Below are 56,654 nucleotides of genomic sequence, written 5' to 3' on the forward strand. Positions count from 1 at the left end.
CGCCGAGGTGTTCGCCCACGGCCTGTATTTCGCCTTCGAAGACCTCACCACCCAACCCGCCGAACTGGTGCAGCTCGGGCCGAAGTCGGCGCGGCTGAGCATCATCGAAGGCCGCTACCATCAGGTGAAGCGCATGTTCGGCCACTTCGGCAACAAAGTGTTGCGCCTGCATCGCGAGCGCATGGGCGCGCTGACGCTCGACGCGGCCCTGCAACCCGGTGAATACCGTGCTTTGCGCGACGATGAGATCGCATTGATCTAAGCGCGCGACCGCTCAGCAGAAGGTGTCGAACAATTTACCAACGGCACTTGCGCGATCCCCGGAGCCCTGCTTGAATCAGGACGTCGGCCGATTTGTGACCGACGAGTCACTCCATACCTCTAAGAAACTTTTTGCCGGCAGAGAACCCTCAGGTTCCGTCTTCCCCCGGCAAACTGCCCGCCTATAACAATACCCGTCGACCTGCCGTCCGGATCGACATGGGCCCCCATCGTTTCAGGCATATGCCTACCTGTCACAAAGCTCGTGCAATCTCATTTGCGCGCATACCCGCTTGCCAGGAGTCTTATGACATGAGGCCAGAAATCGCTGTGCTGGATATACAAGGTCAGTATCGGGTTTACACGGAGTTCTATCGCGCAGACGCCGCAGAAAAGACCATTATTCTGGTCAACGGCTCGATGGCCACCACTGCGTCGTTTGCACAGACCGTCAAGAACCTCCATCCGCAATTCAATGTCGTGGCCTACGACCAGCCCTATGCGGGCAAGTCGAAAATCCACAATCGCCATGAAAAACCACTGACCAAAGACACCGAAGGGCAGATCCTGCTGGAGCTGATCGACCAATTCGCCGCCGAACACGTGCTGTCGTTCTCTTGGGGCGGCGCCGCGACGCTGGTGGCGCTGTCACACCGGCCACGACGGATCGAAAAAGCGGTGATCAGCTCGTTCTCGCCGGTGATCAACGAACCGATGCGCGACTACCTCGAACGCGGCAGTCACTACCTCGGCAGCCGCGATGGTGACCGCGTCGGGCATCTGGTCAACAGCACCATCGGCAAACACTTGCCGTCGCTGTTCAAACGCTTCAACTATCGACACGTCAGCAACCTGGCCGAACACGAATACGGACAGATGCACTTCCACATCAACGACGTGCTCAGCAGCGATCGCCAGTGCTACCTCCGAGCGGCGGAAAAAATCGACATACCGGTGCTGTTCATGAACGGCGAATGGGACGAATACACCTGTGCCGACGGCGCCAGGGTGTTCGGCAACCACGTCAAACACAGCAGCTTCAGCACACTGCAAGCCACCGGGCACTTCCTCGACATGGAACACAAATCCGCCTGCCAGGACAGCCGCAACGCCCTGCTCGGCTTCCTGAAACCGCAACGGCACGAAAGCCGACCGCGTTACCACTACGTCCAGGAACACCATGCACTGGCCCTCTGAAACCGCGTCGACACCCGCAAGCCCGCGTTCATGAATCCGAGTTCGTGAAGGCGAGGCTTGCTGGTGAAGACCGTTCTTTGAAGACCGTAGTTTTCAATCGCCGAACACAGAATCTGCAAAGAAAACTTCAAATCCCCGCGCACTTCTGGTACAAAGTCAGCCGCTCTGAGCGGGTGTCGTATAATGGCATTACTCCAGCTTCCCAAGCTGATAACGAGGGTTCGATTCCCTTCACCCGCTCCACTCTCTTTCAGTTCCACGTCAGTTGCAGTTTGACGGGGGATGCAGAAACACAAAAAACCGGTCCAGAGTGGCCGGTTTTTTTGTGGGTGGGATTCAGCAGACCGCAGTTCGGAAAAACTTCGCGACGATCGCGAGGGTGGCAAACAGCATCAACGCAAACGCGGCCCCAATGCCGAACGGCAACAGCATTGCGAATCATGGTCGGGGCCGGGCGTCTCATTTCTTACGCTCATTTTTTGCTGGTAAAACCTCGACATACAGAAAAACGGGCACGCAACACCTGCGTTCGAATGCTCTCCACACTGGCCAAAGCGATCTTCAACGCACATCGGATCTATCGGTCGGGCGGTCCGATATTGAACAACAGATTTTGGTGGGCATAGTAACCACCTCAGCACACCCGTCACCGTTCCCCATCCAAAAAAGGATCTGCTCAAAAAAACGGCCATCAGTATTTTGCAACAGGCATTGCTCCAAGAGCCCCGTCGCACAGAGTCCCTGGAGGACACCGAACACGCTTTACCCGATCGCTATTTCAAGCGGCAATGATGAACAGGCCTGGGGCGTCGAAGTGCCGGATATTTCCGGCTGCTTTTCCGCCGGGGACGACCTGGATGACGCCATTGCCATGGCCCGCGAGGCCATCGAAGGCCACTTCGAGATCCTTGCCGAAGACGGCTCGGCCATCCCGGTCGCCAACACAGTCACCCTGCATGCCGCCAATCCAACGTACGCCGGTTGCACGTGGGCGCTGGTAGACATCGATGTCACCAAATACCTGGGCAAGGCGCAGAAACTCAACATCACCTTGCCCGGTTACCTGCTCAACCGGATCGATGAATACGTGCTGCATCATCCGGAGGAGAAGAGCCGTTCCGGGTTCCTTGCTTCTGCCGCATTAAAGGTGTTGCAGCAGGGTTAACGCCTATGCGCAAAGGTCGGTCTGGTGGGTTGGCCTTTCCGTTACCGGCGTAGTTATCGCGTCGCCACCATGAACAACCGCGGAAACGGCAGCAGCACGCTGCCGTCTTCCAAAGTTGGATAAGCCTGCTGGATTCTCTCCAGATACCGCTGCAGATATTGCGCGCGTTGCGCCTCATCCAGCGGCTGAAGAAACGGTCGCAGCCCACTACCCTTGAACCACTCCACCACGCCGGCCGCGCCGTCCTTCAGCGGATGGTGATAGGTGGTGCGCCAGATATCGACGCGGGCACAGTGCGGTTTGAGCATCGCGTAATACTCGCTGGCGCTGGCGATCCCGGTGCGCTGTCCGGCGGCGCTCGCCAGTGTGTCGGCCCACGGCCCGTCAGCGGCGACGTCGCGCATGGCGCGGTGCGAGGGTTGGTCGAGGTTGTCCGGCATCTGAATCGCCAGGCGTCCGCCCGGCGCCAGTTTGCTGACCAGCGACGGCAACAGCGTGGCGTGGTCGGGCAGCCATTGCAGCACGGCGTTAGCAAAGATCACATCGAACGGCCCGGGGTTGTCCCAAGTACCGATATCCACTTGCTCGAAACGCACCGCCGGCAAGCGCTTGCGCGCGGCGCCGAGCATGTCCGGCGAGCTGTCGAGCCCAAGCACCTTGGCCTCGGGGAACATCTCTACCAGCAACTCCGTGGAATTGCCCGGCCCGCAGCCGATGTCCACCGCCGACCGCGCATTCGCGCCCGCCGCAGCGGCCAGCAAATCACGGGCCGGGCGGGTGCGCTCGTCTTCAAAGGCTACGTACTGTTTGGCGGACCAACTCATCGCGTGTTCCTCGTCTTTGATCGAGTGCTTAGCCTACCGCAACCTGCGTTCGCGTGGCCCTGTCGGCGCGATCCAGACAAACCAGCTCGCGAGTTTGTAAAAAGAAATTTCAACGCCCCGCCGATGTCTCAGTGTTCAAGCGCATCCCAATAAGGAACACGGCAATGAAATTCGCAAAAGTCGCTCAAAAGCTCGCGTTGTGGGCTGGCAGTCCGAAGACGTTTATGGGGGCGATTATTTTGATCGGGGTGTGGGGGATCAGCGGGCCGATTTTCCAGTTCAATGACACCTGGCAACTGATCATCAATACCTCGACCACCATTATCACTTTCCTGATGGTGTTCCTGATCCAGAACACGCAGAACCGCGATACGGACATTTTGCATTTGAAGATTGATGAGTTGTTGCGGGTGACCAAGGATGCGCAGAACGCGATGCTGGGCCTGGAGAAACTGGATCTCAAGCAACTGGAAGCACTGAGGAAGCAGTACCGCAACCTCAGCGAGGGCGAATCGATTCAGATGGAAGTCAGCCCGCCCGACGGCCAGCACAAGCCCGACTATAAAAACTGCTGAAAGCGCTCAGGCGAAGGACGGCTGTTTAGCCGTCCAGGCGACCCGAACGGCTGGCCTGCAAGGCCTTGGCCATTTGCAGGTGGTTTTCCAGTTTTGGCAGGGTTTCATCGGCGAAAGCCTTGATTTCCGGCACGTCGGTGGTCTGCGCTTGCTGCTGGATCTGCTGGATCGCCTCTTCAGTCGCTTTCACCTGGCTGGCGGCATAAGCGGCATCGAACGACTCGCCTTCGGGCACGGTAGGCATCAGGCTTTTGGCCTTGTCGGCGACTTCTTCGCGCGGGGCGATGGGCAAGTCGAGCTTCTTGGCGATTTTCGCCAAGTGCTGGTTGGCCGTGGTGCGGTCGTTGATCACCACTATGGTGTAATCCTTGACCTCTTTGGATTCGGACTTCTGATGCGCCAGGCGACTGGCTTCGATGTCGGCCATGCCTTTGGCCGACGCCTCGTTGATGAACTGCGCGGGGTCCTGGGCAAACGCGCTGTTGGCGCCCAGGCCCAGCATCATGACAAAACCCGCTTTACACAAATGGCTGGCCATCCGGCTCATGGTCACGCCCTCCTTCGACGAAAATTAAACGGGAGCTTTCGCCCCCGTCTCTTGATCAAAACAACCTTCACCGACTACCGAGATTTCTGACCACCTTTGCGGCCCATATCGGTTTTCGCAGGGTCTTTATCGACCGTCGTTTCAGTGGCTTTCCCACCTTTGCGACCGGCTTCAGACGCCTTCGTTCGATCGTTGGCGAAGTTTCCCGAGTTCGAGTTCCTTGAATTAGGCATGATTCTCTACCTCTTGGTGATGATCGATGCAGGCCCGGCCGTGGGCTGCGCCTGCATAGATTGTGAATTTCCATTGGCGCAAAGGTTTAAAAAAACTTGGCGGTGCCGCGACGAACGGCGACTGACTTGTCCGATCAAGCTTCGTCGAAAAAACGCATGCCCGCGTAGGGTTTTGCCCGACAGGCCGCCAGCCGCGAGGGCAAATCACCGACGTGCGCTTCGAGTTTGTGCCCGTCGGGGTCGAGGAAATAAAACGACGCCCCTTCACTGCGGTTATCGCGCCACTCCACCACCCGCGCCATCCGCATCCGCGCCTCGAACGCCGCAAAATCCGCTTCGCCAATGCTGAACGCGTAATGGGTGTAATCCGCCGCCGGCTCTGGCTGGCGCAACGGATCGAGGGACAGGCACAACCACAATCCCGGCAACGATAAATAGGCGCCGTTGTCCCACGTCGCGTCCAGCCGGAGCTGCAGCAGGTCGTGATAGAAGGCGATGCTGCGGGGCAGGTCGGTGACGGCGAGGGTGAGGTGGTTGAGGCCGGTGAGCATGCGCGGTTACCTGGGTCCGGGACTGGGCAGTTGTGCACTATCCGCTGCTCAATGGGCTCATTCAAGCCAATGAAGCTCCCGAAACCACCGAAAATCCCTGTGGGAGCGAGCCTGCTCGCGAAGACGTCGACATGTTCGGCAGTGATGTGACTGAACTACCGCTTTCGCGAGCAGGGTCGCTCCCACAAGGGTTATTTCGTTGTGTTTAAGAAGGGTGATTGATTGAAGTCCGCCGGCTACACATCCTTGCGCCTTTGCCTACACCTGCGCCAGAATCCGCCGGCTTGTGCGCCTTGGCGCGGGTCTTTATCGTTTGCCGGCCACTGCTCATCAGTGGTCGGGTTTAGTAGCCCGCGGTATTGAAGAGTGCACAGGTGTCCGTCAGACAGGTATTCAATTACCTGCACTTGATGGTGGCTGTACACAGGGCGCTTTCGGGCGCGCCGGCTTTCTTCGATTCCCCGGTCTACTAACCTGTGTCCAGCCGCCACCCCTTGTTTAGTAGCTCGGGAATGGCAGCTTCATTCAAGGAAAAGAAGACGATGATCAAACCAACCCCCAATCCCCCAGAAACCGACGACATTTCCCCCTACTCTTCCCTCGATCCAAAAAAACTCCACGAAGCCGCTGACCGCGCCCTCGATCATTACCTCAACCCGCGCACCGACGCCGCCCCGCCGCGCCAGCCCAGCACGCTGTTTATGATCGCGCCCGGCATCAATAACGAAACCCTGCTGGTGCAAGCCTGCGAATCCCTGGCGTCGGCCAGTGTCATGGCCAGTGATTTCGCAGACCAGCTCCAGGGCCCGCAGCGCAACACCATGCTGGCGTTGCAGCAGATCATCATGCTCGGGGAATTGGCGGTGAATCGGGCGCTGGACAATATTGATCCGGCGGAGGCAGCGGGCTAGACACACATCCCTGTGGGAGCGGGCTTGCCCGCGATGAGGCCAGCACATTCAACATCATCGTTGACCGTGAAATAGCCATCGCGGGCAAGCCCGCTCCCACAGGTTCGGTATGTGACTGACGAACTCAATACTTATCCAGCGTGCGCAGTTTCTGCGGCAAGCCCCACATCAGCAGTGCCACGGCGATTAGTGCGGCGACGCCGATCACGTAAAGCGCCGGGGTGGTGCTGCCGGTCAGGTCTTTGATGCGCCCGACCATGACCGGGCTGACGATGCCGCCGAACTGGCCCAGGGTGTTGATCACCGCGATCCCGCCCGCCGCACCGGCGCCGGCGCCGGCTAGTAGTTTTGGTGGCAAAGTCCAGAAGCTCGGGATGCTGGCGATGATGCCGGCGCCCAGCAGGCCCAAGGCGACGATCAGAAACGTGGTGTGGTTGGCGAAGATCCCGGCACTGAAGAAGCCCACCGCCCCCACCGCGACCAGCCCGGCGACAAACTTGCGCCGCTCTCCGGTGGCATCCGACAGACGCCCGATCACCACCATGCTGATCGCCCCGCACACATACGGGATGGCCGTCAGCAGGCCGATCATCACCGGGCTCTCGGTGCCGGCGCTGCGGATCAATTGCGGTGCCCAGAAATTCAAACCGTAGGACGCGACCTGAATCAGGAAGTAGATAAGGCCCAGGGTCAGGAACCCCGGAATCTTCAGCGCCGCCAGCAACGAGCCGCCGCTCTTGTGCGGTTCGTGGTGAGCGATGCGGCTGGCCAGCAGGGTTTTCTCTGCGGGGGTCAGCCAGTGCGCATCTTCGATGCGGTCCTTGAGCAGCAGCAACACCAGCACCCCGAGGCCGACGCATGGCACGCCGCCGAGCAGGAACAACCAGTGCCAGCCGCGCATTTGCATCACGCCGTCCAGATGCTCGAGCACCAGCCCCGAGAACGGTGCGCCCACCAGGCCGGCGAATGCCGAGGCGAGAAACAGCATTGAGGTGATACGCCCGCGATAGTGCTGCGGGAACCACAGCGTCAGGTAATACAGCACGCCCGGCGCAAAACCGGCCTCCATAGCGCCAATCACAAAGCGCAGCGCGTAGAACTGCCATTCGCTGTTGACGAACACCATCAGCGCCGTCGCCACGCCCCACGACATCATGATCCGGGCGATCCAGCGCCGTGCGCCGACCTTGTACAGCATCATGTTGCTGGGCACTTCGAACAGCACATAACCGACCACGAACAGCCCGGCGCCGAGGCCGTAAGCGGTGTCGCTCAGGCTCAGGTCGGCCTGCAACTGGAATTTGGCGAAGCTGATGTTGATGCGGTCGAAAAAGGCGAACAGATAACACACCATGACCAGCGGCATCAGGCGCCAGGCGACTTTGCTGACCAGGGCTTTTTCGGCATCGTGGTTCACGGCCGGGCTCGCGCCGGCCTCCAGTACGTTGAGGCTCATTGGTAATCTCCAGGCGGACTTCCCGTGGGTGTCCGATTGTTTTTGTTGTCTGGTTTTTCGGGTTTGCAGCGCTTCTGTGGGAGCGAGCTTGCTCGCGAAAGCGATGGGTCAGTCATATGAAGGGTGGCCGGACTGACGTCTTCGCGAGCAGGCTCGCTCCGCATGGTTTTTGCGTGGTCAGTCAGGACGGCACTGGATGCAGATCACAATTGCGCCCAGCCTTGGCCAGTTGCCCCGGCACTTCGTGGCCCAGCAGTGCCGGCAAACCGCGGGACAGTTTCAGCAGCAACAGCAAGTCGATGCCGGTGTGGATACCGACTTCGTCGCACAGGTTGACCAGGTCTTCGGTGCAGATGTTGCCCGAGGCGCCGGGGGCGAACGGGCAGCCGCCGAGCCCGCCCAGCGCGGCGTCGAAGCGTCGGGCGCCGGCCTCGTAGGCGGACAGCACGTTGCACAACCCCAGGCCGCGAGTGTTGTGGAAGTGCAAGGTCAGGTCGGCCGGCGACACGCGTTCAAGCACCCGCCGAACCAGTCGGTCCACCTGGCGCGGGTTGGCCATGCCGGTGGTGTCCGCCAGGCTAATGCCCTGGATGCCGAGTTGCTGATAGGCGTCGACGATTTGCAGCACGCGGTCTTCATCGATGTTGCCTTCGAACGGGCAACCGAAGGTGGTGGCGATGCTGCCGTTCAGGCGCACGCCGCTGCCCTGCGCGAACGAGACGATCTCTGCGAACGCCGCCAAGGATTCTTCACAACTCATGCGCATGTTGGCGCGGTTGTGAGTCTGGCTGGCGGACATCACTAGGTTCAGCTCATCGGCGCCAGCGCTGAGTGCCCGCTGCGCGCCCTTGAGGTTGGGGATCAGCGCCACGTAAATCACCCCCGGTTGCCGAGTGATGCCGGTGAACACTTGTTCGCCGTCGCGCAAGGCCGGGATGGCTTTGGGCGAGACAAACGAGCCGGCTTCGATGCGGCTGAAACCGGCCAGCGATAACTGGTCGATCAGGGCGATTTTGTCGAGGGTTTCGACCCAGGTCGGTTCGATCTGCAAGCCGTCCCGGGGCGAGACTTCCTGGACGATCAGAGTGTGCGAATAGTCAGTGATCATTGCACTACCCCTTCGGCTTTCAGGCGTTCGATGTCATGGCCGGTGAAGCCAAGGTCCGCGAGGATCGAATCCGTGTGTTGCCCCAGCGACGGCCCGGACCAATTGACCCCGCCCGGGGTTTCCGACAGTTTCGGCACAATGCCAGGCATCTTCACCGACGTGCCGCCCGGCAGTTCGGCGTCGAGCAACATCTCCCGCGCCTGGTAATGCGGATCGGTGACGATATCGGCCACCGAGTAAATGCGCCCGGCCGGCACTTCGGCGTCCTGCAGCGCGCTCAGCACGTGCTCGATCGGCAGGCTGCTGGTCCAGTGGGTGATGGCGGCGTCGAGCACACCGCTCTTGGCGGCGCGCCCGTCGTTGTGGGCAAATTCCGGGGCGTCGGCCAGATCCTGACGGCCGATCACCGCCATCAGGCGCTTGTAGATCGGATCGCTGTTGCCGGCGATCACCACGTAGGCGCCGTCCGCAGTCAGGTAAGTGTTGGACGGCGCGATGCCCGGCAAGGCACCGCCGCTGCGCTCGCGGACGTGACCGAGCAGGTCGTATTCCGGCACCAGGCTTTCCATCACGTTGAACACGCTTTCCGCCAGCGACACGTCGACCACTTGGCCGCCGCCCTGCCCGGTCTTGACCCGCAGCACCGACATCAGCGCGCCGATCACCGCGTGCAGCGAGGCCAGCGAATCGCCGAGGCTGACACCGACCCGCGCCGGCGGTGAGCCGGGGGTGCCCGTGGTGTAGCGGATGCCGCCCATGGCCTCGCCGATCGCGCCGAAACCCGGACGGTCGCGGTATGGGCCGGTCTGGCCGTAGCCGGAAATGCGCACCAGCGTCAGGTTAGGGTTGAGGGCGTGCAGCACGTCCCAGCCGAGGCCGAGTTTTTCCAGGGCGCCGGGGCGCAGGTTTTCGATCAGCACGTCGGCGCTGGTCGCCAGTTGCTTGACCAGGTCGATGCCTTCCGGGGATTTGAGGTCCAGCGCCAGGGATTTTTTGTTGCGCGATTGCAGGTACCACCACAACGAGGTGCCCTCGTGCAGCTTGCGCCATTTGCGCAGGGGATCGCCCTGGCCCATGGCTTCGATCTTGATCACCTCGGCGCCGAATTCGGCCAGCATGCGCGCAGCGAACGGCGCGGCAATCAGGGTGCCGATCTCGATCACTTTAAGAGCGCTCAGCGGCGCAGGATTGGGGGCAGTCATTGGGAGAGCCTCTGTTGTTCTTGGAATGGGGCCAAGGTAGAGGATGCCGCCGTCGGGAATCCAACCGTCTGTGGATAAGGGTCGTTCGCCAAACGCGAACGCTGCTTGCGGCTTCAGGTTGACTGCATCCCCCCCTGTGGGAGCGAGCCTGCTCGCGAAGAGTCCCGCCCGAGCAGCGAAAATCTCAGCCCTGCGTCTGCAAATACTCAAACAGCAAGCGGCTGACCGGCGACAGCCGCGCCTCGTCGCGCACCACCAGAATCAGCGAGCGATCCGACCACTCATCGGTCAGCGGCACCGCGTGCAGGCCCAGTGCGTGGCCGAACAATTCGTAGGCTTTCTGCGGCAGGATACCGATGCCCATGTTGGCCTGGACCATCCGGCACACGGCGTCAAAACCTGGCACATGAATGCGCACCCGCAGCAGCTTGCCGGCCTCGCGCGCGGCAGCGTGGGTGCGCTGGTTGATCGAACTGGCGGCGTGCAGGCCGACGTAGTCGCTGCCTAAGGTGTCGGCGAACGCCAGTGCCGAATGCCTGGCCAACGGGTGATCGGCAGGCATAACTACCACCAGTTTGTCGCGGCGATAGAGCACGCTGTGTAAACCCTTTACGTCGCTGTCGCTGGAGCAGATGCCCAAATCCGCCACGCCATCGAGCACGCCCTGGATCACCCCGCTGCTGGGCCGTTCTTCGAGGTCGGTCTTGACCTCTGGGTGCAGCGCAGAAAAACCGCGCAGGTCCTCCGGCAAAAACTGAATGATCGCCGACAGGTTGCCGAGCATCCGCACATAACCGCGCACCCCGTGACTGTGCTCGCCCAGTTCCAGGCCCATTTTCTCGACGTTGAACAGCATCTGCCGTGCGTGGTGCAACAAGGTTTCCCCGGCGGGCGTCAGGGTCATGCCTTTGGCCTGACGCGCGAACAAACTGATGCCCAACGCCTCCTCCAACTCCATCAGCCGCTTGCTCGCCGCCGACACCGCAATCGCCTCGCGCGCGGCGGCACGGGTCAACGTACCTTCTTCGTGCACGGCGACGAACAGTTGCAGGGTGATCAGATCGAGGCGGCGGATCAGGCTTTTTTGCAGCATGGGGGGCTCGATGGCGGGAGGTCGGTGACAGGCAAGTCAGCAACATACTGCCGTTCGCCGTCAACACTTCAGCGTCGGTTCGGAGCCATTCGCCGTGCGCGCACGACCCGGTCGGCGGGTTATTCCGAGGGCAAAAGCTTCATCAAGATCATCTTGCGCGCCGCCGTGCAGCCAGACACCATTCAACTTTTTTGCCACTAGCCCGCCGCACGCTAGGGTCGGGACATCCGCGGTTGAACTCACCCAAGGCCTGCCATGAAGAGCCGAACCACCCTGCTCGTCACCTGCTGCACCGTGTTTCTCGCCCAGTTGGGCATGAGTATTTACCTGCCGGCGCTGCCCGACATCGCCCGCGACCTGGGCGCGGAGCCTTCGCACGCGGCGTGGGGGCTGGCGGCGTACCTGGTGGGCATGGCGCTGCCGATGCTGTTCTGGGGCAGCCTCGGCCAGCGGCTGGGGCGCAAACCGGTATTGCTGGCGGCACTGACCCTGTACGGGGTGGCCAACCTGTTGCTGCCGGCCAGCAGCAGCCTCGAGGCATTTCTGGTCTGGCGCCTGGTACAAGGCATTGGCGCCAGCGGGATTTCGGTAATGGCGCGGGTGCTGATCCGCGACACCTTCAGCGGGGCCGAATTGGCTCGGGCGCTGTCGTGGATTTCCATCTCGTTCGTGATTGCCTTGGGCATCGGCCAATACCTGGGCTCACTGATTCAGGCGTTGCTGGGCTGGCAGGCGATTTTCTTCGGGCTGGGCGCGGTGAGTCTGGGCATGGCCGCGATCATTCTGCGCATCACCTTTCCCACCCTGGAGCGCACGGCTGAAGGCGCGTCGAGCTGGCGCCACTATGGGCGCATCGTGCAGCACCGCGAGTTTTTACTGGCGGCTCTGGCCGGTGGCCTCGGGTATGGGGTGATCATCGCGTTCAACACCCAGGCGCCGGTGATTTTCCAAGGGCCGTTCCACTGGAGCGCGATCGAATACGGGCTGCTGGGCTGGCCAATCAGCGCGGCGTATCTGTTCGGCGCGCTGGTGGTCAATCGCTGGGTGGTGCGCACCGGACAACGACCGATGATGGCCTGGGGCGTCGCGCTGGTGTTGGTGGGCACCGCCAGCATGCTGCTCGGCAGTCTGCTCGCCACTGCGCTGGCGCTGTGGTTCTGGTTGCCGTACTGCCTGGCGGTGTTCGGCCAGTCGATGACCTACCCGGTGAGCCTGGCGGTAGCCAACGATCGCGCGCCCGTCAGCGGTGCCTATGCCATGGCGCTGAGCGGGTTTATTCATCAGCTAATGGCGGCCATGATTGGCGGCGCGGCCAGCCTGTTAAGCAGTACCCAGGCCTGGCCGCTGGCGCTGTTTTGCAGCCTGCTGGCAGTGGCGGCGGTGGCCTGCGTGGCGGGTCTGGGCGCTGCGCCATCGGCCCCGCCAGCGCCGCCGACGAGCAACCGTTAACGCGGGTTTGGCGCGCCTCGTGATAAAGTCGGCGCCCTGCCTTTCCAGCCGTTTGAGATGAGCCCAAGCAATGACCGACTTCCAGGATTTTGATGCCCAACTCGAAGACTGGACGGTGTTGCGCCAGAGCACTTCGTTCAGCGGCCTGCTGCTGGGCAACGGTGCCAGCCGCGCGGTGTGGGACGACTTTGGCTACGACTCGCTGTTCGAGAACGCGCGCACGGTAGAAGAAAAACCGTTGAGCCCATCCGAGTTGAGTGTGTTCGATGCGCTGCAGACCCGCAGTTTCGAGCAGGTGCTGAGCGCGCTGAAAGCCACCAGCCGAGTGAACAAGGCCTTGGCGGTCAGTTCGGCGGCGCCGCGCAACCGCTATTACGCGATCAAGGAAGCGCTGATCAACACCGTGCACGCGGTGCACATCCCGTGGCGACTGGTGCAGGCCTCGACCCTGGCGACGATCAACCGGGAATTGGCAAGTTACGCCACGGTGTTCACCACCAATTACGACTTGCTCAATTACTGGGCGATCCAGCACGACGCCGGCGCGGTGACGGACTTGTTCCATGGCGCCGACGGCAGTTTTGACTTGAGTGACTGCACCAGCGAAAAACCGCGTTTGTTGTACCTGCACGGAGGCCTGCACCTGGTGCGCAACCAGGACGGCACCGCGCGCAAGTTGCCCTCCACCGAAGGCACGCTGCTGGGCAGTTTCGCGATCAACAACACCATCAAGACCCTCGACGACGTGCCGCTGTTCGTCAACGAGGGCCCGGCCCAGGACAAGCTCAAGACCATCCGCAGTTCGGACTATTTGTCGTTCTGCTACGACCAGTTGCTCGGCCATGGCGACGGTCTGTGCCTGTTCGGCCAGGCCCTCGGCACGCAGGACAGCCACATCGTCCACGCCTTGCGCCTGGCCCGGCCGAAGGTGTTGGCGATCTCGATCAACCCGCGCAGCAAGGGGTTTATCCAGGCGCAGAAACGTCACTACGCCAAGGTGTTTGAAAGCACCGGGATTGAGTTGCGGTTTTTTGATTCGAAGAGCCATGCATTGGGCAGCCCGACACTTGCGGTGCCGGTTGAGGTATAGGGCGGGCAGACTGGCCGGTTTCCTGTGGCGAGGGAGCTTGCTCCCGCTGGAGGGCGAAGCACTCCCGGGTCGTTATGGGCAGTGAGATTGTTGGGTCTGCTGCGCAGCCCAGCGGGAGCAAGCTCCCTCGCCACGAAGATCAAGAGCCAGCCGCGGCTCACTCCTCGGTGCTGTGCACCACTACAAGCAATTGCGCCTGAACTTCTCCCGCCGAGCGTATGCGGTGGGGTTTCTGCGCGTTGAAGTGCAGCGCATCGCCGCGTTCCAGCAGCACCCGCTCATTCATGAAGTCCACCTCCACCTGGCCCTCGTGGACGAACAGAAATTCCTCACCCAAGTGTTCTTTGAAGGTCTTGTCGGCGAATTCGAACGGCGGGTAGATGATGAACGGCAGCAGGCTGCGCTCGCTCACTTGGTGGGCCAGCACCGCGTAGCCGGGGCTTTGGTCGTTGGCCGCCAGCGACTGGCGTTCGCTGCTGCGCACCAGGCTGTAGCTATCGAGGCTGACGTTGTCTTCGGAGAACAGCTCCTCGACCTTCACGTTCAACGCCTTGGCCAGTTTCAACGCGGCCGCAATCGACGGGGTGTTCAGCCCGCGTTCGACCTTCGACAGGTAACTCTTGGTCATGCCGGATTTTTCCGCCAGCGACTCTAAGGTTACGCCAAGTTTTTTTCTGAGTAATTTCAAACGGATAGACATGCGCAGCGGTTATTCCATCAAGGAAGCGACAATTGATGCTTGCTAATGACACTTTGTGTCATATAGTCTCTTTAGTGTCATTTGCATTCACCCACAACGTTGCGAGCGGTCGGTGAAACGCAAAACCGACGTCCCTTTCAATGCTGCTGAGGACACCGATATGGCCAAGACATTAGCACTACCCAAAGAGCAACTAGTCAAGCAAGCGCTGAGCCAGATGCAAAATACGCTGGCGGATAATACGTGGACAGACCGGCAAAAGCTGGCCCTGACCTGCCGGATTCTGTTTGAAAACGGTCACGACTCCGGCCTGGCCGGGCAAATCACCGCCCGTGGCCCGCAACCGGGCACTTACTACACTCAACAACTGGGCCTGGGTTTCGACGAGATCACCGCCGGCAACCTGCTGCTGGTCAACGAAGATCTGGAAGTGCTGGAAGGCCACGGCATGGCCAATCCGGCCAACCGTTTCCACAGCTGGGTGTACCGCGCGCGGCCGGATGTGAACTGCATCATCCACACCCACCCGACGCATGTGGCCGCGTTGTCGATGCTGGAAGTGCCGTTGCAGATTTCCCACATGGACCTCTGCCCGCTGTACGACGACTGTGCGTTTCTTGAAGGCTGGCCCGGCGTACCGGTGGGCAACGAGGAAGGCGAACTGATCGCCGGCGCGCTGGGCGATAAGCGCGCGATTCTGCTGTCGCACCACGGCCAGTTGTCGACCGGCACCACCATTGAGGAAGCCTGCGTGATCGCGCAGTTGATCGAACGCGCCGCCAAGCTGCAATTGCTGGCCATGGCTGCCGGCACCATCAAGCCGATCATCCCGGAACTGGGCCGCGAAGCGCACGACTGGATCGCCAAGCCCAAGCGCCACGCCGCCGCGTTCAACTACTACGCCCGGCAGAACTTGCGCCAACACGCCGATTGCCTGAACTGATTTCCCAGCCCCTTTCCCCGGAGACACACCATGTCCAAGCCTACTATCCACGGCATCATCGGCTACACCATCACCCCGTTCGGCGCTAACGGCGAAGGTCTCGACCTGCCCGCGCTCGGCCGCTCCATCGACCGCCTGATCGACGGCGGCGTGCATTCCATCGCACCGCTGGGCAGCACCGGCGAAGGCGCTTACCTGAGCGACAGCGAGTGGGACCAGGTTGCCGAATTCAGCATCAAGCACGTAGCCAAGCGTGTGCCGACCATCGTCAGCGTGTCCGACCTGACCACCGCCAAAGCCGTGCGCCGGGCGCGTTTCGCCGAGGCTCATGGCGCCGACGTGGTGATGGTGTTGCCGACCTCTTACTGGAAGCTCAGCGAAGACGAAATCCTCGCTCACTACCGCGCCATCGGCGATGCGATCGGCGTGCCGATCATGCTCTACAACAACCCAGCCACCAGCGGCACCGATATGTCGGTGAACCTGATCCTGCGGATTCTCAAAGCCGTGGAAAACGTCACCATGGTCAAGGAGAGCACCGGCGACATCCAGCGCATGCACCAGTTGCAGCGCCTCGGCGAAGGCCAGGTGCCGTTCTACAACGGTTGCAACCCGCTGGCCCTGGAAGCTTTCGCCGCCGGCGCCAAAGGCTGGTGCACCGCGGCGCCGAACCTGATTCCGCAACTCAACCTCGACCTGTATCAGGCTTCACTGGCCAATGACCTGGGCCTGGCGCGGGAGTTGTTCTACCGTCAGTTGCCGGTGCTGGACTTCATCCTCAAGGGCGGTTTACCAGCGACGATCAAGGCTGGCCTGGGCATGACCGGGCTCGACGTTGGCGTGCCACGCCTGCCGGTGTCGCCGCTGAGCGAAGCAGGCCGCGCGCAGTTGCAAGGGTTGCTGGACGGCTTGCGCTGATCGATCGGCACACCAAAACATGTGTGGGCTTGCTCGTGATGAGGGGCAATCAGTCGCCGCAGAGGGCGACTGATTGACCGCTTTCGCGAGCAAGCCCCGCCCCCACAGTGGATTTGCCTCACGGCTCACCACAGGTGCCTGCGAACTGTACGGATAACTCTGCGCTTAGCTGTAACAGCGGCATCGCGGTGGTTTGTGGCTAGATGACAGCCTGACTGCCACCCTTCGATTCTGGTTACCGCTATGTCGTCCTCCCGCGAAAACACTGGCATGGCCCTGGGCCTGCTGGGCGTGATCATTTTCAGCCTGACCCTGCCCTTCACCCGCATTGTCGTGCAGGAAATTCACCCTTTGCTCAACGGCCTCGGCCGGGCACTGTTCGCAGCGGTGCCGGCAGCGTTGCTGTTGTTGTGGCGCCGGGAGAAGTGGCCGAATTGGGCACAAATCAAAGGCCTGATGCTGGTGATTGCCGGGGTGATCCTGGGCTTTCCGGTGTTGTCAGCCTGGGCGATGCAGACCTTGCCGGCGTCCCACGGCGCGTTGGTCAACGGCTTGCAACCTTTGTGCGTGGCCCTCTACGCCGCGTGGTTGTCCCATGAACGACCGTCAAAAGCCTTCTGGGCCTGCGCCGCGCTGGGCAGTGCTTTGGTGCTGGGCTATGCGCTGATCAGCGGCGCCGGGCATATTCAAGCAGGTGACTTGCTAATGCTCGGGGCAATCGCCGTGGGGGGCCTGGGTTACGCCGAGGGTGGCCGGTTGGCCAAGGAAATGGGCGGCTGGCAGGTGATCTGCTGGGCGCTGGTGCTGTCGACGCCGCTGTTGATCGGGCCGGTGACCTATCTGGCGCTGAACCACCACGGCGAAATTTCCGCCAAGACCTGGTGGGCCTTTGCTTACGTGTCACTGTTCTCGCAGTTCATCGGGTTCTTCGCCTGGTACGCCGGGCTGGCCATGGGCGGCATCGCGCGGGTCAGTCAGATCCAGTTGTTGCAGATTTTCTTCACCATCGCGTTTTCGGCACTGTTCTTTGGTGAACACATCGAGCCGATCACCTGGCTGTTTGCCTGTGGGGTGATTGTCACGGTGATGCTCGGACGAAAGACCGCTGTAAAAGGCAATGTGGGAGCGAGCCTGCTCGCGAAGGGGCAGTAACAGGCGACATCATCATCGGCTGTCAGTCCGCTTTCGCGAGCAGGCTCGCTCCCACACGGTTTAGAGGAAGTGGTCAGCCTTCAACAGGGTTTCCAGGCAGTGGTCGGTGATCTGATAGAAGTCCTTCAGTTCCTGGATTTTCGCCAAAAGCTGAGTCGGGTCGACCGGTTCGGCGCGTTTGACCGCCAGGATCATCTTGTTCTTGTTGGTGTGCTCCAGGGAAATAAACTCGAACACTTTGGTTTCGTAGCCGCAGGCTTCCAGGTACAGCGCGCGCAGACTGTCGGTGACCATTTCCGCTTGCTGGCCCAGGTGCAAACCGTATTGCAGCATCGGCTTGAGCAGCGCCGGGCTCTGGATTTGCAGGCGGATCTGCTTGTGGCAGCACGGCGAGCACATGATGATCGCCGCGCCGGAACGGATGCCGGTGTGGATGGCGTAGTCGGTGGCGATGTCGCAGGCATGCAGGGCGATCATCACGTCCAGCTCGCTTGGCGCCACGCTGCGTACGTCGCCGCACTTGAACACTAGGCCCGGATGCTCCAGCCGCGCGGCGGCGGCGTTGCACAGGCTGACCATGTCTTCGCGTAACTCGACGCCGGTGACCTCGCCCTCGGCCTGCAAGGTGTTGCGCAGGTAATCGTGGATGGCGAACGTCAGGTAGCCCTTGCCGGAACCGAAGTCCGCCACCCGCACCGGTTTATCCAGCGCCAACGGTGAGGTGGTCAGCGCATGGCTGAACACTTCGATGAACTTGTTGATCTGCTTCCACTTACGCGACATCGCCGGGATCAGCTCATGCTGCTGGTTGGTCACGCCCAGGTCGGTGAGGAACGGCCGGTTCAGGTCGAGAAAGCGGTTTTTCTCGCGGTTGTGCTCGGCGGACGGCACTTCGCGCAATTGCTGGGGTTTGCTCTTGAACAGCGATGACTTGCCCTTTTTGCTGTATTCGAGCTGTGCTTCGTCAGTCAATGACAGCAAATGCGCATTTTTGAACGATGTCGGCAGCAGCGCGGCAATGCTTGCCACCGCCTCGGCCAGCGGCAGGTTCTTGGTGATGTCGCGGGTTTTATAGCGGTAGACGAAGGACAGGCAGGGCTGCTCCTTGACCGTGACTTGCTTGATGATGATCCGCTGCAACTCCGCTTCTTCGCCTACGTATTTGGCCAGCACCAGTTTGATGAACGCGTTGGCGTCGAGGCTGGTTTGCAGCAACTCGATGAACTGCGCGTGATGATCCGGCGCGAGGCTGGCGGGGGTTGCGGTGACGGACATGAACGAACGGCCTCGGAGGGGCGGAGCGGGAATGCCGGGTATTTTAGGGGGGATGCGCCGTGAGGGCACGGGCTAATTTACCGGTGGTGCTGTCTGGGGAATTTGGGGCTGCTGCGCAGCCCAGCGGGAGCAAGCTCCCTCGCCACAGAAACTCCCTCGCTGAACAAGCGGTGAATCAGGTCAGTACCACCAGGCGATTCGGCAGTTCGTTGCGCGCTTGTGTTACGGGCACATGGACCTTCAATAACTCGCCGCAAGCTTCGATGCAGTTGACGAAGCCTTGCAACGTCTGGCCTTGTTTCACTTGCTGGGTGAACGCCGACACGATGGCATCCCAGGTGCTGTTGTCGAGGCGGCTGGAAATGCCCTCGTCCACCAGGATTTCCACGTAGCGCTCGGCCTCGCAGACAAAAATCAGCATCCCGGTGCTGCCGACGGTGTGGTGCAGGTTCTGTTCGAGGAACTGCCGGCGCGCCAGGTTCGAGGCGCGGCGATGACGCACGGCGCGGGGGATCAGGTGCGAAGTGATCGCCGGGATACGGAACACCAGGCACAGCACGATGAAGATCAGCCATTGCGCCAGCAGCAGGCTGTGCATGGTCAGCGCGCCGGTCAGGTAATGCACGACCCCCGGCACCACCAACGCCAGCAGGCTGGCCCACAGCAGTGGGATGTAGGTGTAGTCGTCGGCGCGGGCTGCCAGCACCGTCACCAGTTCGGCGTCGGTTTCGTGCTCGACCCGGGCGATGGCCTCGGCGACCTGGCGTTGTTCGTGTTCCGTCAGTAATGCCATGTTGTTAAGTGCCTGCTCGTTATTATTCAAACCATCACCAACCGCCGGATGAACCGCCACCGCCGAAACTGCCGCCGCCACCGCTGAAGCCCCCGCCTCCACCGCCGCCAAATCCGCCGCCGCCACCGCCGAAGCCGCCGGCACTGCCCCCCGAGCCGCCGCGTCCGGCGGGCAACAGGCCGAGCATCTGCAGGACGAAAATGGTCAGGATGAACAGCATCACCAGAAACACCATCAGCCCCGGATGCCGCGAGATAAAATCGTCGTCCGCTGCGCCGCTGGGTTCGTAAATGGTCGAGGGTTCGTCCAGCGGGTTGCCGCCCAGCACCACCAGCATGGCCGCGACCCCGTCGCTGATGCCTTTGCTGAAGTGGCCGTTCTTGAACGCCGGGGTGATGACCTGATTGATGATCACCGAGCTCTGCGCGTCGGTGAGCCGCTCTTCCAGGCCATAGCCGACTTCGATGCGCAGCTTACGCTCGTCCCGCGCCACGATCAGCAATGCACCGTTGTTTTTATCTTTCTGCCCGATGCCCCAGTGGCGCCCCAACTGATAGCCGAAGTCGGCAATCTCCGCGCCTTGCAGGTTGGGCAAGGTCACCACCACCAATTGTTCGCCGGTAGCCGCTTCGTGCGCCTGCAACTGTTGATCGAGTTGCGCCCGCGCCGCCCGCTCGATCATCTGCGCGTTGTCCACTACCCGGCCGGTCAGCGGCGGGAACTGCAAATCCGCCTGGGCCAGCGTGGCCAATAGCATCACTATCAGCAACAGGCCCGACCTTAGTGTGCGCATGGGCCACCTCGTCCGTGCCGCAACGGTGATCAGAATTTCACCTGCGGCGCTTTATCGGCGTCCGCGCTGGTGGCCTCGAAGGTCTCGCGGATTGGCAGGTTGCTGTACATCACGCTGTGCCACAAGCGGCCGGGGAAGGTGCGGATTTCGGTGTTGTAGTTCTGCACCGCCAGAATGAAGTCGCGGCGCGCCACGGCGATGCGGTTTTCGGTGCCTTCGAGTTGCGATTGCAGCGCCAGGAAATTCTGGTTGGCCTTGAGGTCGGGATAGCGCTCGGAGACCACCATCAAACGGCTGAGAGCGCCGGTCAATTGATCCTGGGCCTGCTGAAACTGCTTGAGCTTTTCTGGGTTGTCGAGGGTATTGGCGTCAACCTGGATCGACGTCGCCTTGGCCCGGGCTTCGACCACTGCGGTCAGGGTCGCCTGTTCATGGGCGGCGTAGCCCTTGACGGTTTCCACCAGGTTGGGGATCAGGTCGGCACGGCGCTGGTACTGGTTCTGCACCTGGCCCCAGGCCGCTTTGGCCTGTTCGTCGAGGGTCGGAATGTTGTTGATCCCGCAACCGGCCAACACACTGCCCAGCCACACCAGCGCCAGCATTTGCAGGCCGGTGCGATAGTGATGTCGTAGATTCATTTGCTTGAAGCTCCCTTGCACATTCCGTTGAACCTCGCGCGCGAGCGCAAAGTCTGACTCGTGAGGCATAATCTGCCGCCGCCACTGGATTGCATCGAGCCAATGGGCTAAAAGATGCCCAGCGCCAATGCACTGCCCGGCGACATAAGTGTTGTGCGACATAACGGTGAAGTCTGGCGCATCAACGCCTGTGACACCTGAACAACAATAGACGCTCCCTAAATTTTGGCTGACCGATGCAATTCACCTGTGTCGTTTAGGCTTTTGAGAAAACTATTCATGAAGAAGCTGTGTTTGCTGGGCCTGTTCGTCAGTCTGGCCAGTCACGCGGTATGGGCCGAGACCGCCTCGGTACCGCTGGAGAACAAGGACGCTTTCATCAGCAACCTGATAAAGCAGATGACACTCGACGAGAAGATCGGCCAGTTGCGCCTGATCAGCATCGGCCCGGAAATGCCCCGCGAGATGATCCGTAAGGAAATCGCCGCAGGCAACATCGGCGCCACGTTCAACTCGATCACTCGCTCGGAAAACCGGCCGATGCAGGATGCCGCGATGCGCAGCCGGCTGAAGATCCCGATGTTCTTTGCCTACGACGTGATCCACGGCCACCGCACGATTTTCCCGATCCCCCTGGCCCTGGCGTCGAGCTGGGACATGGACGCGATCGGCCGTTCCGGGCGCGTTGCCGCCCAGGAGGCCGCCGCCGACAGCCTCGACATCACCTTCGCGCCGATGGTCGACGTGTCCCGCGACCCGCGCTGGGGCCGGACCTCCGAAGGCTTCGGTGAAGACACTTATCTGGTCTCGCGCATCGCCAAAGTGATGGTCAAGGCTTACCAGGGCGCCACCCCGAGCGCCGCCGACAGCATCATGGCCAGCGTCAAGCACTTCGCCTTGTACGGCGCGGTCGAGGGCGGTCGCGATTACAACGTGGTCGACATGAGCCCGGTGCGGATGTACCAGGATTACCTGCCACCCTACCGCGCGGCGATTGATGCCGGCGCCGGCGGCGTGATGGTGGCGCTGAACTCGATCAACGGCGTACCCGCCACCGCCAACACCTGGCTGATGAACGATCTGCTGCGCAAAGAGTGGGGCTTTAAAGGCCTGGCGGTGAGCGACCACGGCGCGATCTTCGAACTGATCAAGCACGGCGTCGCGGCCGACGGTCGTGAAGCGGCGAAGCTGGCGATCAAGGCCGGCATCCACATGAGCATGAACGACACGCTGTATGGCAAGGAACTGCCAGGCCTGCTGAAATCCGGTGAGATCCAGCAGAGCGACATCGACAACGCCGTGCGGGCGGTGCTGGACGCCAAGTACGACATGGGCCTGTTCAAAGACCCATACCTGCGCATCGGTAAGGCCGAGGATGATCCGGCCGACACTTATTCGGAAAGCCGCCTGCACCGTGCCGAGGCCCGCGACGTCGCCCGTCGCAGTCTGGTGCTGCTGAAGAATAGCAACCAAACCCTGCCGCTGAAGAAAACCGCGAAAATCGTCCTGACCGGACCGCTGGCCAAGGCGCCGATCGACATGATGGGCAGTTGGGCCGCCGCCGGCCGGCCGGCGCAATCGGTAACCCTGCTCGACGGCATGACCCGCGCCCTCAGCGCCGATGCGTCGCTGACTTACGTGCGCGGCGCCAATATCACTGGCGACAAGAAGGTCCTGGATTACCTCAACTTCCTCAACTTCGATGCCCCGGAAGTGGTCGACGACCCGCGCTCGGCGCAGGTGCTGATCGACGAAGCGGTGAAAGCCGCGCAGCAGGCGGACGTGATCGTCGCGGCGGTGGGCGAGTCTCGTGGCATGTCCCACGAATCGTCGAGCCGCACCGAGCTGAATATTCCGGCCAGCCAGCGGGAGTTGATCAAGGCCCTGAAAGCCACCGGCAAGCCATTGGTACTGGTGTTAATGAACGGCCGTCCGCTGTCGATCCTTGATGAAAACGAACAGGCTGACGCGATTCTGGAAACCTGGTTCAGCGGCACCGAGGGCGGCAACGCCATCGCCGATGTACTGTTCGGTGACTACAACCCGTCAGGCAAACTGCCGATCAGCTTTCCGCGCTCGGTGGGTCAGATTCCGACCTACTACAATCACCTGAGCGTGGGCCGGCCGTTTACCCCGGGCAAACCGGGCAACTACACCTCGCAGTATTTCGATGACACCACCGGGCCGCTGTACCCGTTCGGATATGGCTTGAGCTACACCACGTTCAACTTGAGCGACATGGCGCTGTCATCCACCACCCTGAACAAGACCGGCAAGCTCGACGCCAGCGTGACAGTGAAAAACACCGGCGAGCGTGACGGCGAAACCGTGGTGCAGCTGTACATCCAGGACGTCACCGGCTCGATCATTCGCCCGGTGAAAGAACTGAAAAACTTCCAGAAGGTGCTGCTCAAGGCCGGCGAACAGAAAGTCGTGCACTTCACCATCACCGAAGACGACCTGAAGTTCTTCAATGCCCAACTCAAATACGCCGCCGAACCCGGCAAATTCAACGTACAGATCGGCCTCGATTCTCGAGACGTCACACAGCAGAGTTTTGAGTTGCTCTAGACCAAAAACACCGTAAAACCTGTGGGAGCGAGCCTGCTCGCGAATGCGGTTTGCCAGGCACATTGATATTGGATGTGCCGCCGTCTTCGCGGGCAAGCCCGCTCCCACAGGACTTTGCGTCGGACACAGCATGTGCGAACGCCGGTGACACTGTGGGAGCGGGCTTGCTCGCGAATGCGGCCTGTCAGGCACATGGATGTTGGAGGTGCCGCCGCTTTCGCGGGCAAGCCCGCTCTCACATTGGAGGGTGTCAGTTCCGCCGATCCAGCACGTTCACCACCAGCCGATCCACCCAGCCCCACACCCGCTGCTTGATGCGGCGCCACAGCGGTCGGCGTTGCCATTCGTCGAGGCTGACTTGCTGGCTGAGGGCGAAGTCTTTTTCGAAGCTGGCGGCGACGGCCTCGGTCAATGCCGGGTCGAGAGCTTCGAGGTTGGCTTCCAGGTTAAAACGCAAATTCCAGTGGTCGAAATTGCACGATCCAATGCTCACCCAGTCGTCCACCAGGACCATTTTCAGGTGCAGGAAACATGGCTGGTATTCGAAGATTTTCACCCCGGCCTTGAGCAGCCGCGGGTAATAGCGATGCCCGGCGTAACGCACCGACGGGTGATCGGTGCGCGGGCCGGTGAGCAGCAGGCGCACGTCGATACCACGGGCGGCGGCTTTGCGCAGGGAGCGGCGGACTTTCCAGGTCGGCAGGAAGTACGGAGTCGCCAGCCAGATCCGCCGCTGGCCGCTGTTCAGCGCACGGAACAGCGATTGCAGAATGTCGCGGTGCTGCCCGGCGTCGGCGTAGGCCACCCGGCCCATGCCCTCGCCCATGGGCGGCACCCGTGGCAGGCGCGGCAAGCCGAAGTGCGAGGCGGGTTTCCAGGCGCGACGGTGGCGGTTGGCAAGCCACTGGCGGTCGAACAGCAGTTGCCAGTCGAGCACCAGCGGACCGACGATTTCCACCATCACTTCGTGCCATTGGCTGGTGTCTTCGCCCGGCGTCCAGAACTCATCGGTGACCCCGGTGCCGCCCACCACCGCCAGGCGCTGATCCACCAGCAGCAGCTTGCGGTGATCGCGGTACAAATTGCGCACCCAGCGCTTCCAGCTCAAGCGGTTGTAAAAACGTAGCTCCACACCGGCATCGGTCAGGCGGTTGCGCAGGTTCAGGGTGAAGGCCAGGCTGCCGTAATCATCGAACAGGCAACGCACCCGCACCCCGCGCTCGGCGGCTTGCACCAGAGCCTGGACCATCGTCTCGGCGCAGGCCCCCGCCTCCACCAGGTACAACTCCAATTCCACTTGTTGTTCGGCGCGGGCGATTTCCACCAGCATGCGCGGAAAGAACTGCGGGCCGTCGATCAGCAGTTCGAAGCGATTGCCATCGCGCCACGGGAAAATCGAGCCGGCCATGTCAGCGCGCCGTAAAAATCAGCACCGCGCCCACCGGTACCGACAAGCTGATGGCCGACAGGCCGGCGAGATTGCGCAAATGTTCCAGACCCGGCGCCAGATCGAAATCTGCGGCGTTGAGCACCAGCGGCTCCAGGGTCACCACCTGGAAACGCCGGTCGTCCAGGCGCGTGGCCAGCAATTCGGCGTTGTACTCGTGTTGCTTGCCGTGCAGCTTGACGGTAATCGGCAAGCGCAATTCCAGTTGCGCGCCAGACGCGAGGTCGTTGATCGGCAGCAGGTCGATCTGCGCGCTGATCAGCGCTTCGGGAAATTGATCGATCTGGAACAGCTCCTTGCGCATGCGTTCATCGCGTAACGGCACGCCGCTGTTGACCGACTCCAGCTCGACTTCCAGTTCCGCCAGGCCCTTGGGGCTGACCTTGCCGTGCAGCACCAGAAAGCGCTGCACTTCCGAAACATTGGCATCCTTGGTGCTGATGAACGACAGCCGCGACGACTCGCCGTCCAGGTACCAATTGGCCTGAGCCGACAGGCAGGTGCCCGCCAGCAGCAGACCGGCGACGGCGTGAGAAAGGGACCGCTTGAACATACACACTCGGGGGCAGATAAACCTGTGCCGAACCTTAACCGGCTTGGGCCCGGAAGCAAACTGTCAATCGCGACAACACGCGAGGCTTACGGCGACAGCCGACAACCCTGACGCTCGCCGATCCACTGCGCACTGTGCGTGCGACCCATGCCGCTGGCGGTCACCCGTTTGCCGTCGGCGTCATCCAGCAGACTGCCGGGCACCCACTGCTTAACGTAGCCCTGGCAATAGGCGACGTCGTTGTTCATCACGTAGCGGCACGAGCAATATTCCTTGGCGGTGTAGGCGCCGATGATGTCGGGGAAGGCTTGCAGGTTCACCCGCTCTTGCCAGACCCAGCCGAGCAACAGCGCCAGCAGAAGCAGGAGTACCGTGCTGAAGGGATGACGCCGAACAAACCCCGGGCGGCTCATGGCTGCACCGTCCCGCTGAATGCCGCCAGCGCCCGTTTCAGCAACTGGTCATGATCGTAGCTGCCGTCGCGATCATCGGCGTAGCGCACGATCACCAGGTTGGCGCTGGGAATCACGTACAGCGCCTGGCCCCAGTGACCGAGGGCGGCGAAGGTGTCGGGCGGGGCATCGGGCCAGGGTTTGAGACGGGGGTCGGCGCTGCGATTGAGCCACCAGTGGCCGCCCGGCACGACGGCGTCCTGGCCGGCCTGGAAGTGTTCGAAAGGTTGCAGATTGAAGTCGACCCAGGCCTTGGGCAGCAATTGCCGCTCGCCCCAGCGTCCGCCGCGCGCCATCAGCAAGCCGACCCGTGCCAGGTCGCGGGCGGTCATGTAGGCGTAGGACGACGCAACGAACGTCCCCGTGGCGTCGCTTTCCCACACCGCACTGCGGATGCCCAGGGGCTCAAATAATGCGGTCCATGGGTAGTCCGCGTATCGCGCGGCGCCGAGGCGGCTTTTCAGGGCCGCCGACAGCAGGTTGCTGTCTCCGCTGGAGTAGCGAAAAGCCTGGCCCGGCGCGCTGTAACTGGAGTGATTGGCGGTGAACTGCGCCATGTCGTCATGGCCACGGGTGTAGAGCATCGCCACCACCGAAGATTTAAGCGGCGCGTATTCGTAATCTTCCTGCCAGTCCAGGCCCGAGGCCCAGTGCAGCAGGTCGGCCATGGTGATCGTCGGATGCCTGGCCAGTGGCGGATAGAATTGCGCGACTGGCTCATCAAGCTTGAACAGGTCTTCGCCGAACGCCACGCCGAGGACCGTGGCCATCAGGCTTTTGCTGATCGACCAGGTCAGGTGCGGGGTCTGCGCGGTGGTCGGGCCGGCGTAGCGTTCGTAGATCAATTGACCGTCGCGGATCACCAGCAAGGCGTCGGTGCGAATGCCTTGGCGAGTGGTGTCGTCGCGGGGAGCGAAGGCGTAATCCTCCAGGGCTTGCAAGGCCGTGCTGGTCGGTGTCGGGCGCTGAGACCATTCTTCTGTGGGCCAGTTTTCCGCTTGGGCGGTGACGCTGAGTAACAGCAGCAGAAACAGGGGCAGGCCTTTGAACATGGTCGGGGCTCGGGGGAGTTGAACTTGCTGAGCCTAGTTGGGCTTTGTGACATTTCAAAAATGGCTGTGCCTGTCAGGCCCCTTTCGCGAGCAGGCTCGCTCCCACAAAGTTAACGAATGCCACGGAACCCTGTGGGAGCTGGCTTGCCAGCGATGAGGCCCTTCAGTTCAACGAAGATGCCAAAGCCTTGGCCAACCGCTTGGCCCGCGCGCCTGCGGCGATCTCCATCACCGGCCGATCCCGCTGCCACAACTGCGCCCACTCCAGCGGCCCGGCGGCAAACGATTGATCGACCTCAGCCTTGAGCCCGTCGAACTGCGCAAACAAACCACCCAGTAACACATGCCCGTCAGGGTTGTTCGGCGCTTGCCGGCTGACTTCCGCGCACCCCGCCAGCAACGCCAGCAAGCGCAATTGCAAGGGCTGCGGCCAGGCGTGATCCTGGGCCACGCCGTACAACCAGGCACCTATAGCGCTCAGCACGTAAATATCTTCGAGGGTGCGGAAGGGCTTGACGTAGGCGTCCCAGCCATCGCCGGCGAGCAACTCGCAGGCGGCGTGTTCCAACACTAAACGGCCGTGGCTGATGTCCGGCATCAGCGCCAGGGGCGGCAGGGTTTCCACGCTGACGCCGGGTTCATCCGGATACACCAGGGCCAGGCTCAGGCGCGGTGGTTGGCCTGGTTCTTCACTGCGCGCGGCCACCAGCAGCCAGTCAGCTGCGTCGCCGGCAGTGACGAAATCCTTACGGCCACTGAGGCGCAAATCCTTGAGGCGGGTCTGCATGTCCGCCGGGCGCAGGCTGCGCTGTTCGGTGGCGCACAAGGCGCCGAGGCTCGGCGGCGCACTCGGCCAGAGCATGCGCAACGCCGCCTGGTAACCCACCAGAAACGCCAGCCCCGGCGTCGCCATCATCCGCCCGCCCTGCACCGCCAGCTCGAACGGCGTTACCGGCCCCAACTGTTGCAACAGGCTGGCGAACCCTTCGCCGAGGTCCGGGTGGGCGGGCAGGCGTTCGCGGCGGTTGAGCAGGGTTTGCCAGGGCATAAGAGACTCCTCGAGGGCTGTCATATAAGCATCACCAAAGCTTCATGGCGATGACACCGGGGCTACATAGCCTGACTTTGCACAACAAATTGTCACAAAGAAAGTCGATCGGCAGTAGCCCAAGACGGGCAAGCGCCCGCACGGAGATTCGCAATGACACAGATCGCCCGCATCAGCGACACCGGCAATGAACGCCGCCTGCAAGCCGAACGCCTGATCGGCGCTGCGGCTCTGGAGGAAGCCCAGGCCCTGCGATTCACCGTCTTCAGCGGCGAGTTCAACGCCAAGCTCAAGGGCGCTGAACGGGGTCTGGACATGGATGACTATGATGTTCACTGCGCCCATATCGGCGTGCGTGACTTGAACACCGGGCGCCTGGTGGCCACCACTCGTTTGCTCGACCACACGGCCGCCAGCAGCCTGGGCCAGTTCTACAGCGAAGAAGAATTCAGCCTGCATGGCCTGGTGCATCTGCAAGGCCCGATCCTGGAAATCGGCCGCACCTGCGTCGACCCGGCCTACCGCAATGGCGGCACCATCGCCGTGCTTTGGGGCGAACTGGCCGAAGTGCTCAACGAAGGCGGTTACAGCTACCTGATGGGCTGCGCAAGCATCCCGATGCAGGACGGCGGCATCCAGGCCCACGCGATCATGCAACGCTTGCGCGAACGCTACCTGAGCACCGAACACCTGCGCGCCGAACCGAAAAAGCCCCTGCCGACCCTGGACATCCCGTCCAACGTCATCACTGAAATGCCGCCGCTGCTCAAGGCCTACATGCGCCTGGGCGCGAAGATCTGCGGCGAGCCGTGCTGGGACGAGGACTTCCAGGTGGCCGACGTGTTTATCCTGCTCAAGCGCGACGACCTGTGCCCGCGCTACGCCAAGCACTTCAAGGCGGCGATGTAATGAGCCGGTTGCGGGTGTACGCGCGCATTGCCCGGGTGCTGCTGGTGGTAGCGCTGGGCTTGAGCATGGCCAGCGTGTTCGGTCTGTTCGAGCGCCTGGGCATTGCCCATTCGATGGTTCGCCGGCAGCGCTGGTCGCGGTTTTTCATGGCGCGGTTGAGCAACGCCCTGCCCTTTCGCGTGACCGTGCACGGCGAATTGCCGCAACAGCCGATGCTGTGGGTCAGCAACCACGTGTCGTGGACCGACATTCCGCTGCTCGGCATGCTGACGCCGATGTCATTCCTGTCCAAGGCCGAGGTTCGCACCTGGCCGGTGGCGGGCTGGCTGGCGGCGAAGGCAGGCAGCCTGTTTATCCGTCGCGGTTCGGGCGACAGCCAGTTGATCCGCAAACAGATGACCCGTCATTTGCAGCAGGAACATCCGCTGTTGATGTTCCCCGAAGGCACCACCACTAACGGCCGTTCGCTGCGCACCTTCCACGGTCGGCTGCTGTCGGCGGCGATCGATGCCGAGGTGATGCTGCAACCGGTGGCGATTCGTTACCTGCGCAACGGCGAAGTGGACAACCTGGCGCCGTTCATTGGCGACGACGACTTGCTGTCGCACTTGATGCGCTTGTTCGCCAACGATCGCGGCGATGTCGAAGTGCATGTGCTCACGCCCATCCCTTGCGAAGGCCGGGAGCGCGCGGCACTGGCGTTCGAAGCGCAGCAAGCGGTGCAGAGGGCGTTGTATGGCGCAGTGGCACAGCCGCAACGGGCGCCAATGCGGCCGGCGATTGCGGCCTGACACTGCAAAATCCTGTGGGAGCGAGCCTGCTCGCGAATGGCTGAATCAGTCGCCATCATCATCGACTGATCTACCGCTTTCGCGAGCAGGCTCGCTCCCACTTTTAGCTCTGCTGCGTTTGCGCGAACTGCTGGAGCTGTGGATAAAACAGCCGGAAGTCTTCGCTCAACGGCTCATACAACCCGCGCAATTCGTGCATGGCTGCGGCCAGTTCTTCCGGCCGGGTCAGGCGCCGGGAAATCCCTTGCAGCACTTGCTCCAGCACTTCGAACTCCTGATAGGAACCCAACCAATCATTGGCCACCATGTGCGGCGCGATTCTGGCCAGGCGTTCCGGCAACTGCGGTTCGCTGGACAGCACGCGGTACACGTCCGTGGTGAAGTGCGTCAGCGGCTGGTCGGCGTAGAGCGTCCAGTCCCGCGCCAGGCAATGGTCGAAAAACACGTCGAGAACGATTCCGGCGTAGCGCCGCCGAGTGAGGGAAAACCGTGCCAACGCGACGTCGACCAACGGATGGCGATCGGTAAACACATCGATGCGCCGGTGCAACTGGATTGCCGCTTCGATCTCCGGCGCGAACTGCCCTTGCAGCCGGCCCTTGACGAAATCGCCGTAGAGGCTGCCGAGCAACTGGCCCGGGCGCGAGCCGCCCAAATGTAAGTGTGCGAGATAATTCATGGCGCGCAGCTTAACACTCCGGCACCTGTATCGTTATAACCCGATATACCGATTCATGCGTTCTCCATTCCGAATTCATATTTGTATATCGCGATCCACCGATATAAAGTTCGCCGCATCGCGATATAGCGTTTCACTCATCACGAGCCCAGACCATGCCCATCGACCTCGACGACATCATAAAAGCCCTGGCACACCCAGTGCGCCGAGACATCCTGCACTGGCTCAAAGACCCGACCGTAGAATTCCCCGACCAGATCCACAGCAACGAGCACGGCGTCTGTGCCGGGCAGATCGACCAGCGTTGCGGCCTGTCGCAATCCACCGTCTCCGCCCACTTGGCGACCCTGCAGCGCGCGGGCCTGATCAGCAGCCGCAAAGTCGGCCAGTGGCACTTCTTCAAACGCAACGAAGACACCATCCAGGAATTTCTCAACACCTTCAGTAAACAGCTCTGACCCTTAACGTCAGCCAGCCGACAAAGGACCACACAATGCCCCTCTCGCTACTCATTCTCGCCCTGAGCGCCTTCGCCATCGGCACCACCGAGTTCGTCATCATGGGCCTGCTGCCCGATGTGGCGGCGGACCTCGGGGTATCGATCCCTGGCGCCGGCTGGCTGGTGACCGGTTACGCACTGGGCGTGGCCATCGGTGCGCCGTTCATGGCCATGGCCACCGCCAAACTGCCGCGCAAGGCCGCCCTGGTGGTGCTGATGGGGATTTTCATCATTGGCAACATGCTGTGCGCCCTGGCCACGGACTACAACGTACTGATGTTCGCCCGGGTCGTCACCGCGCTGTGCCACGGGGCGTTCTTCGGCATCGGCTCGGTGGTCGCGGCCAACCTGGTGCCAGCCAACAAACGCGCCTCGGCCGTGGCGCTGATGTTCACCGGCCTGACCCTGGCCAACGTGCTGGGTGTGCCGCTGGGCACCGCGCTGGGCCAACAGGCCGGCTGGCGTTCGACTTTCTGGGCGGTGACGGTGATTGGCGTGATCGCGCTGATCGGCCTGATTCGCTTCCTGCCGGCCAAGCGTGATGAAGAGAAACTCGACATGCGCTCGGAACTGGCCGCCCTCAAAGGCGCCGGAATCTGGCTGTCGCTGAGCATGACCGCGCTGTTCGCCGCGTCGGTGTTCACCCTGTTCACCTACGTCGCGCCGCTGCTGGGCGAAGTCACCGGCGTATCGCCACGGGGCGTGACCTGGACCCTGATGCTGATCGGCCTGGGCTTGACCGTCGGCAACATCATCGGCGGCAAACTGGCGGACAAGGGCTTGGCGGCAACGCTGATCGGCGTGTTCATCAGTATGGCCGTGGTGTCCACGGTGCTGACCTGGACCAGCGTCGCGCTGATCCCGACTGAAATCACCCTGTTCCTCTGGGCCACCGCGTGTTTCGCCGCCGTGCCGGCGCTGCAAGTCAACGTGGTGACCTTCGGCAAAGCCGCGCCGAACCTGGTGTCGACCCTCAATATCGGTGCATTCAACATCGGCAACGCCCTCGGCGCCTGGGTCGGCGGCAGCGTCATCGCCCACGGCTACGGCCTGACCAGCGTGCCGTTGGCCGCCGCTGCCCTGGCGGTCCTGGCGCTGGTGGTGACCCTGATCAATTTCCGTCAGCGCGGCGATGCCGAGCTGGCTACTGCTGCCCAATAAACCTCAATCATTCATATAGGCTTTTGTTCATGACGACTATTTTTGATCCCATCAAACTCGGCGACCTCGAACTGTCCAACCGCATCATCATGGCGCCGCTGACCCGCTGCCGCGCCGACGAAGGCCGTGTGCCCAACGCGCTGATGGCCGAATACTACGTGCAGCGCGCCTCCGCCGGACTGATCCTCAGCGAAGCCACTTCGGTGACGCCGATGGGTGTCGGCTACCCGGACACCCCGGGCATCTGGTCCAATGACCAAGTGCGCGGCTGGGCCAACGTGACCAAAGCCGTGCACGGTGCCGGCGGCAAGATCTTCCTGCAACTGTGGCACGTTGGCCGGGTGTCCCACGAGTCGTACCTGAACGGCGAAGCACCGGTGGCACCAAGCGCCGTCAAGCCTCAGGGCCACGTCAGCCTGGTGCGTCCGCTGTCCGACTACCCGACGCCGCGTGCGCTGGAAACCGCTGAAATCGCCGACATCGTCGACGCTTACCGGGTCGGCGCGGAAAACGCCAAGGCCGCCGGTTTCGACGGCGTGGAAGTGCACGGCGCCAACGGCTACCTGCTCGACCAGTTCCTGCAAACCAGCACCAACCAGCGCACCGATAACTACGGCGGCTCCCTGGAAAACCGTGCGCGCCTGCTGCTGGAAGTGACCGACGCGGTGATCGAAGTCTGGGGCGCCGGTCGTGTCGGCGTACACCTGGCCCCGCGCGGCGACGCGCACGACATGGGCGACGCCAACCTCGCCGAGACCTTTACCTACGTCGCCCGCGAACTGGGCAAACGTGGCATCGCGTTCATCTGCTCCCGTGAGAAAGAGGCCGGCGACAGCCTCGGCCCACAACTGAAAGCAGCGTTCGGTGGCCCGTACATCGCCAACGAGCGTTTCACCAAGGACAGCGCCAACGCCTGGCTGGCCGAAGGCAAGGCCGACGCCGTGGCATTCGGCATCCCGTTCATTGCCAACCCGGACCTGCCAGCGCGTCTGAAGGCCGATGCACCACTTAACGAAGCACATCCTGAGACGTTCTACGCCAAGGGCCCAGTCGGCTACATCGACTACCCAACGCTGTAAACCTCGCAGAAACAAAAAGCCCCGGCACGAAAGCACCGGGGCTTTTTTTTAACTGGCAGTCGGTTCCGAGATCACGGGCGGCTTACAGTCGCTCACTGATTTGCAACAAATCTTCTACAAAATACGCCGCTTGCGACCTATCACGCTGGGCGTTCAGCCGCTATAAATACACGCCATCCATACGACACTATCGAAGCATTGCCCGGCATGGGTCGCTGACATAACCTGAGCCAATTACGTATTTTGTTTCATTTGCGCAGGCTGGGGCTCCAGCGCAGCATGTCCAACCCTGTGTCCACCCAACGCTCGGCTTCGGCATGCAGCTCGAAGCTGTCGGACGCCAGCAGCCATTGGTACAGAAGACCGTCGATGTAAGCATGGATGCTGATGGCGGCACGGGCCGGGTCGAGGTCTTCCGGCAACTGGCCGCGATTGACCGCGTTGCGCAGGGTCAGGGCGATGCGCGAATTGCACTCCAGGCTGACGTCGCGGCGCTGCTTCCGCAGGTCGCACATCTCATCGGTGAATTCGCATTTGTGAAAAAGAATTTCATTGATGCGGCGGGTTTTCGGGTCCAGAGCAACTTGATGAAACAAATGAATCAGCAACTGCCGCATGCAGCCCAAGGGGTCTGGCTCATCCTCGCTTTCGCTGGCCTTGGCCAGTTCGTCCAGCGGCTCGTGCAAGGTGTCGAGCATGGCCTGCAGCAGGTCCGCCTTGTTGCTGAAATGCCAGTAGATCGCACCCCGCGTAACGCCGGCCAGACTGGCGATGTCCGCCAGCGTAGTGCGGGCGACGCCCCGTTCGAAGAAGGCTTTCTCGGCCGCTTCGAGGATCTGGCTACGGGTTTCCTGGGCTTCTTCTTTGGTGCGACGGACCATGGCAGTACAACCTCATCAAGATGCTTCAGCGATGCCTGAACAGCGACTGAATAACAATGGGAGAGCGCTCTCTGGTGCTCATGCCCGACCTACAATGTTCACCAGCGGCTTGGCTTGCGTACCGCGAATGGTACTCAGCTTGGGTGTTTACAAACAACCATGAACGTAAGTATATTCCTTAGCAAGCTACTTATTCAGAATTCGCGATATTTCTACTCTTCAACTTTCGAGTGCGCTCCTTGCGCGCCTGACCCGAGGATCTTCATGCAATTCAAGCCAGCTGTTACCGCTCTGGTCACCGCCGTCGCCCTCGCATCGCTGCTCAGCGGATGCAAAAAGGAAGAGGCGGCACCAGCGGCACCACCTCCTCAGGTCGGCGTCGTCACCCTGCAACCACAAGCCTATACCCTGACTTCCGAGCTGCCGGGCCGCACCAGCGCCTATCGCATCGCCGAAGTCCGGCCGCAAGTGAACGGCATCATCCTCAAGCGCCTGTTCAAGGAAGGCGCCGATGTGAAGGAAGGCCAGCAGCTGTATCAGATCGACCCGTCGATCTATGAAGCCACCCTGAAAAGCGCCCAGGCCAACCTGCAGTCGACCAAGTCGATCTCCGATCGCTACCAGCAACTGGTCAAGGAACAAGCGGTCAGCCGCCAGGAATACGACACTGCCCTGGCCAACCGCTTGCAGTCCGAAGCCTCCCTGCAAACCGCACAGATCAACGTGCGCTACACCAAGGTCTACGCGCCGATCTCCGGCCGCATTGGTCGTTCCGCTGTGACCGAAGGCGCGCTGGTCAGCAATGGCCAGGCCGATCCAATGGCCGTGATCCAGCAACTGGACCCCATCTACGTCGACGTCACGCAATCCTCGGTCGAGTTGCTGCAACTGCGTCGCGACCTGGAAACCGGTCGTCTGCAAAAGAGCGGCGACAACGCGGCGATGGTCAAGCTGAAGCTCGAAGACGGCAGCGACTACAAGCAGGAAGGTCAGCTGGAGTTTTCCGAAGTCTCGGTCGACCAGACCACCGGCTCGGTGACCTTGCGTGCGGTGTTCCCGAACCCGGATCACACTTTGCTACCCGGCATGTTCGTCCACGCGCAACTGCAATCCGGCGTGAACAGCAAAGCGATCCTCGCGCCGCAACAAGGCGTGACCCGCGACCTCAAGGGCATTCCAACCGCCATGGTGGTCAACCAGGACAACAAGGTCGAACTGCGCCAATTGGTGGTCAACCGTACCGCCGGCGCCTACTGGCTGGTGGAAAAAGGCTTGAATGCCGGCGATCGCGTGATCACCGAAGGCTTGCAGTACATCAAGCCAGGCGTCGAAGTGCAGGTTAAAGAAGCCAGCAACGCCAAACCGGCTGGCGCCGCTGCACCTGCTGCCGCCGCTCCTGCTGCCGCTGCTGGCAAAGGGGAGTAATTCATGTCGAGATTTTTTATCGACCGTCCCATTTTCGCCTGGGTCATCGCCCTGGTGATCATGCTGGTCGGCGCGCTGTCGATCCTTAAGCTGCCGATCAACCAATACCCGGCCATCGCGCCTACCGCCATTGATATCCAGGTCACCTACCCGGGTGCTTCCGCACAAACCGTGCAGGACACCGTGGTGCAGGTCATCGAGCAACAGCTCAACGGTATCGACAACCTGCGTTATGTCGCCTCGGACAGTAACTCCGACGGCAGCATGACCATCACCGCGACCTTCAACCAGGGCACCAACCCGGACATCGCCCAGGTTCAGGTACAGAACAAGCTCAACCTGGCCACCCCGCTGCTGCCGCAAGAAGTGCAGCAACAGGGGATCCGCGTTACCAAGTCGGTGAAGAACTTCCTGATGGTGATCGGTCTGGTGTCGGAAGACGGCAGCATGACCAAGGATGACCTGTCCAACTACATCGTTTCCAACATCCAGGACCCGATTTCGCGGACTGCCGGTGTGGGTGACTTCCAGGTCTTCGGTTCGCAGTACGCCATGCGTATCTGGCTGGACCCGGCCAAGTTGAACAACTTCCAGATGACCCCGGTTGACGTCGCCAATGCCATCCAGGCGCAGAACGTGCAGGTGGCCACCGGCCAACTGGGCGGTTTGCCTGCCCTGCCCGGCCAGCAACTGAACGCCACCATCATCGGCAAGACCCGTCTGCAGACTGCCGAGCAGTTCGGGCAGATCCTGATGCGGGTCAACCCGGACGGTTCGCAGGTGCGCCTGAGCGATGTCGCTCGTATCGAACTGGGAGGCCAGAACTACAGCATCAGTGCGCAGTTCAACGGCAAACCGGCCTCCGGCATGGCGATCAAACTGGCTTCCGGCGCCAACGCCCTGGACACCGCCAAAGCAATTCGCGCCACCGTGGCCAACCTGGAACCATTCTTCCCGCCCGGCATGAAAGTGGTGGTGCCGTATGACACCACGCCAGTGGTGACCGAATCGATCTCCGGTGTGGTGCACACCCTGATCGAAGCGATCGTGCTGGTGTTTCTGGTGATGTACCTGTTCCTGCAGAACTTCCGCGCCACCATCATCACCACGATGACCGTGCCCGTGGTACTGCTGGGTACCTTCGGCATCCTCGCGGCGTTCGGTTTCACCATCAACACCTTGACCATGTTCGGCATGATCCTGGCCATCGGCTTGCTGGTGGACGATGCGATCGTGGTGGTGGAAAACGTCGAGCGGGTGATGGCAGAGGAGCATTTATCGCCCAAGGACGCGACGATCAAGTCCATGGGACAGATTCAGGGCGCCCTGGTCGGTATCGCCCTGGTGCTCTCGGCGGTACTGCTGCCGATGGCGTTCTTCGGCGGCTCTACGGGGGTGATCTACAAACAGTTCTCCATCACCATTGTTTCGGCGATGGCGCTTTCGGTACTGGTTGCCTTGATCTTCACCCCGGCGTTGTGCGCCACCATGCTGCAGCCGATCGACCCGGACAAACACGGCCAACCCAAGCGTGGTTTCTTCGGCTGGTTCAACCGTACCTTCGACCGTGGCGTACTGAGCTACGAGCGCGGCGTCGGCAACATGATCAAACACAAGTTTCCGTCGTTCCTGGTCTACGTGATCATCTTCGCCGGCATGATCTGGCTGTTCACCCGTATTCCCGCGGCGTTCCTGCCGGAAGAAGACCAAGGCGTGATCTTCGCCCAGGTGCAGACGCCGGTCGGCTCTTCGGCCCAGCGCACGCAGAAAGTCATCGACGACATGCGCGCCTTCCTGCTGCATGACAAGGAAGGCGAGCCTGGCGAAGGCAAGTCCGTGCGCTCGGTGTTCACCGTGAACGGCTTCAACTTTGCCGGTCGTGGCCAGAGTTCGGGCCTGGCATTTGTGATGCTCAAGTCCTGGGACGAGCGGGACTCGACGCAAACCGTATTCGAAGTGGCAAAACGCGCCCAGAGCTACTTCTCGCAGACCTTCAAGGACGCCATGGTGTACGCCATCGTGCCGCCGTCGGTACTGGAGCTGGGTAACGCCACCGGTTTCGACGTGTTCCTGCAAGACCAGGGCGGCGTTGGCCACGAAAAAATGGTCGAGGCGCGCAACCAGTTCCTTGGCCTGGCCTCGCAAAGCAAGATCCTCGCGGGCGTTCGTCCCAACGGCGTGAACGATGAGCCGCAGTATGAGCTGACTGTCGACGACGAGAAGGCCAGCGCCCAGGGCATCAGCCTGGCAAGCATCAACCAGACCCTGTCGATTGCCCTGGGTGGCAGTTACATCAACGACTTCATCGACCGCGGTCGAGTGAAGAAGGTGTATGTGCAGGGCGAGGCCGCCGGCCGGATGTCGCCCGAAGACCTGAATAAATGGTACGTGCGCAGCGACTCCGGGAAGATGGTGCCGTTGTCGGCCATCGCGTCCGGCAAGTGGATCTACGGTTCGCCGAAGCTCTCGCGTTACAACGGTGTGGCGGCGATGGAAATCCTCGGCACCCCGGCACCGGGCTACAGCACCGGTGACGCCATGGCCGAAGTCGAACGGATCGCCAAGCAGATGCCAGCGGGTGTCGGCTACGCCTGGACCGGCCTGTCGTATGAAGAACGCCTGTCCGGTTCGCAAGCGCCAGCGTTGTACGCGCTGTCGCTGCTGGTGGTGTTCCTCTGCCTCGCAGCGCTGTACGAAAGCTGGTCGATCCCGATCGCGGTGCTGCTGGTGGTACCGTTGGGCGTCATCGGCGCCCTGATGGCCACCAGCCTGCGCGGACTGTCCAACGACGTATTCTTCCAGGTCGGGCTATTGGTGACGGTGGGGCTGGCGGCGAAAAACGCCATCCTGATCGTGGAGTTCGCCAAAGAGCTTCACGAACAGGGCAAGGGCGTTTTCGAAGCCGCCATCGAAGCCTCGCGGATGCGTCTGCGGCCGATCATCATGACGTCCATGGCGTTCATCCTCGGCGTATTGCCGCTGGCGATCTCCACCGGCGCCGGCTCGGGCAGCCAACATGCGATCGGTACCGGGGTAATTGGCGGTATGATCACCGCCACCGTGCTCGCGATCTTCTGGGTACCGCTGTTCTTCGCGACAGTGACGTCGATCGGCAGCCGCAAAAAGACCGATACCACTGAAACTCCTAAAGAGGCTGGCCAATGAGCAAGTCGCTACTGTCCTTAGCCGTCGCCGCCTTCGTGCTGGGCGGCTGCTCGCTGATTCCCGATTATCAGCAACCGGCCGCACCGGTCGCTGCGCAATACCCGCAAGGGCCGGCGTATTCGCCGGCCGACGCACCGAACCAGGCCGCCGCCGAGCAAGGCTGGAAGCAGTTTTTCCGTGACCCGGCCCTGCAGCAACTGATTCAGACCGCACTGGAAAACAACCGCGACCTGCGCGTCGCGGCACTGAACATCGACGCCTATGCCGCGCAGTACCGCATCCAGCGCGCCGATCTGTTCCCGGCGGTCTCGGCCGACGGTGCCGGCAGCCGCCAGCGGGTCCCGGCCCGGCTGTCGCAAACCGGTGAGTCCGGCATTACCAGCCAATACTCGGCGACCCTGGGCATCAGTGCTTATGAACTCGACCTGTTCGGGCGCATTCGGAGCCTCAGCGAGCAGGCGCTGCAACTGTATTTCGCCACTGAAGAAGCACGGCGCAGTACCCAGCTCAGCCTGGTGGCCAACGTCGCCAATGCTTACCTGACCCTTCAAGCGGACAAAGAACTGCTGAAGCTGACCCAGGACACCCTCGGTGCCTTCGAGGAAAGCTTCAAGCTGACCTCGCGCAGCGCGGAAGTCGGCGTGGCCTCGGCGCTCGACCTGGCCCAGTCGCGCACCTCGGTGGAAAATGCCCGTGCGCAATTGGCGCGCTACACCCGCCAGGTGGCTCAGGACGAGAACGGTCTGACCCTGTTGCTCGGCACCGGTTTGCCGAGCAACCTGCAAACCAAACCGCTGGCGGACGACCTGCTGAGCGAAGTGCCGGCCGGTCTGCCGTCAGACTTGCTGCAGCGTCGCCCGGACATCTTGCAAGCCGAATACAACCTCAAAGCAGCCAACGCCAACATCGGCGCGGCACGGGCAGCGTTCTTCCCGAGCATCAGCCTGACGGCCAATGCCGGCACCTTGAGCCCGGACCTGTCCGGGTTGTTCAAGGGCGGTTCGGGCACTTGGTCGTTCGCCCCGCAAATCAGCCTGCCGATCTTCAACGCCGGCAGTCTGCGGGCGAGCCTGGATTACGCGAAAATCCAGAAAGAGATCAACGTCGCGCAGTACGAGAAGTCGATCCAGACCGCGTTCCAGGAAGTGTCCGACGGCCTCGCGGCACGCCAGACCTACAACCAGCAGTTGCAGGCCCAGCGTGACTTCGTCACCGCCAACCAGGATTACTACCGTTTGGCCGAGCGGCGCTACCGCATCGGCGTCGACAGCAACCTGACCTTCCTCGACGCCCAGCGTCAGTTGTTCAGCGCGCAACAAGCGCTGATCACCGACCGCCTGGCGCAGCTCAACAGCGAGGTCAACCTGTACAAGGCCCTCGGTGGTGGCTGGAATGCCGAGACCGCGAAGAACGAACCGCTGAAGGAAGAAGCGCCGAAAATGCGTTTGTTCTGATGCCTCAGCGCTGACAACAAAAAGCCCACCGATTGGTGGGCTTTTTGTTGCGGCAGAGAAAGCTCAGTGGCTGAGCCAATGCCCCAAGGTCAGAGGTCGTGGTGCAAGTACGCCGCTTGTTTCGGCAGGCGCAGGCTGAACAGGAACGCGACGGCCATCATCACCGTGACGTACCAATAGAAGGAGTTTTCCATGCCTGCGGACTTCAGGCTCAGGGCCACGTATTCCGCCGAGCCGCCGAAGATCGCATTTGCCACTGCGTAGGCCAGGCCGACACCCAGGGCGCGGACTTGCGGTGGGAACATCTCGGCTTTCACCAGGCCGCTGATCGAGGTGTAGAAACTGACGATCGCCAGCGCCAGGGTGATCAGCACGAACGCCAGGAACGGGCTGCTGACCGACTTCAGCGACAGCAGGATCGGCACCGTGCACAGCGTACCCAGCGCGCCGAACCAGAGCATCGAGTTACGGCGGCCGATCTTGTCCGCCAGCATGCCGAACAACGGCTGCATGCACATGTACAGGAACAGCGCGCCGGTCATGATGTAACTGGCCGTCTTAGCGTGCATGCCGGCGGTGTTCACCAGGTATTTCTGCATGTACGTGGTGAAGGTGTAGAAAATCAGCGAGCCGCCGGCGGTGTAGCCGAGCACGGTGATAAACGCTGCCTTGTGATCCCGGAACAGCGCACGAATGCTGCCGGCGTCCTTGTCTTCGCGCATTTCCTTGCTGGTGGTTTCTTTCAGCGAGCGACGCAGCAGCAACGAAATCACCGCCGCCGCCGCACCGACCACAAACGGAATCCGCCAGCCGTAGGCGCGCAACTCTTCCTCGCTGAGGAACTGCTGCAGAATCACCACCAGCAACACCGCCAGCAATTGCCCGCCGATCAGCGTCACGTACTGGAACGAGGCGAAGAAACCGCGCTGGCCTTTGAGCGCGACTTCACTCATGTAGGTCGCGGTGGTGCCGTATTCGCCACCTACCGACAAGCCCTGCAGCAAACGCGCGAACAGCAACAGGATCGGCGCCCAGACGCCGATGTCCTTGTAGGTCGGCAGGCAGGCGATGAGCAATGAGCCGAAGCACATCATCAGCACCGAAATCATCATCGAGTTCTTGCGCCCGTGCTTGTCCGCGACCCGCCCGAAGATCCAGCCACCAATCGGCCGCATCAGGAACCCGGCGGCGAACACGCCTGCGGTGTTGACCAGTTGCACCGTGGGGTTATCGGACGGGAAAAACGCCGGTGCGAAATAGATCGCGCAGAACGCATACACGTAAAAGTCGAACCATTCGACCAGGTTACCGGACGAGGCGCCGACGATCGCAAAGATCCGCTTGCTTCGCTCTTCTCCGGTGTAGTGACTTGTTGTTGTACTGGTGGTCATCTGTTTTCACTCGTTGGGGACACGTGACATTCTAGACATACTTTGCAACAAACTTGGTCCTTGAGTCTTGCTCGGTGTTTGACGGTTTCTTTGTTGCGGGCACAGCGCAGCTGCTCAGACCCGTTCGATGGCCAGCGCCAGCCCTTGGCCGACGCCCACACACATGGTCGCCAGGCCTTTGCGGCCGCCGGTTTTCTCCAACTGATGCAGCGCGGTCAGTACCAGCCGTGCGCCGCTCATGCCCAGCGGATGGCCGAGGGCGATGGCGCCGCCGTTTGGGTTGACCTGCGGGGCGTCGTCGGCGATCCCCAGTTCACGCAGCACCGCAAGGCCCTGGCTGGCGAAGGCTTCGTTGAGTTCGATGACGTCGAAATCACTGACGGCCAGCCCCAGGCGTTCGGTAAGTTTGCGCACCGCCGGCACCGGGCCAATGCCCATGACGCGCGGCGCGACACCGGCGCTGGCCATGCCGAGGACTTTGGCCCGGGCGGTCAAACCGTGCTTCTTCACCGCCTCGGCCGAGGCGAGGATCAACGCCGCCGCGCCGTCATTGACCCCGGAGGCGTTGCCGGCGGTGACGGTTTTGTCCGGCCCGTTGACCGGTTTCAGTCGGGTCAAGGCTTCGAGCGTGGTGTCGGCGCGCGGGTGTTCGTCCTGGCCGACCACGGTTTCGCCCTTTTTGTGGGCGATCCGCACTTCAACGATTTCTTCGGCAAAGAATCCGGCAGCCTGAGCGGCGGCAGTGCGTTGCTGGCTGCGCAGGGCAAAGGCGTCCTGATCGGCGCGCGACACCTGGTAGTCGTCCGCCACGTTGTCGGCGGTCTGCGGCATGGCGTCGACACCGTACTGGGCCTTCATCAACGGGTTGATAAAGCGCCAGCCGATGGTGGTGTCTTCCAGTTTCATGTTGCGCGAGAACGCCGCGTCGGCTTTGCCCATCACGAACGGCGCGCGGGACATCGACTCGACCCCGCCAGCAATCGCCAGCTCCATTTCGCCGCTGGCAATGGCGCGGAATCCGCTGCCGATCGCATCCATGCCCGAGGCGCAGAGGCGATTGAGCGTAACGCCAGGAACCGATTCCGGCAGGCCTGCCAGCAACAGCGCCATGCGCGCGACGTTGCGGTTGTCTTCGCCGGCCTGGTTGGCGCAGCCGAGGAACACCTCGTCCACCGCGCTCCAGTCCACCGACGGGTTGCGCTCCATCAAGGCCTTGATCGGAATGGCGGCCAGGTCGTCGGCGCGCACCGCCGCCAAGCCACCGCCAAAGCGGCCGATCGGTGTGCGAATCGCATCGCAGATATAAACCTCACGCATCAGGCTTCTCCCGGGGCTTGGCCGTGGGCCGCGGCGGTGCGTGCTTCCAGATCACGCAGGGCGGTCAACTCCACTTCGGTCGGTTCGGCGGTGCTGTGCACGGTTTCGGCAAAGCGAATCGGCCAACCGGTGGCGGCAATCACTTGCTCGCGGCTGACGCCAGGGTGCAGCGCGGTGACCACGAATTCATGGCTGCCGGCTTCCGGCTCCATGGTGCACAGGTCGGTGATGATCCCCACAGGACCGGCGCCCGGCAGCCCGAGACGCTTGCGCGAATCGCCGCCCTCGCCATGGCCGACCGAGGTAATAAAGTCGAGTTTGTCGACGAAGGAGCGCGCCGACTGCTTGAGGATGATCAGCACGCTCTTGGCCGAGCCGGCGATTTCCGGTGCACCACCGGCACCCGGTAACCGCACTTTCGGCGCGTGGTAATCGCCGACCACGGTGGTGTTGATGTTGCCGAAGCGATCGACCTGCGCCGCGCCGAGGAACCCCACGTCAATACGTCCGCCCTGCAACCAGTAACGGAAAATCTCCCCGGTCGGAACCACGGTGTCGGCGGTTTCCGCCAGTTCGCCATCGCCAATCGACAGCGGCAGCACGCTCGGCTTGGCGCCGATCGGGCCGGATTCGTAGATCAGCACCACGTCCGGCGAGGACGTAAGACGCGCCAGATTGGCCGCTTTCGATGGCAGACCGATGCCGACGAAGCACACCGAGCCATTCTTCAAGCGACGCGCGGCGGCGACGGTCATCATTTCATTGGTGGTGTAAGTCATTACTTGGCCTCCGAAGCAGCGGCCAGCTTGGCCTGGAACTCGCTGAAGTCAGCGACGCCATGGATGTACTCGTTGATCCACGCGGTAAAGGTCTCGCGGTCGCGGGCAATCGGGTCCCAGGCCTGGTAGAAGCGATTGTCGCGCTCGGTGTAACCGTGGGCGTAGGATGGATGCGCGCCGCCCGGCACATGGCAGACCGCGCTCAAGGCCCAGGTTGGCAGTACGCAAGCGTTCATCGGCGCATTGAGGTCATCGACGATCTCTTCGACGGTGACGATGCAGCGCTTGGCCGCCAATGCCGCTTCTTTTTGCACGCCCAAAATGCCCCACAACAGCACGTTGCCCTTGCGGTCGGCTTTCTGCGCGTGAATCACCGTCACGTCCGGGCGTACCGACGGCACTGCCGCCAGCACTTCGCCGGTGAATGGACAGGTGACGGTTTTGATCAGTGGGTTGACCTTCGGCAAGTCAGAACCGGCGTAGGCTCGCAGCACCGCGAACGGTAGGCCGGAAGCGCCGGCGACGTAGGCATTCGCCAGGTCAGCGTGACTGTGTTCTTCGATTTCCAAAGGATGCGGCCACTGCTTCTCGACTGCGTCGCGCAGACGGTGCAGCGAACCCACGCCAGGGTTGCCGCCCCAGGAGAAAATCAACTTGCGGGCGCAACCGGCACCGATCAATTGGTCGTAGATCAAGTCAGGCGTCATGCGCACCAGCGTCAGGTCTTTCTTGCCCTGGCGAATGATTTCATGACCCGCTGCGGTAGGAATCAGGTGCGTGAAGCCTTCGAGCGCGACGGTATCGCCGTCATTGACGAACTGCTTCACCGCGTCGTGCAGCGATAGGATTTCAGCCATGGGACAGGCTCCCGGAGGGGTGATAAAAAGGCGCGAGGTTCAGCGCCGGAGTGCCTGAAGGTTAAGCCCCTGAAAAAACCCAAACAATCCGATAATCGACTGAGCGTTCGATTATCGAACAGATTGTTGCTTGGCTATTGATGTAGCACGCCGCGTGCCGGGTAGCCTCAGGCAAACAGTTGCGTGCTGAGGTCGCGGCTGGCGCCAAGCAGCGCGGGAAGGAAGCGTTGCTCCAGATCGCTGCGGCTGACGCGTCCGGCGTGGGTGCTGGCGTTCAGCGCTGCCACCACTTGCCCCGAAGCGTCGTACACCGGTACCGCGATGGCGCGCAGGCCCTGTTCCAGTTCTTGATCGACAATGCACCAGCCCTGTTGGCGCACCTGCTGCAAACATTCGAGCAACGTTTCCGGTGTGTGTAGGGTGCGGCTGGTCTTGGCCTGCAGGTCGGCGCGCTCCAGGTATTCCCCCAGCGAGCTGTCATCCAGCGCCGCCAGCAAAATCCGGCCCATGGACGTGCAATAGGCCGGCAAGCGCCCGCCTACCGAGAGATCGACGGAAATCAGGCGCTGGGTGGTGGCGGAGCGGGCGATGTAAAGAATGTCGTCGCCCTCCAGGGTCGCCATGTTGCAGGCTTCGTGCAGCAGATCGCTCATGCGGTCAAGGTACGGCTGGGCCGACACCGCCAGCGGCGTCGACGAGACATAGGCATGGCCGAGGGTCAGGACTTTGGGCAGCAAGGAATAAGTACGTCCGTCGGTGGTGGCGTAGCCGAGTTTGATCAGGGTGTGTAGGCAACGTCGCACCGCAGCGCGGGGAATTTCCGTGCGGTGGCTGATCTGCGCGATGGTCAGGTGGCGTTTGCGCTCCTGGAAGGCTTGCACCACCGCCAGGCCCCGGGCCAGCGACGTCATGAAATCCGGGTCGCCGGTCATCGCCTGGATCCGCTTGGCCGGCGACGCCACGATCGGCGGCGCCACTGATGTGAAAGCGTTGCGCAGCTGATCGTTCATGCGGGTCCTTCTCTTGTGGCACACTGGGATGGGGCGATTATCGAACCGCTGGCGGATAACCGCAAACTCGTGCGGTCTGGCACCGGGTTAAATCAAGGTTAAGTACAGTGAGTTAGTTTGGGCGTTGTAACTTGTCAGGGTTAATGGCGCCAAAAACAGGTCACCTAATGCAAGATGCGTCGGCAAGTTGGCAATGAAACTTCGAAGTAATAATTCAATCACACAGGATGACGCACTTTTAACTGCTTGGAGATAGTGTTCTTCAAATCGACCGCTATAATGCAGCTTGTGACGGCTCCGCCTAGTTACAGTAGGATCCAATCACACCGGCACTGCGATATCCATCCGCACTGCCCCGGCCCGCGTACGACGTTCACAGCATGTGTTCCCCGTACGCTCGCTGAAACCGGAAACTGAAGCTACGTCAGCTGTTTTGGTCTGGTGTCGTGGCCGCCTGCAGTTTGTGCAGTGCGTTTCACCAGCATTCATTTCAACTCAATTAGGTAACACTGTGACGAAAGACGAACTGCGCGCGGAACTTGAGCGCCAGGAACAACGTTACAAGGAAGTTTACGGCGGGGAAGTCACCACCTACGCCGCACAGCCCGAACCGGAACGCAAACCCTGGCGCAAACGTGCCACTGTCCAGGATCAGGCGTTCAATCAGGAACTGCAGAAAATGGAAAAGGAACTCAAGTCCGAAGAGCCATGACGCTCTCGCCTTGACTGTTCAAGGGCCTGCACGCGCCAGCGACAAACCTGGCCGTTTTGCCATTCTACCCAGCGCCCGTTACAAGCGGGCCGCCGTCACCTCACCCTGACCGGAATGAGGCTATTGGCACTTGGCCGGCCCTCTTATCAGATATTTCACACAGCTGTTTCAGGCCCCGTCCTACAGCGTCGGCGCCCTGTCCTGCCTGGCTTTTGCAGAAAAATCAGCGACTTGAAAATCCTCGTGAAGCCCCGACCACACGGGCGTAGCCATGTGTTAATTCGTTGAAGAATGTTACCGATGAGCAGGCGATGCATCGATTGCCATGGTTTTCTGGCATAATCGCGCCCCCTTATGACCGGGTCAGAAAACCTTCATGATCGATTTATTCAGCGGACTGGATGCTTGGGTGCTAGTGAGCCTCTTGCTCGCCCTGGCCTTTGTCCTCGCCTTCGAGTTCATCAACGGCTTTCATGACACCGCTAACGCGGTTGCCACTGTTATCTACACCAAAGCCATGCCGCCCCACTTGGCGGTGTTCTTTTCCGGTGTGTTCAACTTCCTTGGCGTGCTGCTGGGCGGTGTTGGCGTGGCGTATGCCATCGTCCATTTGCTGCCGGTGGAACTGCTGATCAATGTCAACACCGGGCACGGACTGGCCATGGTGTTCTCGTTGCTCGCCGCTGCGATCACCTGGAACCTGGGCACCTGGTACTTCGGGATCCCGGCGTCCAGTTCGCACACACTGATCGGCTCGATCCTCGGCGTCGGCCTGGCCAACGCGCTGATCAACGACATCCCGCTGGCCGATGGCGTCAACTGGCAGAAAGCGATCGACATCGGCGCTTCGCTGGTGTTCTCGCCCATGGCCGGCTTCATCGTCGCGGCGCTGATCCTGATCGGTCTGAAATGGTGGCGCCCGCTGTCGAAGATGCACAAGACCCCAGAGCAGCGCCGCAAGATCGACGACAAAAAACACCCGCCGTTCTGGAATCGCCTGGTGCTGGTGATTTCAGCCATGGCCGTGAGCTTCGTGCACGGTTCCAACGATGGCCAGAAAGGTATCGGCCTGATCATGCTGGTACTGATCGGCATCGTGCCCGCGCAATTCGTCCTCGACCTGGGCAGTACCACTTACCAGATCGAACGCACCCGCGACGCGACACTGCACTTGAGCCAGTTCTACAAGCGCAATGGCGACACCCTGGGTGAATTCCTGGCCCTGGGCAAAAGCGTCGAAGGCGACCTGCCGGAGAAATTCCGTTGCAACCCGCAACAGACCGAACCGACCATCGCCGCCCTGCTGAACACGCTCAAAGGCGTCGAGGACTACCATTCGCTGTCCTCGGAAAGCCGCATCGAAGTGCGCCGTTACCTGCTCTGCCTGGATGACACGGCGAAGAAAGTCAGCAAGTTGCCATCCCTCGCCGCCCGTGAGAAGTCCGACCTGGACAAACTGCGCAAAGACCTGACCACCACCACCGAGTACGCCCCGTTCTGGGTGATTCTGGCGGTCGCCCTGGCCTTGGGCCTGGGCACCATGGTCGGCTGGAAACGCGTGGTCCTGACCATCGGCGAAAAAATCGGCAAACAAGGCATGACTTACTCGCAAGGCATGTCAGCACAAATCACCACCGCCAGCCTGATCGGCCTGGCCAACGTCTTCAGCTTGCCGGTGTCCACCACCCACGTCCTGTCATCAGGCGTGGCCGGCACCATGGTCGCCAACAAAAGCGGCCTGCAGGGCGGCACCGTCCAGACCATCCTCCTGGCCTGGGTCCTGACCCTGCCCGCCACCGTGGCCTTGTCGGCTGGGTTGTTCTGGCTGGCGTCGAAGGCATTGGGTAGCTGACAGACAGTGATAGTGGAAAAGGCGCGTTCCGAGAGGTTCGCGCTTTTTTTATGGGTGGGACTGGGTTGGGGTACATCTGGCAGTAATGGAGTGACTGGCAGGCCGCCATCGCTGGCAAGTCGAATCGTCGCACCGCAGCTCCCACAGTGTCCGCGCATATCCAAAGAACTGCGTACACCCTCAGGCCGAGTGTCAGCTCGCCGCGCTTTTGATCTTGATCTGGCTTTTGATCCACCCGCCCCGTCGGGAGGCTGAGTGGAGGTGTTCATCCGGGGATTGGCGCGCAGCGCCGTTCGACGCAGTCGAACTCATCGCATGTAGGTGCAGCGAAGCCAACCGGAGGGCGATGCCCCCGGATGAATGCCGGAGCGAAGGCACCCCGAGCCACAGCGAGGGGCCGTACGTCAGGGGCGAGACCTTTGGTTCCTTTGGGCTGGGCCGGCACTCCGGCGTTTGCCAAAGGGACTCGCTGTAAGAGCGAAACCCTAAGCAGCCGTAACCGCAGCAACGGATATGTACACCTTCAAAAACCCCAGCGCCCAGCCGCATAGCCTTCGTCCGAACGCCGCCCGGAGCAGGCTCGCTCCCACTTTTGGATCTGGGTACACCCGACAATAACTGGTCGGAAAATCAGGCCTTCGATCGCGAGCAAGTCAAATCGTCACAGTTCACAAGGGTTCTCGAGTGCCCCAAAAAATCAAAAGCAAAAAAAGGGCAACCGAAGTCGCCCAAAATGCCTTGCGTGCCCACCACATCCAGAAAGTCCCTACCGCTTATCCCGCTTGTGCGAGTCTTTCCAGATAAAAAACCCAAACCCCGCAAAAAACACAACCATCAGCCCGACCGTCAGCACCCCGGCAATCACCACGTTATCGAAAAACATGACTGGCCTCCTCGACTTGCCCTGTTGCGATAGGGCTAAGTTACCCAATCAGGCGCTGACGAAAATTGACCGGGATCAATAGCAGCTCACATGGGAGCCAAAAGAAGGGCAAAACTGACCTGCACCGAACGGCGCAGGGAAAGGCTTAACGTTTTTTCGGTTTGTTCTTCGGCTTTTTCTTGGGTTTGCCCAGCGGCATAGCCTGCTCGAAGGCCTGGCGGACTTCGTTCAATCGCTTGTCATTGAGGTCGTGCACGCGCTTGGCGCGCTCGGTGTTGAGGTCGATCAGTTTGTCGTCTTGGCTCATGTTCAGCACATCGCTCGGCACATCGGATGGCTCAATAATGCGGCTTGGCGCGTCGGCTGACCAGACCCGTGCCTGGATCGACGCCTAGACCTGGATGTCGACCCACAACCCCTGGCGCTCTTCGCCTTCGATCAGCGGCGCGACGGGCACGGTGTTGTCGGCATTGAGTTCGACACCGGGCACCGCCAGATGCGCCTCGGGGTCTTGATCGGCTTCTCGGCGACGACGCTGGCGATCCTGCTGGCGGCGGAATTCCTCGCGCAAGGCCAGGGCGGCCTCTTCCGGGTCGCGGTGTTGCAGGTCAATGGTGCTTTCGTTGGAGCTTTCCTGGACCGGCACCACAGGTGGAATATCCGGGCGCACGCGGATCGGGTCCTGCTGTGAGGTGATCGGCACGGCACTCAAGGGGAGCATCGGTGGCAGCATGGTTTTTAGTCTCCTGTCGGCAGGCTGTCGGCTGCGGGCGCGGCGACTTGAGCCAGCGGTCGCCATCTTGTGACCCGGCGCACAGCCACAAGTGCCCGGCCAGGGCAAAACTTACCGGTCGCGGTGCCGAGCGACGGCTTGCCGCGCGCACCTAATAACGTCCCACTGCTCCTTATCCTTTGGTCTCAAGCCCACATTCCGTTAAGATAGCCCGCTTTTTCAAGGCGGGAGTCAGGCAGCATGGCGCAGCAGTATCAACCGGGGCAACGCTGGATCAGTGACAGCGAAGCCGAGCTGGGTTTAGGCACCGTTCTGGCACAGGATGGCCGCTTGTTGACCGTGCTCTACCCGGCCACTGGCGACACTCGCCAGTATGCGCTACGGAATGCGCCCCTCACCCGCGTGCGGTTTTCGCCGGGCGATTCGATCACCCACTTCGAAGGCTGGAAGCTCACCGTGCGCGAAGTCGACGATGTCGACGGCCTGCTGGTTTACCACGGCCTCAATGCGCAAAACGAAGTGGTCACCCTGCCCGAGACCCAACTGTCGAATTTCATCCAGTTCCGTCTGGCCAGCGACCGCCTGTTCGCCGGGCAGATCGACCCGCTCGCCTGGTTCTCGCTGCGCTACCACACCCTCGAACACACCAGCCGCCAATTGCAATCGGCGCTCTGGGGTTTGGGCGGGGTGCGCGCGCAACCGATCGCGCACCAATTGCACATCGCCCGTGAAGTCGCCGACCGCATTGCGCCGCGGGTGTTGCTGGCGGACGAAGTAGGCTTGGGCAAGACCATCGAAGCCGGCCTGGTGATCCACCGCCAATTGCTCTCGGGCCGCGCCAATCGCGTGTTGATCCTGGTGCCGGAGAACCTTCAGCACCAATGGCTGGTGGAGATGCGTCGGCGCTTCAACCTGCAAGTCGCGCTGTTCGACGAAGAGCGCTTCATCGAAAGCGATGCCAGCAACCCGTTCGAAGACACGCAACTGGCCCTGGTGGCGCTCGAATGGCTGGTGGGTGACGAGAAGGCCCAGGACGCGCTGTTCGCGGCTGGCTGGGACTTGCTGGTGGTGGACGAAGCGCACCACTTGGTGTGGCACGAAGACAAGGCCAGCCCGGAATACACTTTGGTCGAGCAACTCGCCGAGACCATTGCCGGCGTGCTGCTGCTGACCGCGACCCCGGAACAACTGGGCCAGGACAGCCACTTCGCGCGCCTGCGCCTGCTTGACCCGAACCGTTTCCACGACCTGAAAGCCTTCCGCGCCGAAAGCGAAAACTATCGCCCGGTGGCCGAAGCCGTTCAGGAGCTGCTCGATCAGGGCCGACTGTCCCCGGCAGCGCACAAGACCATCCAGGGCTTCCTCGGCAACGAAGGCGAAGCGCTGCTGACCGCGGTCAACGACGGCGACGTCGAAGCCAGCGCACGTCTGGTGCGTGAACTGCTGGACCGCCACGGCACCGGCCGCGTGTTGTTCCGCAACACCCGTGCCGCCGTGCAGGGTTTCCCGGAGCGCAAACTGCACCCGTACCCGCTGCCGTGCCCCGACGAATACCTCGAACTGCCGCTGGGCGAGCATGCCGAGCTGTACCCGGAAGTCAGCTTCCAGGCCCAGCCGGATGCCAACGAAGACGTACGCTGGTGGAAATTCGACCCGCGCGTCGAGTGGCTGATCGATCAGCTGAAAATGCTCAAGCGCACCAAAGTGCTGGTGATCTGCGCCCACGCCGAAACCGCGATGGACCTGGAAGACGCCCTGCGCGTGCGCTCCGGCATCCCGGCCACGGTGTTCCATGAAGGCATGAACATCCTGGAGCGTGACCGCGCCGCCGCCTACTTCGCCGACGAAGAGTTCGGCGCGCAAGTGCTGATCTGCTCGGAAATCGGCAGTGAAGGCCGCAACTTCCAGTTCTCGCATCACCTGGTGCTGTTCGACCTGCCGACACACCCGGACTTGCTCGAGCAACGTATCGGCCGTCTCGACCGAATCGGCCAGAAGCACATCATCGAACTGCACGTGCCGTACCTGGAAACCAGCCCGCAAGAGCGGCTGTTCCAGTGGTACCACGAAGCGCTGAATGCCTTCCTCAACACCTGCCCGACCGGCAACGCCTTGCAGCATCAGTTCGGCCCGCGCCTGCTGCCGCTGCTGGAAAACGCCGATGACGGCGAGTGGCAAGCATTGATTGACGAGGCCCGTGCCGAGCGTGAGCGTCTGGAAGCCGAGCTGCACACTGGCCGCGATCGTTTGCTGGAACTCAACTCAGGCGGCGCCGGCGAAGGCGATCGACTGGTCGAGGACATCCTTGAGCAAGACGATCAGTTCGCCCTGCCGATCTACATGGAAACGCTGTTCGACGCATTCGGCATCGACAGCGAGGACCACTCGGAAAACGCCCTGATTCTCAAGCCGAGCGAAAAAATGCTCGACGCCAGTTTCCCGCTGGGCGACGACGAAGGCGTGACCATTACCTACGACCGCAACCAGGCGCTGTCCCGTGAGGACATGCAGTTCATCACCTGGGAACACCCGATGGTGCAGGGCGGCATGGATTTGGTGCTGTCCGGCTCGATGGGCAATACCGCGGTGGCGCTGATCAAGAACAAGGCGCTCAAACCCGGCACCGTGTTGCTGGAATTGCTGTACGTCAGTGAAGTGGTGGCGCCGCGCTCCCTGCAGCTGGGCCGCTATCTGCCCCCCGCCGCACTGCGCTGCTTGCTCGATGCCAATGGCAACGACCTGTCGGCCCGGGTGGCGTTCGAGACCTTGAACGATCAACTGGAAAGCGTGCCGCGTGCCAGCGCCAACAAGTTCATCCAGGCCCAGCGCGATCAACTGACGCCACGGATCAACGCCGGTGAAGAGAAGATCGCCCCGCGTCACGCCGAGCGCGTGGCCGAGGCACAACGCCGTCTGGCTGCCGACACCGACGAAGAGCTGGCGCGCCTGACCGCCCTGCGAGCGGTCAACCCGACCGTGCGCGAAAGCGAGCTGGTCGCCCTGCGCGAGCAACGCGAACAAGGCCTGGCCATGCTCGACAAAGCGGCCCTGCGCTTGGAAGCGATTCGGGTGTTGGTGGCAGGCTAAGCCCGCTGCTCCAGCGCTGAAAAACAAAAGGCCCGCAGTGATGCGGGCCTTTTTATTTGTCTGCTATTTATCAGTAGAAGCTCATGGCCTCATCGCGGGCAAGCCCGTTCCCACAGTGATTTGCGCCATACACACAATCTGTAAACAACCCAAAAACCTGTGGGAGCGAGCCTGCTCGCGAAAGCGGTCATGCCGTCGCTACAGAACCTCCAGGCTCAACCACCGCCACCAACCCATCCTCCCACAGTGTTTTGCGCCATACACACAATCTGTGAACAACCCAAAAACCTGTGGGAGCGAGCCTGCTCGCGAAAGCGGTCATGCCGTCGCTACAGAACCTCCAGGCTCAACCACCGCCACCAAACCATCCTTCATCCGCTTGGCATCGCGCACGAAGCAGCGCGAGGCCAGGAACAGGAAGACCATGGTGAAGAACAGCGCCACCGGAATCAGGTACATCGCGTCATGCAGGCCGACCGCTTTGAAGGCTTCGGTCATCTGCTGCGCGCCTGCCGCCAGCATTGCCGTGTGCGCGAAGTAGTCGGACAGCGCGCCCACCACCACCGGGCCGAGGCCACCGCCAAGCAGGTACAGGCCGGCGAAGAACAGCGCCATGGCGGTCGCGCGCAGGCGTGGTTCGACCACGTCCTGAATAGCTGTGTAAACGCAGGTATAGAAGTTGTAGGCGAACAACCAACCGACGCTGAACACCGCGACGAACACACCGATCTCAATGCGCCCGGCATGCAGGGCCCACGCGGTGCACAGGGTCGAAATAATCAGGCTGAAACCGGCAAACAACAGGCGTCCGTTGGCCACGCGCTGGTGAATCTTGTCGGCCACCAGCCCGCCCAAGGTCAAGCCGAACAACCCGGTCACGCCGACGATCACCCCAGTGGCGACCGCCGCTTCCTGCAGCGGCATCAGGAAGTAGCGTTGCAGCATCGGCACCATGAACGAGTTGCAGGCGTAAGTTGCAAAGTTGAAGCACAGGCCGGCCATCACCAGCCAGAGGAAGGTCGGCACCGCCAGCACCCGGCGGATCGGCCGGTCGACTTTTTCCTGGGAGACCTGCACGCTTTCCGCCGCGCCGCGCTTAGGCTCCTTGATATAGAACATGAAAATCGCCAGCACCAGCCCTGGCACCGCCGCGATAAAGAACGGCGCGCGCCAGCTGTCGAAGGCCTTGACCATCGCGCCGATGGTGAAGAACGCCAGCAAGAGCCCCAGCGGCAGGCCGAGCATGAAAATGCCCATGGCTCGCGCACGACGGTGGGCCGGGAACAGATCGCCGATCAGCGAGTTGGCGGCCGGCGCATAACTGGCCTCGCCAATGCCGATGCCCATGCGCACGATCAAGAAGCTCCAGAAGCTGCCGACCATGCCATTCACCGCAGTCAGCCCGCTCCACGCCGCCAGGCCCCAGCCCATCAGCTTGGCCCGCGAACCGGTGTCGGCCATCCGCCCCAGGGGCAGGCCGGCAATCGCATAAACAATGGTAAACGCCGTACCGATGATCCCCAGCTGAAAGTCGCTGAGGCTCCATTCGTGGCGAATCGGCTCGATGATGATCGCCGGGATGGTGCGATCGAAGAAGTTGAACAGGTTGGCCAGGAACAGCAGGAACAGAATGCGCCAGGCATTCGCCGCTTGGGTCGAGTTCTGCATGGGTCCGTCTCTTTTATTGTTATGGGGCTTCACTGCCAGCGCATTCGAGCCCGGAACCTGCAATCTAGTCAGGCGCGCGACGGGTGTCTGTCATTATTTGTAAAGCTGATGGGGACCCATGGCATGGGCGGCAGTAAATGCTACAAGTTATTTCCAATCGCACTAACGCCGATTCCAAAATCATCCACACCAATGTGCCATCACCGCTTGCGGTTTAGCGAAGGCCTCTATACTCCAGGCATGCGCCAGCAATGGCACCGGCCAGGATGACCACACGAGGCATGCTATGGATTGGCTTGGTTTGCACTTTATTACCGAGCTGCCAGACAGCGGCCAGGTGATTCTTCACTGTACACACGATCCGATTCTGGTGCTGGTCGCTTACTTGGTGGCCTGCGCCGCGGGCTTCGCCATGCTCGACATGGCCGAGCGGGTCGGCCACGTCGAAAAATCCGCTGCGCGGCGATTGTGGTGCTGGACCGGCGCGGCCTGCCTGGCGGGCGGCATTTGGGCGATGCATTTCATCGGCATGCTGGCATTCGAAGCGCCGATCCAGATCCACTATCAATTGCCCGTTACCCTGTTGTCGCTGCTCTTCGCCCTGCTCGCTTCGTACCTGGCGATGCACACCCTCAGCCACCCCCAATTGAGCCTGCGCCAATATCTGCAAGCCGCCACCTGCATCGGCCTGGGCATCGCGACCATGCACTACGTCGGCATGGTCTCCATGCAGTCCGACGCCGTGGCCTACTACCATCCGGCGCTGTTCATTGCCTCAATCGTCATCGCGATTGGCGCTGCGCTGGCGGCCTTGTTGCTGTCCAGCCATTTGCGCGATGGCAGCGGGATATTCCACCAGTTACTCAAGTACGCCGCCAGCCTGGTGCTCGGCGCCGGGATCGTCAGCATGCACTTCACCGGCATGGCCGCGCTGAATCTGATACTGCCCGCCGATGTGCCGTTGACCTTGCCCGCCGATAACAACCACCTGCAGTTAGGTTTGATGGTCGCGATGATCGTGCTGCTGATCATTGGCAGCAGCATCAGCGCCGCGCTCGCCGACAAGAAATTGCAGAACAAGGAGCGCGACCTGCGCCGGGTCAACGCCCTGCTCAGCCAGCTCGACCAGGCGCGCATGTCGCTGCAGCAAGTAGCGCATTACGACGCGCTGACCAACCTGATCAACCGCCGCGGTTTCAACCAGATATTCGCCGAGAAGCTGATCGAAAAAACCAACGAAGGCGGCAAGCTGGCGGTGATGTTCCTCGACATCGACCACTTCAAGCGGATCAACGACAGTCTGGGCCACGATGCCGGCGACGAATTGCTCAAGGTCCTGGCCAGCCATATCAAGAGTTCGGTGCGCAGCCATGACGATGTGGTTGCGCGCTTTGGCGGCGATGAATTCTGCCTGCTGATCAGTCTCGACAATCACGACGAAGCGCGGCACATGGCCCAACGCATCATGCACAAGCTCAAGGAACCGATCGAGCTGGCCGGGCGGCGCATGGTCATGACCACCAGCATCGGCATCAGCGTGTTCCCCGAGGACGGCAGCACCTGCGAAGAGCTGCTGAAAAACGCCGACCTGGCGCTGTACCAATCCAAGGGTAGCGGTCGCAATGGCCTGCATTTCTTCAGTTCCAACCTGAAAACCCGGGCCACCCTGGAATTTCAGCTGGAAGAGGAACTGCGCCATGCCCTGCGCGAAGACGCCGGATTGATGCTGTACTACCAGCCGATTTACGACCTCAAGCGCGGCCAGGTGACCAAAGTCGAAGCCCTGGTGCGCTGGGAACACCCGGTGCACGGCCTGCTCGCCCCAGAGCGCTTTATCGCGATTGCCGAAGCCAACGGCTTGATCGCCGAATTGGACCTGTGGGTGTTGCGCAAGGCCTGCGAAGACCTCGGCACCTTGACCACCGCCGGCTACGACGAGCTGCACATTGCGGTGAATTGCTCACCGCTGAACCTGGCCCGCCCGGAGCTGGCGGATGAGATCGAACTCGCCTTGCGCAAGTCGGGCGTAGCGGCGCATCGTCTGGAACTGGAAGTGACTGAAAACGCGCTGATGGGCAACATCGCCAACACCCTGGTGCTGTTGCGGCAGATCCGCGCGCTGGGGGTGTCGCTGTCGATCGACGACTTTGGCACCGGCTATTCATCACTGGCCTACCTCAAGCGCTTGCCGCTGAACACGCTAAAGATCGACCGCTCGTTTATCCAGGACATTCCCAAAGCCACCCAAGACATGGAGATTGTCCAGGCGATCATCGTCATGGCCCACACCCTGCACTTGCAGGTGGTGACCGAAGGCGTAGAAAC

General features: G+C 61.6%; 52 protein-coding genes, 1 tRNA gene and 1 pseudogene (2 of these 54 cut by a window edge). 25 read left to right on the top strand and 29 right to left on the bottom strand.

The genetic code is table 11. The features are described from left to right. The 5 genes and pseudogenes from RG836_RS25390 to RG836_RS25405 form a co-directional block, all read left to right on the top strand. Positions 1–262, top strand: the final stretch of a protein-coding gene (locus tag RG836_RS25390) for a pseudouridine synthase (RefSeq protein ID WP_310850477.1). 431 nt of this gene lie to the left of the window's left edge; only the last 262 of its 693 coding nucleotides appear in the window; its start codon lies beyond the left edge, outside the window; it ends in the stop codon at positions 260–262. Positions 263–573: 311 nt separating this feature from the next. Continuing rightward, complete coding sequence (locus RG836_RS25395) at positions 574–1,458, top strand: alpha/beta fold hydrolase (protein WP_310850479.1); 885 nt, start codon at positions 574–576, stop codon at positions 1,456–1,458. 169 nt (positions 1,459–1,627) lie between these two features. After that, positions 1,628–1,701: transfer RNA gene (locus RG836_RS25400), tRNA-Gly, on the top strand. Positions 1,702–2,100: 399 nt separating this feature from the next. Next, positions 2,101–2,175 (top strand): annotated as a pseudogene (locus RG836_RS27410) (type II toxin-antitoxin system HicA family toxin); the annotation flags it as partial. A gap of 52 nt (positions 2,176–2,227) precedes the next feature. Next, on the top strand, positions 2,228–2,623 hold the full coding sequence (locus RG836_RS25405; RefSeq protein WP_310850582.1) for a type II toxin-antitoxin system HicB family antitoxin: 396 nt from the start codon (positions 2,228–2,230) through the stop codon (positions 2,621–2,623). A gap of 53 nt (positions 2,624–2,676) precedes the next feature. On the opposite strand, the gene tam is transcribed toward RG836_RS25405, so the two are convergent. Continuing rightward, positions 2,677–3,447 carry a trans-aconitate 2-methyltransferase gene (gene tam, locus RG836_RS25410; protein ID WP_310850481.1) on the bottom strand — a complete coding sequence of 257 codons (771 nt, stop codon included), beginning with the start codon at positions 3,445–3,447 and terminating at the stop codon, positions 2,677–2,679. 164 nt (positions 3,448–3,611) lie between these two features. On the opposite strand from tam, the gene RG836_RS25415 reads away from it, so the two are divergent. Beyond that, positions 3,612–4,022: a low affinity iron permease family protein gene (locus tag RG836_RS25415; RefSeq protein WP_310850483.1), complete on the top strand. Its 411-nt coding sequence runs from the start codon at positions 3,612–3,614 to the stop codon at positions 4,020–4,022. Between the two features lie 25 nt (positions 4,023–4,047). On the opposite strand, the gene RG836_RS25420 is transcribed toward RG836_RS25415, so the two are convergent. The 3 genes from RG836_RS25420 to fos all read right to left on the bottom strand — a co-directional run bounded on the left by RG836_RS25420 (position 4,048) and on the right by fos (position 5,353). Beyond that, positions 4,048–4,569 (bottom strand): DUF4142 domain-containing protein, encoded by a 522-nt coding sequence (locus RG836_RS25420; protein ID WP_310850484.1) that lies wholly within the window; start codon positions 4,567–4,569, stop codon positions 4,048–4,050. A 74-nt stretch (positions 4,570–4,643) separates the two neighbouring features. Continuing rightward, complete coding sequence (locus RG836_RS25425; RefSeq protein ID WP_310850485.1) at positions 4,644–4,802, bottom strand: con-10 family general stress protein; 159 nt, start codon at positions 4,800–4,802, stop codon at positions 4,644–4,646. A 134-nt stretch (positions 4,803–4,936) separates the two neighbouring features. Beyond that, on the bottom strand, positions 4,937–5,353 hold the full coding sequence (fos, locus tag RG836_RS25430; protein WP_310850486.1) for a fosfomycin resistance glutathione transferase: 417 nt from the start codon (positions 5,351–5,353) through the stop codon (positions 4,937–4,939). Positions 5,354–5,895: 542 nt separating this feature from the next. On the opposite strand from fos, the gene RG836_RS25435 reads away from it, so the two are divergent. Beyond that, on the top strand, positions 5,896–6,264 hold the full coding sequence (locus RG836_RS25435) for a DUF6124 family protein (protein ID WP_310850487.1): 369 nt from the start codon (positions 5,896–5,898) through the stop codon (positions 6,262–6,264). A gap of 124 nt (positions 6,265–6,388) precedes the next feature. On the opposite strand, the gene RG836_RS25440 is transcribed toward RG836_RS25435, so the two are convergent. From RG836_RS25440 to RG836_RS25455, 4 genes are all read right to left on the bottom strand, one after another. Next, the gene (locus RG836_RS25440; protein WP_310850488.1) at positions 6,389–7,720 is read right to left on the bottom strand and encodes an MFS transporter; all 1,332 of its coding nucleotides are present in this window, start codon (positions 7,718–7,720) and stop codon (positions 6,389–6,391) included. A 181-nt stretch (positions 7,721–7,901) separates the two neighbouring features. Continuing rightward, complete coding sequence (locus RG836_RS25445) at positions 7,902–8,828, bottom strand: hydroxymethylglutaryl-CoA lyase (protein WP_310850489.1); 927 nt, start codon at positions 8,826–8,828, stop codon at positions 7,902–7,904. Continuing rightward, the gene (locus RG836_RS25450; protein WP_310850490.1) at positions 8,825–10,030 is read right to left on the bottom strand and encodes a CaiB/BaiF CoA transferase family protein; all 1,206 of its coding nucleotides are present in this window, start codon (positions 10,028–10,030) and stop codon (positions 8,825–8,827) included. Before RG836_RS25450 ends, RG836_RS25445 begins: the two co-directional genes overlap by 4 nt. A 184-nt stretch (positions 10,031–10,214) precedes the next feature. Continuing rightward, positions 10,215–11,123 (bottom strand): LysR family transcriptional regulator, encoded by a 909-nt coding sequence (locus tag RG836_RS25455; protein ID WP_310850491.1) that lies wholly within the window; start codon positions 11,121–11,123, stop codon positions 10,215–10,217. A gap of 255 nt (positions 11,124–11,378) precedes the next feature. On the opposite strand from RG836_RS25455, the gene RG836_RS25460 reads away from it, so the two are divergent. Both RG836_RS25460 and RG836_RS25465 read left to right on the top strand, forming a co-directional pair. Beyond that, positions 11,379–12,572 (top strand): multidrug effflux MFS transporter, encoded by a 1,194-nt coding sequence (locus RG836_RS25460; RefSeq protein ID WP_310850492.1) that lies wholly within the window; start codon positions 11,379–11,381, stop codon positions 12,570–12,572. Between the two features lie 70 nt (positions 12,573–12,642). Further along, positions 12,643–13,662, top strand: a complete 1,020-nt coding sequence (locus RG836_RS25465) for a DUF4917 family protein (protein ID WP_310850494.1) — start codon at positions 12,643–12,645, stop codon at positions 13,660–13,662. A gap of 157 nt (positions 13,663–13,819) precedes the next feature. Here RG836_RS25465 and RG836_RS25470 read toward each other — a convergent pair whose 3' ends face one another. Beyond that, positions 13,820–14,362, bottom strand: coding sequence for a helix-turn-helix domain-containing protein (locus RG836_RS25470; RefSeq protein WP_310850496.1), 543 nt, complete (start codon positions 14,360–14,362; stop codon positions 13,820–13,822). Between the two features lie 160 nt (positions 14,363–14,522). On the opposite strand from RG836_RS25470, the gene RG836_RS25475 reads away from it, so the two are divergent. The 3 genes from RG836_RS25475 (at position 14,523) to RG836_RS25485 (ending at position 17,375) form a co-directional block, all read left to right on the top strand. Then, positions 14,523–15,305, top strand: coding sequence for an aldolase (locus RG836_RS25475; protein ID WP_310850498.1), 783 nt, complete (start codon positions 14,523–14,525; stop codon positions 15,303–15,305). 30 nt (positions 15,306–15,335) lie between these two features. Continuing rightward, complete coding sequence (locus RG836_RS25480; RefSeq protein ID WP_310850500.1) at positions 15,336–16,223, top strand: dihydrodipicolinate synthase family protein; 888 nt, start codon at positions 15,336–15,338, stop codon at positions 16,221–16,223. Positions 16,224–16,466: 243 nt separating this feature from the next. Beyond that, entirely contained in the window at positions 16,467–17,375 is a 909-nt protein-coding gene (locus RG836_RS25485) for a DMT family transporter (RefSeq protein ID WP_310850501.1), read from the top strand. 60 nt (positions 17,376–17,435) lie between these two features. On the opposite strand, the gene RG836_RS25490 is transcribed toward RG836_RS25485, so the two are convergent. The 4 genes from RG836_RS25490 to RG836_RS25505 all read right to left on the bottom strand — a co-directional run bounded on the left by RG836_RS25490 (position 17,436) and on the right by RG836_RS25505 (position 20,874). After that, positions 17,436–18,650 carry a class I SAM-dependent methyltransferase gene (locus RG836_RS25490; protein WP_310850502.1) on the bottom strand — a complete coding sequence of 405 codons (1,215 nt, stop codon included), beginning with the start codon at positions 18,648–18,650 and terminating at the stop codon, positions 17,436–17,438. Positions 18,651–18,825: 175 nt separating this feature from the next. Next, positions 18,826–19,443, bottom strand: a complete 618-nt coding sequence (locus RG836_RS25495) for a TPM domain-containing protein (protein ID WP_310850503.1) — start codon at positions 19,441–19,443, stop codon at positions 18,826–18,828. Between the two features lie 34 nt (positions 19,444–19,477). Further along, a complete protein-coding gene (locus RG836_RS25500; RefSeq protein ID WP_310850504.1) occupies positions 19,478–20,236 on the bottom strand; it encodes a TPM domain-containing protein in 759 nt (252 codons plus the stop codon). A gap of 29 nt (positions 20,237–20,265) precedes the next feature. After that, a complete protein-coding gene (locus RG836_RS25505) occupies positions 20,266–20,874 on the bottom strand; it encodes a LemA family protein (RefSeq protein ID WP_310850505.1) in 609 nt (202 codons plus the stop codon). Between the two features lie 279 nt (positions 20,875–21,153). Here RG836_RS25505 and bglX point away from each other — a divergent pair, with 279 nt between their 5' ends. Continuing rightward, entirely contained in the window at positions 21,154–23,445 is a 2,292-nt protein-coding gene (bglX, locus tag RG836_RS25510) for a beta-glucosidase BglX (RefSeq protein ID WP_310850506.1), read from the top strand. A gap of 250 nt (positions 23,446–23,695) precedes the next feature. Here bglX and RG836_RS25515 read toward each other — a convergent pair whose 3' ends face one another. The 5 genes from RG836_RS25515 to RG836_RS25535 form a co-directional block, all read right to left on the bottom strand. Next, positions 23,696–24,853: a phospholipase D-like domain-containing protein gene (locus tag RG836_RS25515; protein WP_310850507.1), complete on the bottom strand. Its 1,158-nt coding sequence runs from the start codon at positions 24,851–24,853 to the stop codon at positions 23,696–23,698. 1 nt (position 24,854) lies between these two features. Next, positions 24,855–25,445: a YceI family protein gene (locus RG836_RS25520; RefSeq protein ID WP_310850508.1), complete on the bottom strand. Its 591-nt coding sequence runs from the start codon at positions 25,443–25,445 to the stop codon at positions 24,855–24,857. Positions 25,446–25,531: 86 nt separating this feature from the next. Next, complete coding sequence (locus RG836_RS25525) at positions 25,532–25,858, bottom strand: amidase (protein WP_310850509.1); 327 nt, start codon at positions 25,856–25,858, stop codon at positions 25,532–25,534. Further along, the gene (locus RG836_RS25530) at positions 25,855–26,949 is read right to left on the bottom strand and encodes a serine hydrolase domain-containing protein (protein ID WP_310850510.1); all 1,095 of its coding nucleotides are present in this window, start codon (positions 26,947–26,949) and stop codon (positions 25,855–25,857) included. The genes RG836_RS25525 and RG836_RS25530 overlap by 4 nt, the downstream gene beginning before the upstream one ends. Before the next feature lie 163 nt (positions 26,950–27,112). Then, complete coding sequence (locus RG836_RS25535; RefSeq protein ID WP_310850511.1) at positions 27,113–27,997, bottom strand: acyl-CoA dehydrogenase family protein; 885 nt, start codon at positions 27,995–27,997, stop codon at positions 27,113–27,115. A 153-nt stretch (positions 27,998–28,150) separates the two neighbouring features. Between RG836_RS25535 and olsB the strand changes: the two genes are divergently transcribed. Together olsB and RG836_RS25545 are read left to right on the top strand one after the other, a co-directional pair. Further along, a complete protein-coding gene (olsB, locus tag RG836_RS25540) occupies positions 28,151–28,906 on the top strand; it encodes an L-ornithine N(alpha)-acyltransferase (protein WP_310850512.1) in 756 nt (251 codons plus the stop codon). After that, a complete protein-coding gene (locus RG836_RS25545; protein ID WP_310850514.1) occupies positions 28,906–29,697 on the top strand; it encodes a lysophospholipid acyltransferase family protein in 792 nt (263 codons plus the stop codon). Before olsB ends, RG836_RS25545 begins: the two co-directional genes overlap by 1 nt. A gap of 103 nt (positions 29,698–29,800) precedes the next feature. Here the strand turns inward: RG836_RS25545 and RG836_RS25550 are convergent, their stop codons facing one another. Then, positions 29,801–30,376 carry an acyl carrier protein phosphodiesterase gene (locus RG836_RS25550; RefSeq protein ID WP_310850515.1) on the bottom strand — a complete coding sequence of 192 codons (576 nt, stop codon included), beginning with the start codon at positions 30,374–30,376 and terminating at the stop codon, positions 29,801–29,803. A gap of 155 nt (positions 30,377–30,531) precedes the next feature. Here RG836_RS25550 and RG836_RS25555 point away from each other — a divergent pair, with 155 nt between their 5' ends. Genes RG836_RS25555 through RG836_RS25565 form a run of 3 tightly spaced genes read left to right on the top strand, consistent with a single transcriptional unit; the run spans position 30,532 to position 33,115 of the window. Continuing rightward, positions 30,532–30,834, top strand: a complete 303-nt coding sequence (locus RG836_RS25555) for an ArsR/SmtB family transcription factor (protein WP_310850517.1) — start codon at positions 30,532–30,534, stop codon at positions 30,832–30,834. Between the two features lie 35 nt (positions 30,835–30,869). Then, positions 30,870–32,036: an MFS transporter gene (locus RG836_RS25560; protein WP_310850518.1), complete on the top strand. Its 1,167-nt coding sequence runs from the start codon at positions 30,870–30,872 to the stop codon at positions 32,034–32,036. A 29-nt stretch (positions 32,037–32,065) separates the two neighbouring features. After that, entirely contained in the window at positions 32,066–33,115 is a 1,050-nt protein-coding gene (locus tag RG836_RS25565; protein WP_310850519.1) for an alkene reductase, read from the top strand. A 248-nt stretch (positions 33,116–33,363) separates the two neighbouring features. Here the strand turns inward: RG836_RS25565 and RG836_RS25570 are convergent, their stop codons facing one another. Next, entirely contained in the window at positions 33,364–33,996 is a 633-nt protein-coding gene (locus tag RG836_RS25570) for a TetR family transcriptional regulator (RefSeq protein WP_310850520.1), read from the bottom strand. Positions 33,997–34,260: 264 nt separating this feature from the next. Between RG836_RS25570 and RG836_RS25575 the strand changes: the two genes are divergently transcribed. Genes RG836_RS25575 through adeC form a run of 3 tightly spaced genes read left to right on the top strand, consistent with a single transcriptional unit; the run spans position 34,261 to position 40,040 of the window. Beyond that, positions 34,261–35,421: an efflux RND transporter periplasmic adaptor subunit gene (locus RG836_RS25575; protein WP_310850522.1), complete on the top strand. Its 1,161-nt coding sequence runs from the start codon at positions 34,261–34,263 to the stop codon at positions 35,419–35,421. A 3-nt stretch (positions 35,422–35,424) separates the two neighbouring features. Continuing rightward, positions 35,425–38,586 (top strand): efflux RND transporter permease subunit, encoded by a 3,162-nt coding sequence (locus tag RG836_RS25580; protein ID WP_310850524.1) that lies wholly within the window; start codon positions 35,425–35,427, stop codon positions 38,584–38,586. Continuing rightward, complete coding sequence (gene adeC, locus RG836_RS25585) at positions 38,583–40,040, top strand: AdeC/AdeK/OprM family multidrug efflux complex outer membrane factor (protein ID WP_310850525.1); 1,458 nt, start codon at positions 38,583–38,585, stop codon at positions 40,038–40,040. The genes RG836_RS25580 and adeC overlap by 4 nt, the downstream gene beginning before the upstream one ends. Positions 40,041–40,129: 89 nt before the next feature. On the opposite strand, the gene RG836_RS25590 is transcribed toward adeC, so the two are convergent. From RG836_RS25590 to pcaR, 5 genes are all read right to left on the bottom strand, one after another. Continuing rightward, a complete protein-coding gene (locus RG836_RS25590) occupies positions 40,130–41,431 on the bottom strand; it encodes an MFS family transporter (RefSeq protein WP_310850526.1) in 1,302 nt (433 codons plus the stop codon). A gap of 114 nt (positions 41,432–41,545) precedes the next feature. Then, positions 41,546–42,751, bottom strand: a complete 1,206-nt coding sequence (gene pcaF, locus RG836_RS25595; RefSeq protein ID WP_310850584.1) for a 3-oxoadipyl-CoA thiolase — start codon at positions 42,749–42,751, stop codon at positions 41,546–41,548. Beyond that, entirely contained in the window at positions 42,748–43,527 is a 780-nt protein-coding gene (locus tag RG836_RS25600; protein WP_310850527.1) for a CoA-transferase subunit beta, read from the bottom strand. Before RG836_RS25600 ends, pcaF begins: the two co-directional genes overlap by 4 nt. Then, the gene (locus RG836_RS25605; protein ID WP_310850529.1) at positions 43,527–44,384 is read right to left on the bottom strand and encodes a CoA transferase subunit A; all 858 of its coding nucleotides are present in this window, start codon (positions 44,382–44,384) and stop codon (positions 43,527–43,529) included. The genes RG836_RS25600 and RG836_RS25605 overlap by 1 nt, the downstream gene beginning before the upstream one ends. Positions 44,385–44,551: 167 nt before the next feature. Beyond that, the gene (pcaR, locus tag RG836_RS25610) at positions 44,552–45,394 is read right to left on the bottom strand and encodes a pca regulon transcriptional regulator PcaR (RefSeq protein WP_310850531.1); all 843 of its coding nucleotides are present in this window, start codon (positions 45,392–45,394) and stop codon (positions 44,552–44,554) included. Between the two features lie 511 nt (positions 45,395–45,905). On the opposite strand from pcaR, the gene RG836_RS25615 reads away from it, so the two are divergent. Together RG836_RS25615 and RG836_RS25620 are read left to right on the top strand one after the other, a co-directional pair. Then, on the top strand, positions 45,906–46,106 hold the full coding sequence (locus RG836_RS25615) for a hypothetical protein (protein ID WP_310850533.1): 201 nt from the start codon (positions 45,906–45,908) through the stop codon (positions 46,104–46,106). A gap of 376 nt (positions 46,107–46,482) precedes the next feature. Then, positions 46,483–47,958, top strand: coding sequence for an inorganic phosphate transporter (locus RG836_RS25620; protein ID WP_310850535.1), 1,476 nt, complete (start codon positions 46,483–46,485; stop codon positions 47,956–47,958). 766 nt (positions 47,959–48,724) lie between these two features. Here the strand turns inward: RG836_RS25620 and ccoM are convergent. From ccoM to RG836_RS25635, 3 genes are all read right to left on the bottom strand, one after another. Then, positions 48,725–48,841, bottom strand: coding sequence for a cytochrome c oxidase subunit CcoM (gene ccoM / locus RG836_RS25625; protein WP_310850537.1), 117 nt, complete (start codon positions 48,839–48,841; stop codon positions 48,725–48,727). A 145-nt stretch (positions 48,842–48,986) separates the two neighbouring features. Beyond that, the gene (locus tag RG836_RS25630) at positions 48,987–49,148 is read right to left on the bottom strand and encodes a hypothetical protein (protein ID WP_310850538.1); all 162 of its coding nucleotides are present in this window, start codon (positions 49,146–49,148) and stop codon (positions 48,987–48,989) included. Between the two features lie 84 nt (positions 49,149–49,232). Continuing rightward, positions 49,233–49,574, bottom strand: coding sequence for an aspartate-semialdehyde dehydrogenase (locus RG836_RS25635; protein WP_310850539.1), 342 nt, complete (start codon positions 49,572–49,574; stop codon positions 49,233–49,235). A gap of 240 nt (positions 49,575–49,814) precedes the next feature. On the opposite strand from RG836_RS25635, the gene rapA reads away from it, so the two are divergent. Continuing rightward, on the top strand, positions 49,815–52,661 hold the full coding sequence (rapA, locus tag RG836_RS25640; RefSeq protein ID WP_310850540.1) for an RNA polymerase-associated protein RapA: 2,847 nt from the start codon (positions 49,815–49,817) through the stop codon (positions 52,659–52,661). 318 nt (positions 52,662–52,979) lie between these two features. Here the strand turns inward: rapA and RG836_RS25645 are convergent, their stop codons facing one another. Continuing rightward, a complete protein-coding gene (locus RG836_RS25645; RefSeq protein WP_310850542.1) occupies positions 52,980–54,329 on the bottom strand; it encodes an MFS transporter in 1,350 nt (449 codons plus the stop codon). 286 nt (positions 54,330–54,615) lie between these two features. Here RG836_RS25645 and RG836_RS25650 point away from each other — a divergent pair, with 286 nt between their 5' ends. Next, on the top strand, positions 54,616–56,654 hold the 5' portion of the coding sequence (locus RG836_RS25650; RefSeq protein WP_310850544.1) for a putative bifunctional diguanylate cyclase/phosphodiesterase. Its footprint extends 244 nt past the window's final position; 2,039 of the gene's 2,283 nt are visible here — the first part of the coding sequence; the start codon lies at positions 54,616–54,618; the stop codon falls past the right edge of the window.

Source organism: Pseudomonas rhizozeae (assembly GCF_031583775.1).
Taxonomy (GTDB): domain Bacteria; phylum Pseudomonadota; class Gammaproteobacteria; order Pseudomonadales; family Pseudomonadaceae; genus Aquipseudomonas.

Excerpts from the sequence above, each read along its gene's own strand:
- RG836_RS25475 (WP_310850498.1), top strand. The coding sequence starts at position 14,523 with ATGGCCAAGACATTAGCACTACCCAAAGAGCAACTAGTCAAGCAAGCG.
- RG836_RS25605 (WP_310850529.1), bottom strand. The coding sequence starts at position 44,384 with ATGGCTGAAATCCTATCGCTGCACGACGCGGTGAAGCAGTTCGTCAAT.
- RG836_RS25485 (WP_310850501.1), top strand. The coding sequence starts at position 16,467 with ATGTCGTCCTCCCGCGAAAACACTGGCATGGCCCTGGGCCTGCTGGGC.
- RG836_RS25555 (WP_310850517.1), top strand. The coding sequence starts at position 30,532 with ATGCCCATCGACCTCGACGACATCATAAAAGCCCTGGCACACCCAGTG.
- fos (WP_310850486.1), bottom strand. The coding sequence starts at position 5,353 with ATGCTCACCGGCCTCAACCACCTCACCCTCGCCGTCACCGACCTGCCC.
- RG836_RS25630 (WP_310850538.1), bottom strand. The coding sequence starts at position 49,148 with ATGAGCCAAGACGACAAACTGATCGACCTCAACACCGAGCGCGCCAAG.
- RG836_RS25565 (WP_310850519.1), top strand. The coding sequence starts at position 32,066 with ATGACGACTATTTTTGATCCCATCAAACTCGGCGACCTCGAACTGTCC.
- RG836_RS25500 (WP_310850504.1), bottom strand. The coding sequence starts at position 20,236 with ATGCGCACACTAAGGTCGGGCCTGTTGCTGATAGTGATGCTATTGGCC.
- RG836_RS25590 (WP_310850526.1), bottom strand. The coding sequence starts at position 41,431 with ATGACCACCAGTACAACAACAAGTCACTACACCGGAGAAGAGCGAAGC.
- RG836_RS25495 (WP_310850503.1), bottom strand. The coding sequence starts at position 19,443 with ATGGCATTACTGACGGAACACGAACAACGCCAGGTCGCCGAGGCCATC.
- RG836_RS25425 (WP_310850485.1), bottom strand. The coding sequence starts at position 4,802 with ATGCCTAATTCAAGGAACTCGAACTCGGGAAACTTCGCCAACGATCGA.
- ccoM (WP_310850537.1), bottom strand. The coding sequence starts at position 48,841 with ATGTTTTTCGATAACGTGGTGATTGCCGGGGTGCTGACGGTCGGGCTG.
- RG836_RS25575 (WP_310850522.1), top strand. The coding sequence starts at position 34,261 with ATGCAATTCAAGCCAGCTGTTACCGCTCTGGTCACCGCCGTCGCCCTC.
- RG836_RS25570 (WP_310850520.1), bottom strand. The coding sequence starts at position 33,996 with ATGGTCCGTCGCACCAAAGAAGAAGCCCAGGAAACCCGTAGCCAGATC.
- RG836_RS25415 (WP_310850483.1), top strand. The coding sequence starts at position 3,612 with ATGAAATTCGCAAAAGTCGCTCAAAAGCTCGCGTTGTGGGCTGGCAGT.
- RG836_RS25465 (WP_310850494.1), top strand. The coding sequence starts at position 12,643 with ATGACCGACTTCCAGGATTTTGATGCCCAACTCGAAGACTGGACGGTG.
- RG836_RS25520 (WP_310850508.1), bottom strand. The coding sequence starts at position 25,445 with ATGTTCAAGCGGTCCCTTTCTCACGCCGTCGCCGGTCTGCTGCTGGCG.
- olsB (WP_310850512.1), top strand. The coding sequence starts at position 28,151 with ATGACACAGATCGCCCGCATCAGCGACACCGGCAATGAACGCCGCCTG.
- RG836_RS25455 (WP_310850491.1), bottom strand. The coding sequence starts at position 11,123 with ATGCTGCAAAAAAGCCTGATCCGCCGCCTCGATCTGATCACCCTGCAA.
- RG836_RS25600 (WP_310850527.1), bottom strand. The coding sequence starts at position 43,527 with ATGACTTACACCACCAATGAAATGATGACCGTCGCCGCCGCGCGTCGC.
- RG836_RS25535 (WP_310850511.1), bottom strand. The coding sequence starts at position 27,997 with ATGCCCTGGCAAACCCTGCTCAACCGCCGCGAACGCCTGCCCGCCCAC.
- RG836_RS25480 (WP_310850500.1), top strand. The coding sequence starts at position 15,336 with ATGTCCAAGCCTACTATCCACGGCATCATCGGCTACACCATCACCCCG.
- RG836_RS25450 (WP_310850490.1), bottom strand. The coding sequence starts at position 10,030 with ATGACTGCCCCCAATCCTGCGCCGCTGAGCGCTCTTAAAGTGATCGAG.
- RG836_RS25620 (WP_310850535.1), top strand. The coding sequence starts at position 46,483 with ATGATCGATTTATTCAGCGGACTGGATGCTTGGGTGCTAGTGAGCCTC.
- RG836_RS25515 (WP_310850507.1), bottom strand. The coding sequence starts at position 24,853 with ATGGCCGGCTCGATTTTCCCGTGGCGCGATGGCAATCGCTTCGAACTG.
- RG836_RS25395 (WP_310850479.1), top strand. The coding sequence starts at position 574 with ATGAGGCCAGAAATCGCTGTGCTGGATATACAAGGTCAGTATCGGGTT.
- RG836_RS25470 (WP_310850496.1), bottom strand. The coding sequence starts at position 14,362 with ATGTCTATCCGTTTGAAATTACTCAGAAAAAAACTTGGCGTAACCTTA.
- pcaR (WP_310850531.1), bottom strand. The coding sequence starts at position 45,394 with ATGAACGATCAGCTGCGCAACGCTTTCACATCAGTGGCGCCGCCGATC.
- RG836_RS25525 (WP_310850509.1), bottom strand. The coding sequence starts at position 25,858 with ATGAGCCGCCCGGGGTTTGTTCGGCGTCATCCCTTCAGCACGGTACTC.
- RG836_RS25435 (WP_310850487.1), top strand. The coding sequence starts at position 5,896 with ATGATCAAACCAACCCCCAATCCCCCAGAAACCGACGACATTTCCCCC.
- RG836_RS25645 (WP_310850542.1), bottom strand. The coding sequence starts at position 54,329 with ATGCAGAACTCGACCCAAGCGGCGAATGCCTGGCGCATTCTGTTCCTG.
- RG836_RS25545 (WP_310850514.1), top strand. The coding sequence starts at position 28,906 with ATGAGCCGGTTGCGGGTGTACGCGCGCATTGCCCGGGTGCTGCTGGTG.
- rapA (WP_310850540.1), top strand. The coding sequence starts at position 49,815 with ATGGCGCAGCAGTATCAACCGGGGCAACGCTGGATCAGTGACAGCGAA.
- RG836_RS25635 (WP_310850539.1), bottom strand. The coding sequence starts at position 49,574 with ATGCTGCCACCGATGCTCCCCTTGAGTGCCGTGCCGATCACCTCACAG.
- RG836_RS25530 (WP_310850510.1), bottom strand. The coding sequence starts at position 26,949 with ATGTTCAAAGGCCTGCCCCTGTTTCTGCTGCTGTTACTCAGCGTCACC.
- RG836_RS25580 (WP_310850524.1), top strand. The coding sequence starts at position 35,425 with ATGTCGAGATTTTTTATCGACCGTCCCATTTTCGCCTGGGTCATCGCC.
- RG836_RS25460 (WP_310850492.1), top strand. The coding sequence starts at position 11,379 with ATGAAGAGCCGAACCACCCTGCTCGTCACCTGCTGCACCGTGTTTCTC.
- tam (WP_310850481.1), bottom strand. The coding sequence starts at position 3,447 with ATGAGTTGGTCCGCCAAACAGTACGTAGCCTTTGAAGACGAGCGCACC.
- RG836_RS25505 (WP_310850505.1), bottom strand. The coding sequence starts at position 20,874 with ATGAATCTACGACATCACTATCGCACCGGCCTGCAAATGCTGGCGCTG.
- adeC (WP_310850525.1), top strand. The coding sequence starts at position 38,583 with ATGAGCAAGTCGCTACTGTCCTTAGCCGTCGCCGCCTTCGTGCTGGGC.
- RG836_RS25420 (WP_310850484.1), bottom strand. The coding sequence starts at position 4,569 with ATGAGCCGGATGGCCAGCCATTTGTGTAAAGCGGGTTTTGTCATGATG.
- RG836_RS25440 (WP_310850488.1), bottom strand. The coding sequence starts at position 7,720 with ATGAGCCTCAACGTACTGGAGGCCGGCGCGAGCCCGGCCGTGAACCAC.
- bglX (WP_310850506.1), top strand. The coding sequence starts at position 21,154 with ATGAAGAAGCTGTGTTTGCTGGGCCTGTTCGTCAGTCTGGCCAGTCAC.
- RG836_RS25490 (WP_310850502.1), bottom strand. The coding sequence starts at position 18,650 with ATGTCCGTCACCGCAACCCCCGCCAGCCTCGCGCCGGATCATCACGCG.
- RG836_RS25550 (WP_310850515.1), bottom strand. The coding sequence starts at position 30,376 with ATGAATTATCTCGCACACTTACATTTGGGCGGCTCGCGCCCGGGCCAG.
- RG836_RS25560 (WP_310850518.1), top strand. The coding sequence starts at position 30,870 with ATGCCCCTCTCGCTACTCATTCTCGCCCTGAGCGCCTTCGCCATCGGC.
- RG836_RS25445 (WP_310850489.1), bottom strand. The coding sequence starts at position 8,828 with ATGATCACTGACTATTCGCACACTCTGATCGTCCAGGAAGTCTCGCCC.